Source organism: Mucilaginibacter gossypii (assembly GCF_900100945.1).
Lineage (GTDB): Bacteria > Bacteroidota > Bacteroidia > Sphingobacteriales > Sphingobacteriaceae > Mucilaginibacter > Mucilaginibacter gossypii.
Genome location: NZ_FNCG01000013.1, coordinates 115343 through 173013, shown reverse-complemented (window position 1 = coordinate 173013; position 57671 = coordinate 115343). Strand labels below are relative to the sequence as shown.

Sequence of the window (57671 nt, the reverse complement as noted above, 5' to 3'; positions counted from 1 at the left end):
CTGCAGAACAGAATATCAATTACAATTACACCTTCCCATTAAATACCTGGACCTACCTGGCGGTAACGCGGGCGGGCACTACTACCACACTTTATGTAAATGGTACATCGGTTACCTCCTCAACAAACATTACCATCAAACCATCGGCGCTCGGCAGCACCACACAAAATTATCTGGGCAAATCGCAGTTTGCCGATCCGATGTTCAAAGGCTCCATTGATAATTTCAAGATCTACGGCAGGGCATTAAGCAGCACCGAAATTGCTGCCGATGTATTGGGTGATCAAACAATTACCTTCGCGTCCCTCAGCGGAAAAACATTTGGCGATGCCGATTTTGTGCCCGTTGCAACAGCTTCATCAGGTTTAGCGGTTTCCTACAGCAGTTCAGATACTACTGTTGCCAGTGTGATCAATGGCGCCATCCACATTAAAGCGGCCGGAACAACAACCATCATTGCATCCCAGGCCGGAAACAGCAGTTTTAAAGCAGCTACTTCTATTAATCAAAGCCTCACCGTTAGCCAAAAAGCACAAACCATTACGTTTAATGCGATCCCTGGAAAAACAGTTGCCGACAGCGATTTTATGGCCGGTGCTGTAGCCAGTTCTGGCCTTGCGGTAAGTTATAGCAGTTCGGACAGTACGGTAGTTCAGGTAGCGGGCACAAAGTTGCACATCACCGGTGCGGGTACGGCCGTGATCACCGCCTCGCAGGGTGGGAATGCTAATTACCTTGCGGCATCACCGGTTACACAAACCTTAACTGTTAACAAACTGAGCCAAAGCATAAGTTTTGCCGCGTTGCCTTTAAGCAGGCCTGGCGATGCAGATATCAGCCTGAATGCGACAGCTACTTCCGGGCTTACAGTTGTTTACACCAGCTCAAACTTAAACGTAGCTACGGTAATCAATAACAAGCTGCATATTGTAGGTGCGGGCAGCAGTACTATCATAGCGCAGCAAGGTGGCAACGCTCGTTTTGACACGACAGCCTCAAGCAAAGCCTTCACCGTATTGCCATACAATGTCCAGGTACAATACTCCGACGGGGATAACAACCAGCCTGTAAACAATCTCATTAAGCCATTTCTGAAAATTGTTAACCAGGATTCTGTCGCCATTAATTTAAACGAGCTGACCATGAGGTATTGGTTTACCGCGGAAAATTATGCCGGGATCAATTCATGGATTGATTATGCCCAAATGGGGAACAGTAACGTTACCATGAAATATGTTCAGTTACCCAACCCGCGCACAGGCGCCCTGGGTTATATTGAATATGGTTTCCTGAATAACGGCCAGCTCAGCGCAGGCGGCAATTCCGGGGTTATTCAGTCGAGGTTTGCAAACCAGGACTGGTCAAACTTTTCGGAGGCCGATGATTATTCATACCTGCCATACACCGGGAGCTATGCCGCAAACAGCCATATCACCCTTTACCGCAACGGGCAGTTAATTTACGGTACCGAGCCGGCTGCAGTTACAGCTACCACGGCTTTTACTGTATCTTATCAAAACCAAAATCAAAGCACATCCGGAAATACGATCAGTACCTACCTGGTGCTTAACAATACAGGAAACGTGCCTGTCAATTACAGCGATCTTTCCATTCGTTATTGGTTTAGCCGCGAAGGCACAGCAGGATTGAATTTCTCGGTAAGCTATGCCAAACTGGGCAACAGCAAAATCAACAACCGGTTTGTTACTTTAAGTCCCCCTTTAACCGGGGCAGACACCTATCTTGAATTAACCATCGATCCATCGGCCGGTTCGCTTTACCCCTTAAGCAATACCGGTAACATTCAATACCAGGTTAATAAAACAGACTGGTCGGCATTTAACGAGGCCAATGATTATTCGTTTGCTGCCAAAGCTGCTATGGCGCTTAACAGCCATATTACTGTTTATTATAAAGATCAGCTGATTTATGGAACGGAACCTACATTGCTCAGCAGCAATTCGCTGGCTTCAACCTTAGGTCAAAAAACCGGCATTGTACAAGATAACAGCGCACCTATCGGTACTGTTCAAAACAATGTGATCTACCCAAACCCGGTGGCTGCACGCAGCTTCAACATTAAACTAACGCCCGACCTGGAGCAGAAAGAGATCAACCTGGTTATCCGGGATAATTTTGGCAAGGTTATGCAAAGCGGCAGGTATCGTGGTTTTGGCGGTAACCTTGGGGTTCAGTTAACCCGCTCGTATATGACCGGTGTTTACTTTGTTCAGATCAACAATCTGGCACCATTGCGCATGATAGTAAGCCCATGATTTTAGCTAAAAGCAGAATACACAAAGCTTAAAGCTAAAAATGTCATGTCCTGAAAAAAGAGACCAAACTTTAAAACGCAAAAAGGGATGGCAGTGTTGCCGTCCCTTTTGCTTTTACAGGAATTCCCTTTACCCCAGACAGAAACGCCTGATGTATTGCATATTAATACTCTGTAGCCCCAATATCAAAAGCCGTACCCGATGGGCGTACAGCATTATAAAAATCAAATTTTATGCCGTATGATAAAACGTTTGCCCCCTGATCGATAAGCGGCGATGACGGTTGTAAATGAAAATCATCTCCGTTATAATTTACAAACCCGCAAACGCTTACATCTGTATTTACATAATTATTTGATTCGGTAAGTTTAACGCTGGTGCTTTTTAAAATTATCGGCTGTACCGATGCCGATTGTATGATAGCATTATTAATAACGGTATTCATGGGGATAGTTTCAGAGTTTAACTTTATACCGCCTAAAACAGAGCCCACAATGGTATTATTGATAAACTGAAAATTCGGGCCTGGCGTATACCGTGAATCAGCAAAAATACCGTAAGCCTTTGAGTCAATAATATAATTATTGAATACCTGGTTATCCCCAAGACCAAGAACAATGATACCATTGCCTGGTGCATTCTTAACCAGGTTGTTATAACATTGACCGCCGGTACCTTCTCCTATCTGTATGCCATTATTTTGATAAGAAGCAAACGGACTTATCCCCGGGTTTTTAACGGTGTTACTATAGATCATGCATCCCGACGTAGCACTGCCAACCTGGATCCCTTCGGCACCGGTAGAGTCAACAAGGTTTTTGTAGATCCTGGCATTCACGACATCATGAGGTAAAACCGTACCGCAGGAAGTTGAAACGCCATTCTGATAAAAAGAATTTCCTATATAAAGGCCTTCCCCTCCTGTTTTGTGAACGTAATTATCATGAATTATTACATTACTCATGGTAAAATTGCCTCGCCAGGTTGCAGCGTCGCATGTTGGATCGGTTTTTGCCATGATCCCGGCAAACCCGCTGTTACGCACCTCAACATTCGCGATCTCAAAATCCGAGCTCAGATAGTCCATCGTCATACCGATATTGCCGCCGTTCATATCAAACCCGTACTTAATTGAGGAAACGCCATTTCCCATTACCTTAAAGTACTGGCAGTTTTGTGTCTTAAATGCATACGAGGCGGTAGTTTCTGTAGTGAATGACACCCTTCCGCCCTGGTTAACAATTAAGATTGGAGCGGCGGCTGTTCCTTTAAAGTTTTTAAGCAGCAAAGCCCCACGTTCACCGGCGGGGATATATATTATAGCCCCCGCCGGGATATTTGTCCCGTCAACCATCCACTCGGTAGTTTTAACGGTGTAAGTATAGGTAGTTACCGGCTTGGTTTTCAAACTTTGCAGTTTTCCATTCTGCTCCGGAATTGAACTTGCCGGTGTCTCAATTTTGTTTATACTTTTTGAACACGCGAAGCATGATATTACCAGCATACCAGCTATCATGCTTAGTAAGTAATTGTTATTTCCCATTTATTAATCTGAAAGAGTTTTGATAATCAACCATTCCCTGTTGTGCGGAACCGGCAGTTCTACGTTATTTTTTTACATATTGTTGCCCGCACAATTAAATCACCCGCTTGCAGCGTTCTGGGGCTTCGGTAATAAACAAGAATTGTAAAAAAGAGGGTTGCTTTAATAGCACATGATTGCATGGGGCCATCGCCGATGCAAAAGGCTTGCAGCTTATAACTGAGTGGAATTACCCTCCCGGACGCCCGTATGATTATATAAAGACCATTGCCGCTGACTTAGCCTGATAGTCCATCCTGGTAAGATTAAACCTGTTTTACTTTACTGCGCTTAGTCTGCTGATATTCAGTGGGTGTTGTACCGAATTGCTTCAGGAAATTACGGCCCAGGTGTGATTGAGAACTGTAACCTACCATGTTGGCTACTTCGTAGATCTTATAATCACCTTCTTCCAGTAATTGCGCGGCAGCCTTGAGGCGGGTGATATTGATAAGCTCGTTAATAGTAAGGTTGGATATAGCTTTAACCTTGCGGTACAGCGTTGGCTTACTCATGTTCATGAGGTTAGCTATCTGCTCAACATCAAGCTCGGCGTTTTGGATGTTTTTGTAGATAACACCGTTTAGCTTATCCAAAAAGCTTTCATCAGGTTTTGAGTAGGCCATCGACTTGATATGTGCCAGCGGCGAGCTCGCAAAATGCTCCTTAATTTTATTACGGTTAATAAGCAGGTTAGCTATCTGCACCTGCAAATGTTCGGGCGAAAACGGTTTTTCGATATAAGCATCTGCGCCAACCTCCAGGCCTTCAATTTTACTTTGCAGGGTATTTTTTGCAGTAAGCAGTATAATGGGTATGTGGCTGTAATCGAAATTGGTTTTAATGGTTTTGCATAGTTCAAACCCGTCTATTCCCGGCATCATTACGTCGCTTATAATAAGCTGGATGTTCTCGATGGCGATCATATCCAACGCTTCCTGTCCGTTAAGGGCTTTAATAACCGAATATTTGTCGCTCAGATCATCCGAAATAAAATCAAGTATTTCCGGGTTATCATCCACTAAAAGTATAACTGGTTTCATAAAGTCAATATTCTCCTCTCTGTTACTTAGGTCAGCCTGCTCATATTCATCGGGGGTAATATACAGGTCGAATTCTTTTTCCTGGTGAACAGGCAAAGTAAGGTTAAATATATTAAAATCGTTAATAGATTTATTCAACACTAATAAACCTTTATGCAATTCGGCCAGCGAGCGGGACAGGGAAAGCCCTATTCCTGTGCCAATTTGCTTTTCAGATTCTTTCATCCTAAAGAAAGGTTCAAAGATCTTTTCACGCATTTCATAAGGGATCAGGTGCCCGCTGTTCCTTATTTCGATGGTAAAGGTGGGGTCGTTTTCCGCATGATCGAGCAGTTCGATCTCTACAACCGATGTACTGTATTTAATAGCGTTGTTGATGAGGTTACTTATAATTTTGGTGAATGCCTCAATATCAACATAAGCATACACCGTTTTAACCGGATGTATAAAGGTATAGCTGAGGTTCTTTTGTTCGGCCATAGGTTTAAACCGCAAAAAGGTATCGGCAAGCAGATCCATAATATCGGTTTTAACAAAGCTTAGGCTGAAGCCATTGGTTTCGGTTTTTCTGAAGTCGAGCAATTGGTTAGTAAGATCAAGCAGCCGGTTGGTATTCTTTTCCATGATCTTCAGGTTGTTCTGAATATCCGGGACTTGCTCCGCACGCCTGATCACTTTTTCCATTGGCCCTTTAATAAGCGTTAAAGGTGTACGGATTTCATGGGCCACATTAGTGAAAAATTCGATCTTGGCATTATAGATCTGCTTCTCCTTGTCGTTTTCAAGGGTTTCGATAATACGTTTGTTTTTCTCGCGGGTTTTACGGTGATAGCTTCTGAGCAGGTAGTAACCTGTTAGTAAAAACAACAGGCAGTAAGCAATGTATGCCCAAACGCTTTCCCAAAAAGGTGGCGCTATATCAATTTCAATACTTGTTTCTTTTTGGGTCCAGGTGCCGTTATTGTTTGCCGCTTTTACTACAAAGGTATAATGACCGGGCTGCAGTTGCGTAAAGTAAACTTTTCGGTTGCGTTTAAGCTCGGTCCAGCCTTTATCCAAACCTTTCATCGTGTATTTATATTGGGTCATTTCGGGCGATGGAAAGCTCAGCGCAGCGAAATCAATACTAAATGAGGATTGGTTATAATTAAGGTTGATCTTTTTTGTGGTTATGATAGATTGTTTTAATAGTGAATCGGCACCATTAACAGAGATCTCTTTATTGTGCACCTGGAACCCGGTTATATAAACCGGGGCTACAAAGTAATTTTGCTTAAAACTGGCAGGGTTAAAGCTAACCATACCACGTACACAACCAAAATACATGGTACCGTCGGCATCTTTAAAAGACGAGTTGTAGTTAAACTGGTCACTCAACAAACCGTTGGCTTTTGTATAAATTTTGATGCTTCCGGTATTATCATTAAAGCAAACCAGCCCCCGGGTAGTGCTGATCCATAGATTTTTATGGCTGTCTTCTTCAAGCCTGAAAATGTAATTACTCGGAAAGCCGTTATTGGTGTCATAAAACTTATAGCTATCGGTGTCGGGATCGTATCTCCATAAACCCAAACCTTCGGTAGCAAACCATAATTTATGGTTGCTGTCCTCAAAAACACCGTTAACCGTGGTGGTGTTAAGCACGTTTTTAACGGGGTACCGATAGTTTAGTTTAGTGCTTGTGTTGTTTGCCGGATTGTAACAGTAAATACCATCCCTTACCGTGCCAACCCATATTTTACCCATATGGTCTTCGGTTATGGCGTAAATGAAATCATATGGGGGCAATTTATCTATCAGGGTAAAATCCTTGCTTGCCAGGTTATACCTGTAAATGCCACGGGTAGTACCAACAAAAATGAGCCCGCCGCGGGTTTTGCAAAAGCAAATTATAAAGTTGCTTTTGAGATCATTATTTCGGTTACCGGCCAGGTAAACGCGTTCAACCTTGCCGGTTTTAATGTTCATGATATCCAGTCCCCGTTCAAAAGTGCCTATAAACAGTTCATTGCCTAAGGCTAATATACCGTGGATGTTGGTATTGGAGATGCTGGCGCTTCCGCCGGGGGTATAATGCGTCCAGGTATTATCCGGAGCCAATTTGTTTAATCCGTTGTCTTCGGTCCCCATCCACAGGTTGCCGTATATGTCTTTAGTAATTTCACGCACCACGTTTCCTTTAAGGGAATTTGGCTCAGTGTCAGGGTAAAATTTGTTAAAGGTTGAATACTGTTTAGGGTAATAATTGAGGCCGCCAAAGTAAGTACCAGCCCAAACACCGCCTTCCGAATCTTTCCAGAGGCAATAAACGGCATTATCCGATATAGAGTAAGGATCATTGAAATGCTTTCTGAGATTAAGGAATGTGCCCTTTACCGAGTCATAAATAAATACGCCCGATTCAGTGGCTATCCAGTATTCAGTGTCGCTGTATTTTAAAAAATCGCGTACATAAACAGCCGTTTTATCGGGATTGTAGTTAAGCAGGTCTTTATAGGTATAGGTTTCAACATCAAACTCCTTAAAACCATGGCTATTGGTACCTACAAATATTTTGTTGTTACCGGCATAATAAATCTTCTCAATAAACTTTGAAGTCACTTTATCAGTTGGCTTAAATACGTTGTAAGCGGTAAAAGTGCGGCTCGCCTGGTCCAGTTTCTCCACTGCGCCCGTTGACGAAGATGCCCACACTGTACCATTAATGATAACTACAGACGTAGCCTCAAAATGCTGCGAAGGCCAGTAATCTATTCTTTCGCCGGTTTTAGTGTTATATCTTATTAATGAAGCTCCGGCCACAAACCAGCAATTATCATGTTCATCAAAGGTGATACTGCGCACACCGTTAATGTTTGCTGTATTGATATGTGTAAATGTTTCGGACAGGGGATCATACTTATCAAGGCCCTCGTCGGTACCTATCCAAAGTGTACCTTCTTTATCAAGGCACAGGGTATGCACCATATTGTTGGAGATGGTGCTTTTATTCGCGGGGTTATGTCTGAACGTTTTAAAGGTGTAACCATCAAAACGGTTAAGGCCGTCTTTAGTGCCAAACCACAAAAAGCCGCGCCTATCCTGCATGCTGCAGTAGACAGTATTATGCGATAACCCATGCTCAACCTGGTAATGCTTGAAGTAGTAGGTCTGCGCATTGCAAATACCGAATGATACTGTAAAAAATAATAGAAATATGTATAGTGGTTTCAAAATAATCAGCTTAACGCAAATATAACCAATCTGTTGCAGCGTTTCCCTTCTCCCGAAAATTGATACTTTTTGACTAAGTATTGATATGATTTGGTTAAGCGCCGGGCCCAAAATCCTTTTTCTTTACAACATGATTTTAGATATGTCAATTGTACATTTTTAAAATCAAAACTTAACCAATTAATAGATCATTTATGAGAAAATTTTTACTACTCAGGCATGGGGGGAACCCTCATGTGCAGTGGCCGCCCAGTAAATGGAGCCCCAAAGTAATGCTAATCGCTTTTTTCATCATGACCGGTTTCCTTTTTTCATTTAGTGCATCCGCACAAAATAAAATTAAGGTTACAGGTAACGTGACAGACACCACCGGCCTGGCCCTGACAGGCGTAGCGGTAAGGGTGCAAGGCACGCAGGGTGGAACAACGACAGATGCGCAGGGTAACTTTTCAATCAATGTACCTAATGCAAACAGTACATTAACGTTTACTTACATCGGGTTCGTCAAACAGGAGATTGCCCTGCAAGGCAGAACAACATTGAAAGTTCGGCTTCGCGAAACAAATTCTTCCTTACAGGAAGTTGTTGTTACCGGCTATGGATCGCAGAAAAAAGCCTCTATTACAGGTGCTATCTCCAGTGTAACCAGTAAGGATATTGATCGTGTGCACGCGGGTTCAACGGTTAGTACCACGCTTGCCGGTAAAATTCCGGGTGTAACCTTCAGGCAGTCAGAAGGCAGGCCGGGTGCCAGCGCCGCCATCCAGATCCGTAATATGGGCGCGCCTCTATTCGTAATTGATGGTATCCAGCAGGACGAGGGTCAATTTAACAACCTTGCCCCTAACGACGTAGAAAGCATCGCGGTACTAAAAGACGCATCTGCTGCAATTTACGGTGTACGTGCGGCAAACGGTGTTGTTGTGGTAACAACCAAAAAAGGTTCGGGCGAATCAAGGATCAACATCGATGCCTATACCGGTTACCAAAATTTTTATCGTTTCCCTAACGTATTGACCAATTCGTATGATTACATGCGTTATTTAGCTGATGCACAGGTTAACAGCAACGGTTCAACTACTATTACCCAGGCCGATCTTGACAAATATAAAGCCGGTACCGAAAAAGGTTACCAAAGCTTTAACTGGCGCGATTATGTTTTGAAAGCCAATAATAATGCCCCTCAAAACTCAGCCAATATTAACTTTACCGGTGGTACCGATAAATTAAACTACTATGTATCGGCAACTAACCTGCATCAAAACTCTCAGTTAGGTAAAGAATACCTTTTTAATCGTTCAAATATTCAATCTAACATATCGCTGAAAGTAGCCAACGGTTTAAAGGTAAGCATGGACGTTAACGGCCGTATCGAAACCCGCGAAAATCCTGGCGTACCGGGAGGTGATGATTACTTCCTTGCCCGCTTTGCCGTTTTAAGAAATACGCCGCTTGAGCGCCCTTATGCTAACGATAATCCGGCTTACTTGAATGATATCGGTCACACCGAGTCAAACTATGCTTTCCTTAACAAAAAGCTATCGGGTTTATATCACAGTGATTGGCGCGTTTTACAAACCAATTTTGGTGCGGAATACCAGGTGCCTGGTGTTAAAGGCTTATTGGTAAAAGGTTTGTACTCATATTATATTGCTGATTATTTGTTAAATAACCAGGAATATACTTATAACGCGTATACTTACCGCCCTGCAACTGATACTTATGATGTAACCGGTGGTAGTACCAACCCTTGGCGCGAACGTGAACAGAAAAAAGAATTTGCTAAAACTTACCAATGGCAAATTAACTACAACAATACTTTTGGTAAACACACCATAGGTGCTACGTTTGTTTCTGAACGTATTGAGCTACAGCACCTGCGTAACTGGATCCACGCTTCACCGGTATCAAACAACCTGCCGCTTATTTACTTCCCAACCGCAGATCAGTACCAGGACAGCGACAACAAAGAAGCCCGTACAGGTTATATCGGCCGAATTGATTATAACTACGATAACAAATATTATCTGCAATTATCTGGCAGAAGGGATGCTTCGTACCTGTTTGCTCCTGATAAACGCGTAGGTTACTTCCCCGGTGGATCTATCGGTTGGCGTATTACCCAGGAAGGTTTCATGAAGAAGCTTCTTGGTGAAAACAGCTTCCTGAACGATTTGAAAATCCGTGCATCGTATGGTGTATTGGGTGATGACCGCGATCCTAATAACGCTAATAACCCGATCGTAACCCCGTATGCTTACCTGCCGGGTTACAACTATAACGCAGGTACCGCTATTATTGACGGTAATGCTATCGTTACTTCAACTGATAAAGGTTTGGTAACAACCAATATTTCATGGTCAAAAAGTAAAATGACCGATGTGGGTATGGATTTCACCATGCTTAACAACAGGTTGAGTGGTGTTGTTGATTATTTCTACCGTAAACGTACTGGCTTGGCTGGCCCGCCATCTAAATTGGTGTTGCCGCTGGAAGTAGGTTATACATTACCTGCAGAAAACTCAAGCAGTGATTCACAATCAGGTGGTGAGTTTTCGTTGAACTGGAACGACAGGATTGGAAAAGTAAGCTATAACATCGGTGGCAACATTTCTTACTCCCGTCAGAAATCAATATTCAGGAACGAATATTTTGGTAACTCATTAGAGCAATATTTTGGCTCGGCGATAAACCGTTACGCTAATATCGATTGGGGTTATACAGTTGTTGGTCAGTTCTCATCAATCGAACAGATTAACAATTACAAAATCAATAACGATGGTCAGGGTAACAGGACAATGCTTCCGGGAGATTTAATGTATAAAGACTGGAACGGCGACGGTAAAATTGACGGTTATGATACACGTCCTATTGGTTACGGTTATGGTAAACAGCCAAATATCAACTTTGGTTTAACATTGGGCGCTGCCTATCATGGCTTTGATTTTCATGCAGATTTTTCAGGCGGTGCAGGCTATACCTGGTTCCAGAACTGGGAAACAAGGTGGGCTTTCCAAAACAATGGAAACCTGAATACCATATTTGAAGACAGGTACCACCGTACAGATCCGTTTGATATAAACAGTGCGTGGGTGCCGGGTAAATATCCTGCCAACAGGGTTAACCCGGGTACTACCAACAGTGACTATGATCGTAACTCAACTTTTTGGCTGCACAGTGTAAAATACCTGAGGGTGCGTACATTGGAGTTAGGTTATTCATTACCTACCCAACTGCTGGCAAAAGTGAAGATCAAGAGAGCGCGTTTTTATGTTAACGCCTACAACATGTTCTCGTTTGATAACCTGAAACAGTTTGGCGTTGACCCTGAAACAACGGATGATAACGGGTTACAATTCCCACAGAGCAAGGTGCTCAACTTTGGTGTTAATTTAACCTTTTAATTGATTCCTCAAGTTTAAACCAAATGAAAAAAACAACCATTATATCAACATTTGCACTCCTGTTAGTTACAGGTGCCTGCAAAAAAGACAGTGCCTTTTTGGATGTACCGCCCAAGCAGGTGGTAACTTCAGATGTCGCATTCTCCGACCCTAACCTTGTACTTTCCATTCTTGCTGACCTATATAACCGTGTTTATGATTTTTCTGGCCTGGATAACGGCTGGGCATCATTTGCTGATTTCAGCGAATCGTTCCCTTCAGAAAATGGCAGCTATTATATAGTACAGCGTACAGGCTGGGATTTTGGCTCATGGGGTACATGGGATTATAAATATGTTCGTGATCTGAACTTATTTATTGAGCGCGCTACTGCCGCTACCAAGTTAACAGATGCACAGAAAAACCAGTTTATTGCCGAAGGCCGTTTTTTACGCGCTCAGTATTACTTTGAGCTGGTAAAAAGAATGGGCGGGGTTCCATTGATCACCAAATCGCTTAACTACGATTTCTCTGGCAACGTTGAAGCTTTACAGATCCCACGTGCAAAAGAGTCGGAAGTTTATGACTTTATCATCAGCGAGGCAGAAGCAATAAAAGGTTTATTACCGGTTAACGTTTCTGAAAAATCAAGGGCTACCCCTGCTGCTGTATTGGCTATGGAATCAAGGGCTGCTTTATATGCTGCTTCAATAGCTAAGTATGGTGCCACAACACCTCAGGTTTCATTGCCTGGCGGAGAAGTAGGTATCCCGGCCAGTGCTGCTACCGGTTATTACACTAAAGCGCTTGCTGCTGCTAAAGAGATTATATCTGGCACAGCTGGTAATTATTCGCTTTACAAACAATTACCTGATTTAAGCGATAACTTTGCCAACTTGTTCCTTGATAAAAGCAGCTCGGAGTCCATCTGGGTTGAGGATTTCAAGGCCAACGGTGGTAAAACACACGGCTTCACCACCAACGACCAACCTTTCTCAATTTCAGACGAAGGTTTGGACGCAGGCAGGTTAAACCCGTCATTAAACCTGGTTGAGGCATTTGAAAAGCTTGACAATACTTATGCCCCAATGGCAACTAAAGACGGATCAGGTAACCCTATTTACTATACCGATCAGTTAGATATGTTTGCTGGCAGGGATGCAAGGCTTGCCGGTACTGTATTATTGCCTAATGGATTGTTTAAAGGTAAACGTACCGAGGTATATGCAGGTTATCAATTAGGTAACGGTACTGTTATATCAAGCAGCGATGCTACTATTACACAGGATGTTCCGGGCTTGGGTAAAGTACAGGTTGTAGGTAAAGATGGCCCGGTTAACGGCGCAGAATTCCGTACTCAAACCGGTTTTTATATCCGCAAATACCTTGATCCAACTGTAGGTTCTGGTCGCCGTGGCCGTGGTAGTGATGTTAACTTTATCCGTTACCGCTACGCCGAAGTATTGCTGAACGCTGCCGAAGCAGATGCCGAATTAGGTAATTATGCAGAGGCTTCAGGCTACTTAAACCAAGTGCGTGTAAGGGCTGGCCTTACTACTCCATTGGTGCTTACCGCAGCTAATTATTTTGACCGTATTGTTCATGAGCGCCGTGTTGAACTTGCTTTTGAAGGTCATACTTTATTTGATATGAAACGCTGGAGAATTGCTGATGCCGTTTGGGATGGTAACTCAATGTCAGTTGCTGACTTGGTTACTAATATTGGTAAGGCAACTAAACGTAGTACGCAACCATTTGGCTTGTGGCCATATAAATATTATAATCCTGGTGATGTTAACAACGGAAAGTGGATATTTAAGGAAACAAAACCATCGCCGGTTACAGGTTCAAACAGGTTCCTGTTGGGTAACTACTATTCACGCATTGGTGACGATGTTATAGCAGCAAACCCGAAAATTGTTAAACAACCAAATCAATAAGAGTTAAAGAAAAGTGTTTATGAAAATCAAGTTTCATCATATTTTAATCGGGCTTTTTCTTGCTGCCTCGGGCTGTAAGAAAGACAATTACGATGCGCCCACATCAAGACTGAGCGGCAGGTTGGTTTACAAAGGAGAAGCTATAAACGTTGAGTATAACGCTGTCCCTTACCAAATATATCAACCAGGTTTTGCAACAAAATCGGCCATACAGGGAACCTTTGATCCCGATGGTAACTATGCGCAGTTATTGTTTGATGGTACCTACAAATTCACTATCCCTGCAAACCAGGGCCCCTTTATGTGGAAAGAGTTACCGGCCGGCACCCGCGATAGTTTAACCGTAAACCTAAAAGGCAGCCAAACAGTTGATATTGAGGTAACCCCTTATTACCTGGTACAAAATGCCAAGTTTACAGCAACCGGCAGAAAAGTAACAGCTACTTTTGATATACAGAAAATAATCACTGATGCTAATGCAAAAAACATCGATCGTGTTTATTTATATGTTAACAAAACACAGTTTGTGTCAGGTGGTTACCGTATAGGTGATGGCGATCCGCCATCAATTGCAGGTTCTGCCATTACAAGTATGACCAACCTGAGTTTGAGCTTTGACGTGCCTACTATAACTCCTACTCAGAATTATGTATTTGCACGTATTGGTTTAAAAATTGCCGGTGTTGAAGATCTTGTTTTCTCACCAGTGTCAAAAATAACCATACAATAAATTACCGGCCCCTGCCGTTGCGGTGGGGGCCATTTTTATATCCCTGCATAATTTAAATTAACATAATATCCTTACACACCATTTAACTGATGAAGAAACTATCGCTTTGCCTGTCTCTTTTTATTTCTACCTATTTATCTGCCAATGCACAGCAAGGCGAATGGCATTTGATAAAAGACAGGATCACAACCCCCTGGGCCGAAAAGGTTGACCCTAAGGCACCCCTACCCGAATATCCGCGCCCGCAATTGGTACGCGGCAACTGGCAAAACCTCAATGGTTTATGGAACTATGTCATAGTGCCTAAAGCAACCACAGGGCCTGCAAAATATGAAGGAAAGATCCTGGTGCCTTTCGCGGTCGAGTCGGCGCTATCTGGTGTAGGTAAAACGGTTGGTAAGGATAGCATGTTGTGGTATAAAACCACCATCAACTTAAACAAAACATTAAAAGGTAAAGACGTACTGCTGCATTTTGGTGCGGTTGACTGGCGTACCGAAGTATTTGTAAACGGAAAAAGCGCCGGTATCCATGAAGGCGGCTTTGATCCTTTTACATTTAATATTACCCCTTTGTTAAAAGGCGGTTCAAAGCAAGAAATTACCGTAAGCGTATGGGACCCAACAGACGATGGTCCGCAGCCGCGTGGTAAACAAGTTAAAAAGCCCGAAGGGATCTGGTACACTCCTGTTACCGGTATCTGGCAAACCGTTTGGTTGGAAGGTGTAGCTAAAACACACATTGAAGCCACCAAACAAACCCCTAACATTGACGATCACACACTATCGGTATCTGCCGAAGTTTCAAATAGCCAGCCGGGCGATAAACTGAAGATCAGCGCCTGGAGCGGCAAAACCCTTGTATCCGAAAAAACGATTGATGCCAGCGAAACCGCCGTGCTGGATATCAAAGATCAGCACTTATGGTCAACTACCGATCCGTTTTTGTATGACCTGAAAGTTGCCCTTATCCGCAATAACAAAGCGGTTGACGAAATAGGCAGCTACTTTGCTATGCGTAAAATTTCGCTTGGTGCCGATGCTAATGGTATCCAGCGTATGTTGCTGAACAACAAATTTGTATTTCAATATGGCCCGCTTGATCAGGGTTGGTGGCCTGATGGTTTATACACCCCGCCAACATATGAGGCCATGAGCTTTGATATTGATAAGCTTAAGGAAATGGGCTTTAACATGATCCGTAAGCACATTAAAGTTGAACCTGCACGTTACTATGCTTACTGCGATAAAACAGGTATGCTGCTTTGGCAGGATATGCCGAGCGGCGATTTAGGTAACCATTGGGAAAATCGCCCGGGTGTGCTTGACGGCGCTACCGATCAGCAGCGTACTCCGGAATCTGAAGGCTACTACCGTAAAGAGTGGAATGCAATCATGAACTCATTATACAACTACCCATGCATTGTGGTATGGACACCGTTCAACGAAGCATGGGGCCAGTTTAAAACCGTGGAGATCACCGAATGGACGATGAAAAAAGACCCATCACGTTTGGTGAACAGTGCCAGCGGTGGCAACTTCTACGATACCGGTAACATTGTCGATTTGCATAACTATCCGCACCCTGCTATGCCACGTCCCGAGATTTTCGGTAAAACCAAAGCCGTGGTACTTGGCGAGTTTGGTGGTTTGGGCTGGCCGGTTGACGGCCATACCTGGCAGGCTAACAAAAACTGGGGGTATCAAAACTTCAAAAACGGCGACGACCTGTTTAAAAGATATTCAACCTTTACCGACAGGTTACAGGAGTTGATTAAGGTTGGTCTTTCGGCAGCAGTATATACACAAACAACAGATGTGGAGGGCGAAGTGAACGGCTTCATGACTTATGACCGTAAGGTTATTAAAATGCCTGTTGAATTGTTACAAAAAGCCAATAGCAAATTGTATGATCCTGCCCTGGTGAAATAATATCTTTACGTAATGACTATAAAAAACAGTATAAAATTAATACGCAGGGAAGTTTGTCTTTCTGTGGCCATGATCTGTGCGGGCTTTGCAACTGTGAATGCCCAGGGCGTGAAAGCAACCACAGTAACAACGGTTGATAACAAAGGCGCGAATGCTTTTTATATAAACAACCGCGCCCCCTTGCAAAGACAATATTTTACCAAATTGCCTACAGGTAGCATTGAAGCCGGCGGCTGGCTAAAAAAAATGATGGAGCTGCAGCGCGACGGCTTAACAGGTAACCTGGGCGAGATCAGCGTATGGCTTTCAAAAACCAACAATGCCTGGCTTAACAAAGAGGGCAAAGGTGAATATGGTTGGGAAGAACTTCCCTACTGGCTAAAAGGTTATGCCGATATAGCTTACACGCTGAAGGATAAAGAGATGATTGCCGAAACCAAATTTTGGATTGATGCAGTATTGAATAATCAGCGTGACAACGGTGATTTTGGTCCAGCGGTTGAACATAACGGTAATCGCGACCTTTGGACTAACATGCCGATGCTTTGGTGCCTGCAATCATATTACGAATACACCAAAGATCCCCGCGTTATCCCTTTCATGACAAAATACTTTAAGTATGAGTTAGCTACGCCTGATAATAAATTTTTGGAAGATTACTGGGAAAACAGCCGCGGCGGCGATAACATGCTAAGCGTTTACTGGCTGTATAACCGCACCGGCGATAAGTTTTTGCTTGACTTAGCTACCAAACTTGACAAAAATACAGCCGACTGGCGCCAGGCTAATAACCTGCCCAACTGGCATAATGTTAACGTAGCTCAGTGTTTCCGTGAGCCGGCAACTTATTACCTGCAAAGTCATGATAAAAAAGATCTGGATGCTACCTATAACGATTTCAAACTGATTCGTGATATCTATGGCCAGGTTCCGGGCGGTATGTTCGGTGCCGATGAAAATGCCCGTAAAGGTTATGATGATCCGCGTCAGGCAGTAGAAACCTGTGGTTTGGTAGAGCAAATGACATCCGACCAGATGTTATTGGGCAATACCGGCGACCGTTTCTGGGCAGAGAATTGCGAGGACGTAGCTTTCAATACCTTCCCGGCTGCCTTTATGCCCGATTATCGTGCTTTACGTTATCTAACTGCACCTAACATGGTGGTGAGTGATGGTAAAAACCACCACCCGGGCATTGCCAATGAAGGTCCGTTTTTAATGATGAATCCTTTTGGTAGCCGCTGTTGCCAGCATAACCATGCCGCAGGCTGGGTATATTATGCCGAAAACAGCTGGATGGCTACTCCTGATAATGGCGTTGCCGCCTTGCTTTATACCGAAGGTAAGGTGAACGCAAAAGTTGGTAATGGCACTGCGGTAAGCATCGCAGAAACAAGCCACTATCCTTTCCAAGATCAGATCAACTTTACGGTTACTACACCTAAAGCAGTTGATTTTCCGCTTTACCTGCGCATACCTGAATGGTGCAAAGGCGCATCGGTAAAAGTTAATGGCGTCGCTGTAGATGTAAATACCTCAACAGGCTATTATATCCGCTTAGCTAAAAACTGGAAAAATGGCGATAAAGTAACGCTTCAGTTGCCAATGCAGCTTAAGGTGAAGGAATGGGCTAAAAACAAAAATAGCGTAAGTGTTAGCTATGGCCCGCTTACCTATTCTTTGAAAATAGAAGAGCAATATACCAAAGGAGATAACCTGAAAGATGCTCAGGGCGATTCGCACTGGCAGCCGGGCGCCGATCCTCAAAAATGGCCTTCTTACAATATCTACGCTGCATCGCCATGGAACTATGGTTTGCTGATAGATGAGCAACACCCTGAAAAATCAATAGAGGTTATTCACCGCGCATGGCCAAAGGATAATAACCCTTTTACCAACGCTAATGCGCCTATTGAATTAAAAGCTAAGGGAAAACAGCTACCCGATTGGAAAATTGATGAAACGGGCTTATGCGGTGTATTGCCGCAAAGTCCGGTGAAAACAGCAGAACCTTCTAAAGAGCTTACGCTGGTGCCGATGGGTGGTGCAAGGTTAAGGATCTCGGCTTTTCCGGTTGCTGAATAATGAAAAATGCATCCATGATAAAAGGAATACTATGCGGTTTAATGATGATGGCTGGTTTTGCCGCCCTGGCACAGGATGCTGAGGTTAAAAATCAGCCCCCATCACCGCTGTACCGCGACCCGATTTACGATGGCGCTGCCGATCCTGTTTTGGTTTATAACAAAGCCGAAAAAGAGTGGGCAATGTTATATACCCAGCGCCGGGCCAACGTACAATCGCCGGGAGTAGCATTTTGTTACGGTACCGCTATTGGTGTTGCCACTTCGAAGGATCACGGGCATACCTGGGTTTATCGTGGTGCGCTGAACCTGGAGCATGAGCGAGGTCAAAACACTTTTTGGGCACCCGATGTGGTTTTTGATAAAGGCGTATACCACATGTTTGTAGTATATATCCCCGGAGTGTACAGCCAGTGGGGCGGCGATTCGCACCTGGTACATTACACCAGTAAAAACCTTTGGGACTGGAAATACGCGGGCCCGCTGAATTTGCCGGATCATAATATCATCGACCCAACACTAATGAAACTGCCCGATGGCAAATGGCACATGTGGTACAAGGATCAAAAGCTGGGCAGCATCACCATGACTGCCGAAAGTAATGATCTGGTAAACTGGAAAGCTGATGATAAACCTGCTATTGAAGGCCGCGCACATGAAGGGCCAAAGATCTTCCGGTTTAAAGATTATTACTGGATGATTACCGATGAGTGGCAAGGTCAGCGTGTCTACAGATCAAAAGATGCCAAAACCTGGGAGCATCAGGGCTTGGTGCTGGATAAGCCTGGTCATCGGCCGGAAGATACACCAACAGGAGCTCACGCCGATGTGATAGTAAGTGAAGGCCATGCTTATATCATTTACTTTACCCACCCCGGTCGTAAAAAGCATTTTGAAGATGGTGGGCTTGATGCCGATGGTGCCTACAGCTATACAACCAAGCGCACATCCATCCATGCTGCCGAATTGGAGTTTAACGGCGAAACATTGATTTGCGACAGGGATAAGCCATTCGGTTTTTGGTTGGCCGATGTCAAATAACTATCGACAAAAATATAGAAAATATAATTGGTTATGCGGCAGATATTCATTTGGTTAATGGGTGTGTTTGCCCCGGTGATGGTTCTGGGGCAACACTATGCCGTTAACAATAAAACCATTGCCTGGGATCAAACCACCTTAAAACAGGTGGGGAGCAAAAACGGCAATTACGCCCGCATGATCCAGTTGAGTAATGGCAACCTGTTTTGTGTTTATGAAAGTGCCGGAGGTATTGAATGCATTACAAGTACTGATTTAGGTAAAAGCTGGAAGCCTCCTGTAATAATTGCCCGGCCAGTGCCGGGCGTAAACATGGCAGTGCCCGAGATACTGGAGTTGAAAGATCATTCATTCCTGGCATCATACAACCCTCGCCCACACAAAGTAAACGGTGCTTGGGATACAACCAAACACTTTGCCATCTGCACAAAAAAGAGCTACGATAAAGGCAAAACCTGGACGGATGAACGCCTGATTTATCAGGCTCGTTATAATTTTGATGATGGCTGCTGGGAGCCATCGCAGATTCAATTGCCATCGGGCGAGATCCAGTTGTTCTTTTCAAACGAGGGTGTCTACACCAAATCAAACGAGCAAAATATTTCCATATTCCGGTCGAAGGATAACGGCTTAAGCTGGACAAAACAGCCTCAAATTGTATCTTTCAGACCGGGCCATAGGGATGGTATGCCGGTACCAGTCATCCTGAAAGGAAAAAATGAAATTGCTTTTTCGATAGAGGATAATGCCGGTGCAACTTTTAAACCGTCTATCATCCGCAACAGCATCGGCCAAAATTGGAAAAAAACGGTTGGCCCCGATGATACCGAACGCACATACGCGCTCACACCCAAATTGCAGGATACAGTTTACGCCGGAGCGCCTTATTTAAGGCAACTGCTCAGCGGCGAAACAGTACTATCCTATCAAAGTACGCAAAACCGCAACCATAACTGGGAGCAGGCTTGTATGCAGGTAGCTTTAGGTAATAATGATGCTAAGGATTTTGTAAGCGTACCAACGCCGTTTGATATTCCGCTTAACAAACACGGATTGTGGAATGCGTTGTGTGTGCTTAATGATGACACCATCATTGCACTTACATCAACCAATGCCTTTGGGAAAGGGACGGAGATATGGATGATAAAGGGAAGAGTGATAAAGAATAAATAAGCAAATCTTAGCCGCCGGTCGGCTCCAGCCGAGCGGCAGTTATTAAGCGGCCTCTGGCCGCCGAATTTGGAGCAGCAGGCCAGTTGGGATAATTGCCACTCGGCTGGAGCCGAGCGGCGGCGTGTGTAATAAAAAGTAAAAGGCAAGGGAATGTGCGATTCCCCTCTTGAGAGGGGCGGAGGGGTGTGTTTAACAAAGCGACGAATAAACGCTGAAGAAACACACCCCTGTCATCACACTATCCTATGCGCCCCCTCTCAAGAGGGGAATTAAAAAAAAGGAAAGAATTAAACTATTAAACATTTATAAATGCAAACAAAATTAAAAGTATTGGCGCTTGCTTTAGCAATGCCATTGGGGATGAGGGTAATGGCGCAGCAAAAAGCGCCGGCGCAGGTATGGTCGCAGGAGAAGGCAAAAACATGGTATGCGCAGCAGCAATGGCTGGTTGGTGCCGATTTTATTCCAAGTACGGCCATCAATCAGTTGGAAATGTGGCAGGCCGATACTTTCGATCCAAAAACGATAGATAGGGAATTAGGCTATGCACAGGGCATCGGCATGAATGTGATGCGCGTATTCCTGCACCATTTAGCCTGGAAACAGGATCCGGAAGGTTTCAAAAAACGCATGGACGAATACCTGGCTATTTCAAGTAAACACGGCGTAAAAACCATGTTTGTATTTTTTGATGACTGCTGGAATAAAGTACCTAAAATAGGTAAACAACCAGAGCCAAAACCGGGTATTCACAATTCGGGATGGATGCAGGATCCGGGACAGCCTGCATCTGATAACGCAGCCAACTCTCCTGTGCTTGAAAAATATGTAAAGGATGTATTGAAGCGCTTCGCTAATGATAAACGCATTTTGCTTTGGGACCTGTACAACGAACCGGGCAACTCGGATAAAGGGAACAAAACCTTACCTTTACTTAAAAGTGTGTTTAAATGGGCAAGACAGGTAAATCCGAGTCAACCAATTAGTGCCGGTGTTTGGCGTTGGGACCTGGAGGATTTGAACAAGTTTCAGATAGCTAATTCGGATGTTGTAACCTATCATGATTATACGCCTGAAGGTGATCATCTGAAAACAGTACAATTTTTGAAAATGAACGGTCGCCCTTTAATTTGTACCGAATATATGGCCCGTCCGCGCAATAGTCTGTTTGGCACAGTATTACCAATGCTAAAAAAAGAAAATGTGGGTGCTATAAACTGGGGGTTTGTAAGCGGCAAAACCAATACTATTTACGCCTGGGATACCCCAATGCCTGATGGCAAAGAACCTAAACTCTGGTTCCATGATATTTTCCGTAAGGATGGTACTGCCTACATCCCGGAGGAAACAAACCTAATCAAGAAATTGACCGAAAGATAGTTTCAGATGTGCGGATTTCACATGTGCGGATGTACAGATGATTTCCGAATGCTGAAACCACCGTTTTAAATAGAGACGCATCCATTCCTGTTCGTCTCCCGCGTTAACCTATCACACAAATCTGCTTATCACCTGAAATGCAGGTTTATTACAGACTTACGAAGTTTTAAAAACTTCGTAAGTCTTGTTCCGAGTTATAAACCAATGACACCTATGAAAAAGTTTTTTAATTATCTGATGCTGGGCCTGCTCGGCACTATGACCGCCTGCCGCAGCCATGCGCAGCAAGTTGAGCCAGCTAAGCAGTCAGCACCCTATAGCGGCCTTATCCACGTTGTGCTTGACAGGGATTTCCCCGATCCTACAGTGATCAGTTATAATGGCAAGTATTATGCCTACGCAACCCAATCGCCGGGTGGTGAGGGAAAGATGATCAATATCCAGGTGGCCTGGTCAACCGATCATGAACACTGGACATATGCGGGTGACGCTTTGCCTCAAAAACCTTCATGGGCTTCTAATACCCAAAACTTTTGGGCACCGGATGTTTTCTTCGATGCCAAACTCAACAAATTCGTCATGTTCTTTTCCGCCGATCCCAATGAGTTGACCGGCAAATGGATGGGGATAGCCTATGCTGATAACCCGCTTGGGCCTTTTATCGATAGAGGCACGCCATTTATGAAAGGCCCAAGTTTTCACTGTATAGATCCTAAAGCTTTTGTTGACCCTAAAACCGGGAAACATTTTCTTTACTGGGGATCGGACTTCCAGCCTTTGAGAGTACAGGAAATGAAAGATGACTGGTCGGACTTTAAAGAAGGTTCACAGCCAACAGTTGTGGTTGAGCCGGGCAAGGATAAAAGTTACAGCAATTTGGTTGAAGGATCATGGCTTGATTATGATAACGGAACCTATTACCTGTATTATTCGGGCGATAATTGTTGTGGTGCCGGTGCCAATTACGCGGTTATGATAGCGAAGGCCGATAATCCGCTTGGCCCGTTTTTAAGGTTGGGTGAAAGTGATAAAACCCTCAATAGCGCTATATTGGTTAAAGATGCTGTTTACACGGCTCCTGGTCATAATTCTATTTTTACCGACGAAAAGGGAAACAAATTTATAGCTTATCATGCAATTGAAATAGCCCATAAGGAAAAGGGAAGGGTAATGTGTACCAGCCCTATCAAATATCAAAACGGCTGGCCGGTAGTAACTAAATAAATACAACATGGTTCATCAATTAAAACATCTTGCACTTTGCGGATTACTGTCGCTGGCTTTTTTTAAAGTTCAGGCGCAGGTATCAGGTAATAAAAACTTTAAACCGGCAGCCGGCGTAAGTGTAATGGCAAATACCGCAAACGTAACGGTAACCTGGCCGGCAGGGATTAACAGCAAGGCTAAACTTGTTTTAAATTTAAAAAATGGCGAACCGCTATTTACCAGCGTACAGTTAAGTAAAAGAGGTATTTACAAGCCGATAATTGAAAATATCGATCCGCAGTTTATCCTTACAGAAGGTAAGCGTGACCTCATCTCTCAAAACGGCTGGAACATCTTTTTTGATAAAGTACCGCTGAAACCTCACCATTCATACAAAATAGATTTTCATAAAAAGGGCATCAGCGTAAGCAACAAAGGCTCGCGCACTATAATTACACTGCCCGGATTAGAAGCTCCCAATTTTAAAGGCGACCTGGAGATAACCCTCTATAACGGCGAGCCCATGTTTAATGTGGCCGCGATTGTATCTACACAAATTGACTCGACAGCTATTTTGTATGATGCCGGTTTGGTAGCGAAAACCAACCCGGTTAAAGCTGTCAATTACAGTGATGTTTATGAACACCTGCAAACAGAAGATGTCAGTAAGCCTGATACTGCTAAAAATCTTGCTGTAAAATACCGTACTATCATCGGGAGCAACGATAAGGGCAGCATAGCCGTGTTTCCCGCGCCGCACCAGTATTTTTATCCTTTGGATGAAGCCTTTAATCTCAAATTTGTATGGTATGGCAGTAATTATCGCAACCTGCTTCCGGGCTATGGCCTTGGCATCCGGCAGGAATTGCAGGGCGATAAACGGTACGTTCCCTGGTTTAACGCGCCTCCGGGAACTAAACAACGACTCAACTTTTTTTGCCTGCTGGGTAATGATGGTGCCGATAACCTGCTGAATAAAGTAAAGCAATTCACCCATGATGACAGTTACAAGCCGCTACCGGGTTATAAAACCATGGCAAGTCATTTTCATAATGAGTTTATCATGAGCGTGGTGCTGGCGGGTAAGCCGGTCCCGGACAGCCCGTCGTTTGTGAAAGTGCTGAAAAGGCAGGGCATCAACATCATTCATTTGGCTGAGTTTCATTACACAGCGCACCCTAAAGGACCGGACGAGCAGCGCCTTAAAGAATTAAAAGCGCTGTTTGATCAGTGTAGCCACTTGTCTGATTCTAATTTTTTACTGCTGCCCGGCGAAGAGCCTAATGAATTTTTTGGCGGCCATTGGCTGGCATTTTTTCCTAAGCCGGTTTACTGGGTCATGTCGCGCAAGGCGGGTACGCCTTTTGAAAGTACCGATGCCGAACATGGCAAAGTTTACCACATTGGTGACAAAGCCGATATGCTGAACCTGCTTAAAGCGGAAAATGGTTTGGCTTGGACAGCGCATGCCCGTACAAAGGGATCAACCGGTTTCCCGGATGCTTATAAGAAGGAAGATTTTTACCTGTCCGACAGATTTTTAGGAGCTGCCTGGAAAGCTTTACCGGCCGATCTGTCCGAACCGCGTTTGGGTAAACGGGTATTTGACCTGATGGATGATATGAATAATTGGGGGCTGAAAAAGAAAATACTCTCTGAAGCCGACCTCTTCAGTATCGAGCCAGAAAACGAAATGTATGCCCATCTCAACGTAAACTACCTGAAACTTGCCAAACAGCCGCAATATAAAAATGGCTGGCAGCCGGTGCTTGATGTTTTGGAGCAAGGCAAATTTTTCTCTACCACCGGCGAAGTTTTAATCGAAGATTTTACAGTAAATGGCCATTCATCAGGAGAAACTATTGCCCTCCCGGCTGACGGCAAATGCACGGTGAACTTTAAAACCAGCTGGACATTCCCGCTCAACTTTGCTGAAATCATTTCAGGAGATGGGAAGCGGGTTTATCGTGAGCGCATCGATCTTACATCAACGCAGGCCTTCGGCACAAAAACATTTAATAAAGTGCTCAATATGAAAGGCCGCAAATGGGCACGATTGGAAGTTTGGGATGCCGCCGTTGATGGTGCTTATACGCAAACGGTTTGGTTGAAGTAAAAACCTCAAACCAATGCCGCCGCTCGGCTCCAGCCGAGTGGCAACTATCAAAACGGCCTCTGGCCGGCGTGAATCCACATGGCTGACATAGGCCAGAGACCTGGAAATAACTGCCACTCGGCAGGAGCCGAGCGGCGGCGGGTGATTTTTCCTCCGCCGTTGTTGGTGGTGACAACACCGGCAACGGCATAGCTACAAGATTGCCGCGTCGCGCCAGATGCTCTCACCCATGCGGCTCCTCGCAATGACATAATTTTATTTTACAGGGACTTTAACCAACGCCCGTTCTGTAAAGAAACTTTTAAGGGCTGCTATTTTCCCGGTGCGGATGAGATAGCTAATGAATAAGGCAATTAACATAAATTTTTACTTAACAATACTTGCAAAACGTTGATAAAAGGCGGTAGGGCTGTCGGCATGCTTTGGCTCATATTTGCCTGCAATAAGGGGGATATAGATTACCCTGCGGCGGCTTGCTTCACCAACTACGGTTGACTGGGCTACGCGGTGCCACAAGCGGCCATCATGTATGGTCAGGTCGCCCGCAGTGGGGATAATAGCTACCTCATTTTCGTCGGTATCATGGTCAAGGAAATACTTTTTACGGAAAAGCATCTGGTAAAGGTTTTGCTTATGTGTGCCGGGCAGGATGCGTAAACCGCCATTCTCCGGTTTTAAAGTGCTCAGGTGAATCCCAACATTCAGCATCGGGTTTAACTTTTGGCCATGAAAAATATCGCGCAAACCGTCGGTATGCCAGCCCATTTTAGTAAAACTGCTTTCGGGGCCATTTACATAGTGGTTAAATACCATGCCGTCTTTTTCGTCGGTGCCCAGGCGCGAACCTTCACCTATGAGGTTAAGCAGTACCTCGAAACGCGGATCTTTGGTAAATTCATTTAACAGGTTATGGTGCTGATTGATAAAAGCAAAACGCTGCACAATAGGTGACCCGTCAAGATCTTTACCGTATTTGATGGGTACGCCGTTTACCTTTTCGGTGTTATTATTTATCCAGGTGTTTTCAACCTGTTTTGATGCATTGATGATGTCGGTAACAGTTTCGGGCTTGATGAAATTTTTGAAATGGATAAAGCCGTGCTGATTAAAAAAAGCCTGTTGTTCGGGCGTAATTGTTGAGCCTAAGGTGAATTTTTGATATGACGCTGCCATGTGGTGGAAAGATATTATTGTAACCTAAAAATGGATTTGTAAACGCTGTTACCGCTTAAGCGGCAGGGTAAGAAAGGAGCAGGTCCTTTTAAGGGAAATTAACAACAACAGCTGCACATGACCCTTGTTATGAAGGGCATTCGCATTGGGCATGCAAATAATATGTTGCGCGTATTGTTCAATGTATATTAAATCTATCTTTTTAATAGATTAATACAAATGTAAACAAATTGTTAATCACTCCAAATATTTATGAAAATATTTTTTAATGCTTGTAAAGCCCTGCTGTTACACGTTCAATCAGATTTTTAGGGCCATGTGTTGCCGCTACGGCCGAAAGCTTGTTTAAAAATCCGGGTACTATTTCGGCCTTTTTGTTGAACATTCCATTTATCCCTATCGCCGCAACTTTATCGGGATTCATATTAAACTTGGCTGCCAGTTCGGCCAGGGCATCCATCCCTGCGCTGTGGGCAAAGCCTGTGTCTGTAGGGCCAGGGCAAAGGCAGCTTACTGATACCGGCGTGTCCTTAAGCTCGTATCTTAAAGCCCGACTAAATGATAAAACAAACGCTTTGGTGGCTGCATATACAGCCAGCGTTGGTACAGCCTGGTAAGCCGCGGTGCTGGATATATTGAGGATAAAAGCCCGCTGCTGCAATTTTAAAAGCGGGATAAAATGATAGGAGAGCTCGGTAAGGGCATTCATATTGACCTGCATCATCCGGGTTTGTGCGCTCAGATCCAGCTCATCGAAATTTCCCCACGCACCATGCCCCGCGTTATTTATTAATATCGATACAGGTACATCTAAGTTTTTAGCCCAGTCAAAGACCCGGAGGGCCGCACCTGCACCGGAAAGATCAATCGCGAGATAATCAGTCTGAACATAAAAGTCGGCTTTTATTTGGGCAGATAAAGCAATGAGGTCATTTTCTGACCGGGAAACCAGCAGTAGGTTATATCCTTTTTGAGCCAGCAATATAGCCATTGACCGCCCAATGCCTTTACCTGCTCCCGTAACTAAAGCGTACTGATCCATTATTTTTATGAGTTATATCTGCGATGCAAGTTTAAATAAAATAGTCTACTAAACTTGTAGACTATTTAAAATATTGTTACGTTTGTATTGATATGAAAACTATACTGCCCCGTTTTCGTTTTTTAAGCTATAACCAGCAAGGTTATTGTTGTTGCTGGTAAATCGTAACCGCTCCCCTACCCGTTATTATATCTGTAACACAACAATTATCACAAGCTTAAAATTGATCATGACCGCTTATCGTACAAAATATTTATTCAGCGCCCTTGTAGTCATTAGTTATATGTTATCTGTACTTCCGGCATCCGCCCAGCTCTTGGCTTCGGTGCGATACAAGCTTAACCTGTTGCCCGACACATCCGCCCATAGTATAATTGATGATAGCTATTCGTCCAAACTGCTTGCGGGGGTATCAAACAAACCTGTTATTGATAAAGCCAATGCGGTTTTTGAAACTGATCTGGAAAGTGAGCTGGATACCCATGCCGGTCGCAAAAAGGTTTTGAGCTATTTAAAAGAGCTATCGGCCAACAATACCGGCGAAAGTAATTATAACCAGGCCAAAGTTAAATCATATTATAAGCTTGCCAATGTATTTGCCAAGCTGCATTTGTATCCTTTGGCCATGAAGTGCTTTTTTAAAGCGATGGTATCTAAAAAGGTGGGGAGTGATCTTATACCCGCTGCGCCGGATTCTGTTATTGCTGATACAACCGGCCGGCAGTTACATTTAAACAGTGGCCTGTTGGCCATTAACGCGAATGACGATTCGGTATTTGTAAACACCCCGGTTCAATTAAAAGATAAAAAAGAAAAAAAGAGCAAGTCTATCACTTATAACCGCATCCTGAACACATTTAATGATGGTAAAAAAGCGGCTGCTTACGCATTGTTATTTCATGTAAAACAACCAAAACCGGGTAAACCGACTGTATTTGTACGGGCCAACACCGGTCATACTTTTATCACCCTCATCAAGTACAACGCCGATTCAAGCTCGGTTTCTGTTTCCTTCGGATTTTATCCTAAAAAGGACAATATATTTTCAGCCACTCCATGGGAGCCGGAAACCTCGGGCACTTTCAAAAATGATGAGGCGCACAAGTGGGATGAAGTAATGGGCAAGTTTATAACCGAACGCCGGTTTAAAAGAATCCTGAAGCTCACCCGTTTATACGATGGGTTGGAGTATCACCTGTCAAAAAATAACTGTACCGATTTTGCTTTACAGGCAGCTTCCTATGCCGGATTTGGGGTTACCAACTCAAAAGGCTCATGGCCGCTGGGCCAGGGAAACAATCCCGGAACAACCGGGCAAAGCATTATAGCAGGTGGTATTTATGATAATGATAAAGCCGATCTTTTTATTGATTTTGATGAAAATCTGAAATAAAGGTTAAACAGATTTAAGCACACTTCCTTCCGTTCCAACCTCAAGTATGTGCCATAACCCGCATGTAAGGGCGAAATTGTTTCTTTGATGACCCACCGGAAAATCAAAGCAAACTGGATAGTCATAGTCTTTTACTTTTTCGGTAACGATATCATAAATGCTGTGGCCAAATTCTTCGCCTTCAATATCGGGCGTTAGTTGAAAGCCTCCTATAATTAGCCCGGCCAGGTGCGAAAGTTTACCGCATTGCTTTAGGTTCCAGAACATGCGGTCGATATTGTAAAGGCGTTCATGGGTATCTTCAACAAATAAGATTTTTCCATTCGTATCAAGGTCAGACGGCGTACCCGAAAGCGTCGCGATCAGGCTCAGGTTACCGCCAACCAATAGGGCTTCGGTTTTTCCGGAGCGGTTTTGGGGGCAAGCAGGTGACGAATAATTAAGGCTTTCGCCGGTAAGCGCCTGCCTTATGGATTGAATAGTGGCTATCTGCATAGCATCGGCCTTTGCCCAGTCATCAGGAAAACTGTTGCACATTTTTGAATGCAGTGTTGCAATACCAAAATTCCGGTTGATATGGCAATGCAGGGCGGTAATGTCGCTGAAGCCGATAATCCATTTAGGATTTTTCTTAAACTGTTTGAAATTGAGTCGGTCAATGATCCTCACCAATCCGTAACCCCCTCTTGCACACATAATGGCTTTAATCTCGGGGTTATCCAGCATCTGCTGCAGGTCTGCCACGCGTTCTTCATCTGTTCCCCCGTATATAAAATCCTTTTTGCCGGTGTTATCGCCAATCTGCACCTTAAAGCCCCAGTTTTGTATAAGTTGTACAGCCGGCATAAGGTCGGCCAGGCTCATATATCCCGATGGACTAATAATGCCTATGGTATCTCCGGGTTGCAAATAAGGAGGGATTTTGTGACGGGCTTTAGTATAGGGATTTGTTGGAGTAACCGACCATGCCCCTGAGGTTGATAAAGCGGCGCCGGCCGTGACTAAGGAGGATATGAAGCGTTTTCGGTTCATTTTATACCTGCTGCATTTTGATGCAACAGCGTTTATAAAAGTATGAAAAAACGGGAGTATAAGTAATGAATACCTCGCAGGTAAAATTCATTATCCTATAATCTTTACATAACCCCTCACCTGCTTTTACCTAAAGATAAGTAAATTTGAATTTGATGAAGATAAAGCATATCCCATTTACCGGACTTAAATTATTTATAGGGTTAACCCTAATGCTATTGTCTCTCGTTTTCCAGGCTTGCCACACCTCCGGCCGTAAAAATGAAACTGACACCACAAACCCAAGGCTTGTTAATGCATCATCTGCCGGATTTAAAGTTAAAGCGGCCATTTCCTGTACCAAAAACGGGATGATCAGGGAAGACAGCATTTTATACATGCAGCAAGGCGGGGAGGCATTTAAACCCACAATAGTTAACTTGAATGGTACATCTGCCAATAAAGCTGATCAGGATATGGCATGGATTCCTGGTGGTACCTTTAGCATGGGTGGGGTTAATCCAAGGGGTATGACCGATGGCGGTATGGAAGCCATGGACGATGCCAGGCCTGTTCACCGGGTATTTGTTGATGGTTTTTACATGGATAAAACCGAGGTAACCAATAACCAGTTTGCCAAATTTGTAAAAGCTACCGGCTACATAACCGTGGCTGAACAAAAACCCACCGAGGCAGAATTTGCCGGTGTTCCGGCCGAAAAACTGGTTGCCGGATCGGTTGTTTTTACGCCTCCGCATCAAAAAGTGCAATTAGATGATATTTCGCAATGGTGGTCGTACCAAAACGGGGCCGACTGGAAACACCCGCTTGGACCGGGTTCTGACTTGATAGGTAAAGAAGATTACCCGGTAGTACAGGTAGCCTGGGAAGATGCTGCTGCCTATGCCAAATGGGCCGGAAAACGCCTGCCCACAGAGGCCGAATGGGAGTTTGCAGCAAGAGGAGGTAAAGCCGGTGAACTATATCCCTGGGGCAACCAGTTAAAACAGAACGGACGCTGGATGGCCAACACATTCCAGGGATCTTTTCCTGATCATGATGATGCCGAAGATGGTGAAACCGGCCTGGGGCCGGTAAAAAAATACCCGGCGAATGCTTACGGTTTGTATGATATGGCCGGCAACGCATGGGAATGGTGTGCTGACTGGTACCGAAATGATTATTACAATAGCTTTAATCCTAATATGGTTGCGCGCAATCCTAAAGGGCCTTCTGATTCTTCAGATCCGCAGGAGCCGGGGCAAAAAAAGAAGGTTCAAAGAGGCGGCTCATTTTTATGTACCGACCAGTACTGCACCCGCTATATGGTAGGCTCGAGAGGTAAAGGCGAATATCGCTCGGCAACAAACCACGTTGGCTTTAGATGTGTAAAGGATGTTAAGCATGGTAATAATACGACACAGGACACCCAAAAAGCACTTTAATATTTTTCGTGATATTTATATATAAGAATTTATCGGGAACAATGGGTAACAAGTTCAAAAGCTTTCTGCTTTAAGTATTCCGCCTTCCGCTTCAAAAAGGGCATAAAAAAAAGAAGCACTCCTGATGGGCAGGAATGCGTTCTAACCAATTATAAACCTAAATTATGAGAAGAGATGTAAACCCGGAGTCGAACCGGTGGCGCTGCCTGTCAGCCATTCACATGATGTTACAAATATACGTGTAATCTTTACATTTATTGTCATCTTAATATGAAAATTTTATTTTCATTGGTATATTTTTATAGATAACGATTGGTTTATAGATAATTGGCAATGAATTGCAATAATTAAAAAACTGCCGGTTTTTTTGCAAAATATAGTATAGCTCTAACGTCTCTTCCGCTTAGTCAGTAAGACAATGCTGCTAAATTTAAGTGACAGGTGGCTGTACCCCTCCTGGCTATTGAGTTCGTCTAATAAAAACAATTGTCATTTCGAAACGAGGAACGAGTGAGAAATCTTATACGAGCTATAAACTTTGCATGGCAGCTTAGCACAATGTAGAAGATTTCTCCTCACTCTTGCGCGCTGCCCCACCAGTGTTCGCTCGAAACGACATCTTCTTCGATTCTCAATTAATATTTAAAAGATATACATACATCAACTGATTCTAAAGAGGGTTTCCTGGTTCTATGTCACTGCCAATAAGTATTCAGGATCAGGTCCTGCGGCTTTCAACAGTGTATACGAAGCTTTCGGCCTTGTAATAGCCAAGGTTATACTCCATGGGGCGCTCGCCCTGATCGTAAACAAATCTTTTTCTGAATAATACGGGGCTGCCGGTTTCAATTTCAAGCTTGCCGGCTATGAACTTATTAGCTTCCAGCGCACTGATTTCTTCTTTTGACAGGTTTGCTATCGTAGAATATTCTTCCTCCAGCATTTCATAAAGCGGGCGTTTAAAATCCTCTTCGCCTGTAAGGCCTATGCGCGGGTGAAAATAAGATATGAAATAAACAAAAGGGTTGTCGCTGCTGCCCCGTAGCCGCTCCATTTTCACAATTTTTTTCTCTGTACTGATATCGAAAAAGCTGGCGGTGCTTTCATCAGGAAATACCCAGCTTACATGCAGCTCATAATTTTTTACGGTAATACCTCTCGCTTTCATTTCCTGCGAAAAACTGAGCCAGTTCATTGATTTTGAACTGATCCTGGAGTTGGCAACTTTAGTACCAAAACCCTTTTTGCGGATCAACAGTTCTTCGTAAACCAGTTTATTAATAGCCTGCCGCAGTGTTGTGCGGGATATAGCCAACTTTTTTGCCAGCTCTACCTCGTTAGGTAATAATTTACCCGCCTGGTAAACCGGATCTTTGATCAGTTCGCGAAGCAATTGCTCGGCCTGTATATGGAGTGGAATAGGGCTTTTATGGTCGATGGCTAATTTCATAATGGTTTTTACTAACCTTAATGAGGAAATATATGGCTAAAGATAGTAAAAAGGTTAATTATGTATTTACATGGTTTAAGGATGTGTTTTAATTTGCCAAACAGGATATCTATATATTGTATGGAACGTTAATAATTCAATGACTTTATTCTATTTCTATCAACCTAACTACGCAGCAATTATTGGTATCGATTATTTACTTTCAAGCTCCATAACTTAAATGTTCATACAAATGGTTATTTCATTGTTTAATATTATAAATTGTTCCATAATTACCCCTCGACTAAAGGTTCAACTGATGGAAAATAACCTTTTAATTACTTATAAATTCGCCTTGATTATGCCTTTATGAATTTGCTAAAAAAGTTACTTCCCATACTTCCGGCTACTTCTTAGTATGCAGTTTAGTTAATGCAAATTGCCCTATCCTATCGCCCTCATCTACACCGTTAGTTATGGATGGCATATAATGGATACCACCATAAAACCTGCTGATAGCGGCCTCCTCGGCCGCGGCTTTAAAGGATTTAAAATTGCGCGCGGGGATAGCAAATTCCATTTCTGTAGAGTCAATGAACGAAAATTCATCGCCAAATAATTTGCCTAACACGGCTGCTGATGCGGTAGATACAACACTGTGCCCGCTGGTATACTCGGGGAAAGGCGGCGTTTGCAGCAATGGCATCCAGCTTTGATCAATATACTGGTTAATGTAAGTTTCGGGCCTGATCACCTTGCTCCGGTATTTTTCGTCCCAGCAGTTTATAAAACTATCTGCAATAACTACAGCTATACAAGCATAAGCTTCAGCACTTTTCACATAACCGGCCTTAGCCTTACGACAAGCCAGCGCCGTGATATTGATCCAATGCCCTCCCGGCGAGATTTTTTTTGTGGCAAACATAGTGTGCCCGTTGATATTCACCTTAAAGGGGTTATCATCCCAAAAAGTAGCAATGGTAGCCTCATCATCGGTGAGGTGCTTGCCTGTATCATATACTTCCATAGCCAGCTTGTAAAAATTACTACCGGGAATGTTGCTGAAGGTAAACGGATGAGCTGGTTTAAATTGCTGTGCCGAATCAAGCAAAAATGGGCGGATCTCGTTCCAGTGCGGTTCAATACCTTTCATGTAGGCCGGTGGGGTGGGCTTCCAGCTTGCGTCATCTGTTTGCACATCATATTTTGATAATGAGCGGGTATGTTTATAGTTATCCTTACCCGCCCATTTTATGATCCTGTCGGCAATAAGTTTACCGTACGCTATCGAGTTATCATACACACTATCGGGCATGCCGGTATTTTTAAACTCCTGCATCAGTTTGTCATGAAAACCCTCTATCCTGCCCTCACTCATCACCAGGATCTTACCAACGGTTAAAATAGCGTGCGATGCCGATAACGTGAAGCAATATTTTTTACCAGCTATAGGCTTAGGTACCGAGTCGAGCCCTTTCAGTTGCCCTTCAAGCGATTGGTAATGATCATCGCCATTTCGCGCAGCCTCGTATGCAGCCACACTGATATAAGCATAAATACGACTGGCAACCGGCGGCGAATAAATATCATGCCTTACCACATCAGTAACATCTTTTATAGACCGGTGGATAAAATCCGGGTTTTCGGCTGGTTTTTCCCAGCTTTTTTTGCCGCATGATGAGCAAGTTATAATAACAATAAGGGCAAAATATAGTCTCTTCATCATGATGAAACAGCAAAGGCTTGATCAGTTTAATTGGTCTGCCCCTCAAATCAGGGGTTCAGATCAAAGCTAACAGTTAATCAATATTTAAGTATGGCCCGATAGTAATTAACTAACTTTTGATACAATTTGCAGAAACAGGAATTGTAAAATCCGTTTTCTTTACACTGGCTTATTGCATTATAACCAATAAGTTAAAGCTTAACCAAAGCATAAACCATCAATCAATTATTAACCATATCTGCATGATAAAAAGTTTACCCCAGGCGTTTAAACTATCTACCTTATTGTTACTTTTTTTTGGTGCCGGATGTTCAAAAAAGTCATCAGGCCCAACGCTCTTTAAGCTGCTCGATGCTTCACAAACCGGTATCGATTTTAAAAATACCATTACCGAAAGTGACAGCATCAACATCCTTAACCACCCCTACCTGTACAATGGCGCCGGTGTTGGTATCGGCGATTTTAATCATGATGGCCTGCCCGATGTTTACTTTGCCGGCAACATGGTTGCCAATAAATTATACATTAACAAAGGCTCACTTACTTTTAAAGATGTTACCGATGCAGCGGGTGTAGCCGGTAATGGCGACTGGTACGCAGGTGTATCAGTAGTTGATATCAATAACGATGGCTGGCCGGACATATACGTCTGCTCATCATTTAAAAGCGATCCCAACCATCGTAAAAACCTGCTTTTCATCAACCAGGCAACCAATAAAGATGGCGTGCCAACCTTTAAAGAATCGGCAGCAGCCTATGGCCTGCAGGACACCGGCTACAGTACACAAGCCGTATTTTTTGATTACGACCATGACGGCGACCTCGACATGTACCTGCTCACCAACTTTTTAGGCAAAGAAACGCCGGTGGCCTATCGCCCTAAATTAACCGATGGCAGCGCACAGAATAATGACCGCCTTTACCGTAACAATGGTAATGGTACCTTCACCAATGTAACCAAAGAAGCCGGGATATTGATAGAAGGTTTTGGCAACTCCGTTTCCATATGCGATGTGAATAACGATGGCTGGCCGGATGTTTATGTTGGTAACGACTTTATATCGAACGATGTATTATGGGTGAACAATAAAAACGGCACCTTCAGCAACCGCGCGGGCGAATATTTTAAACACACGGGCTGGTCGGTAATGGGATCGGATATGGTTGATATCAACAATGATGGCAAGGCCGACCTGGTATCATTAGAGATGCTGCCCGAAGAAAACGTACGTAAAAAAACCATGCTTGTAGGCGATAATTACATTACCTATATCAACAATAACAAATTTAAATACGAGCACCAGTACATCCGCAATGTGCTGCAGCTTAATCAGGGGCAAACACCCGCCGGCCATCCGCAATACAGCGAAATAGCTTACCAGGCCGGTGTTTATCAAACCGACTGGAGCTGGACACCTCTTGTGGCCGATTTTGATAACGACGGTTATCGTGACATGATGATCACCAACGGCTATCCCCGCGACGTTACGGACCTTGATCACGCCCTGTACAGTAACGATCAGGGCCGTACAGTTAAAGAGAATACTACTTTAGCTGCTGCCGATTCATTCCCCGTTGTAAAAACATCAAGCTACGCTTTCAGAAATGCGGGCGGGTACTTGTTTAAAGATCAGTCGAAAGATTGGGGAATTGTGAAACCTACCTTTTCAACCGGCGGTGTTTACGCCGATCTGGATAATGACGGCGATCTTGACCTCGTGATCAATAATATTGATGACGATGCTTTTATTTATGAAAACACCGCTAACAGCAAAACGCAGGTAGCCAAAGATCACAACTACCTAACTGTTGCACTACAGGGCGACAGCAAAAATATTGGCGGTATGGGTGCTACCGTCCGTATCTATTACAAAGGCAAGCAGCAGTTTTATGACCAGCAACCCTGTCGCGGCTATATGAGTACGGATGATGCCCGCGGGCATTTCGGTATAGGGGCCACTACATCTGTCGACTCATTGCGGGTACGCTGGCCCGATGGTAAAACCCAGTTGCTTACCAATGTTAAGGCAAACCAAACACTTACATTGCGGTACAAAAATGCCTCTGGTTATTTCCCGCCGGATGCTTTCGGCAAAATCATCCCGGTGTTTCAGGAGGCGAATAACCAAACAGGCATAAAATACGTGCACCAGGAAAAAGACGCTATCGATTATAATATACAGCCTACCCTGCCGCACAAGCTAAGCCAGTATGGGCCCGCTATTGCTGTTGGCGATGTGGATGGAAATGGTTACGATGACCTTTTTATAGGAGGCTCCGCCGGTAACAAAGGGGTATTTTTCATGCAGGATGCAAACGGTCATTTCGCTATGGATAACAACCGTTTTATGCACGAAGATTTTAAAGAAGAGGAAGACATGGGTGCATTATTGTTTGATGCCAATGGCGATGGCTTCCCTGATCTGTATATCGCAAGTGGTAGTTACGAATTCCAGAAAGGGCATACCACGGCTCAGGACAGGCTTTACATCAACGATAAAAAAGGTCATTTCACCCGCGACCTTGCCGCCGTGCCCGTGGAATATGATAACGGTTCATGTGTACGTGCTGCTGATTTTGATGGAGATGGCGATTTGGACCTTTTTGTAGGTTCAAGATCGGTTTCAGGCGCTTATCCTTCATCACCCGTTAGCCATTTACTCAGGAACGATGGCGGTAAATTTACCGATGTTACCAGCCAGTTTTGCCCCGACCTGATACATGGCGGCATGATCACCGACGCGCTTTGGTCGGATTTTGACAAGGATGGTAAGGCGGACCTGGTGGTGGTTGGCGAATGGATGCCGGTTACCTTTTACAAAAACACCGGCCATGGCCTTAGCAAGATCAAATCGGGCATTGATGATCATGTGGGCTGGTGGAACAGCATAGTTGCAGGTGACTTTAACAACGATGGCAACATTGATTACGTAGCCGGCAACCTGGGCCAAAACTCAAACTACAAAGCATCATTTGAACAGCCCATGACCATTATGGGTAAAGACCTGGATGGTAACGGCTCCTTCGATGCCATGATATTTTGCTTTATGAAGGATGAGGACGGCTCACAGAAACCCTTCCCCATGCATACCCGCGATGACCTCATCAGCCAGGTGATCTCCATCCGCAAAAAATATCCAAGCTATCGCGGCTTTGGCCATGCGACAATGAATGATCTTTGGAGCGAAAAAGACAAAGCAGGTGCTGTGGTACTTAAAGCTACAGATATGAACACCAGCCTTATCACCGGCAAAGGCACTGGTACTTTTAGTATCAGTGCATTACCGCAAGATGCACAAATGGCCCCGGTGTACGGCATAATAGCTGAAGATGTTGACCACGATGGCAACCTCGACCTGGTAATGACTGGTAACGACTTTGGTATGGAACCTTTTACCGGGAGGCACGATGCTTTTATGGGTTTATATATGAAAGGCAATGGAAAAGGCAGCTTTGCTCCGCTATCAGTAGCTAATAGCGGTATTTATATCGCGGGCGACGGTAAAGGGCTGGCAAGTGTACAATCGGCTAAAGGAGGCAGGGTTTTAGTAGCTACCCAAAATCAAGATAGCATTAAAGTATTCCGGAAAACGGGCGCTAATTCTGCCAGGCGATATATTAAATTAAAGCCCGATGATTTTTATGCTGATATTACGCTCAAGAACGGAGGCAAAAAGCATATTGAATTTTATTATGGATCAACCTATCTATCGCAATCGTCAAGGATATTGGAATTGGATGCTAATACAGCAGAGGTAACCATAACAAATTATAATGGTAGGAAAAGGAAGGGGAGCTGATAGTTATAAATCCATGCATATCCGTCATGTCTTACTGAGTGTTAAATCCGGTGGCCTGTGAAGGAAAAATGACAAAGGGGCCTGTCAGTCCGAGTGTTTAAATCCGGAGGCCTCTGAAGGTGAAATGGCAAAAGAGGGCCTGTCAGTCTGAGCCTGTCGAAGACTCGTGCGCAGAGGCCCAGCCCGCCATGCTTCGAGGGCCTACCCATGACACCCCTTTTTATATTTCATGGGAAAGTTTTGGATCCGATGAATGCTAAAAAAGCAGTTGAAGACTTACGAAGCTTTGAACTTCATAAGTCGGGACGTCTATTATATTAAACTTACTGACACTTTCATTTAATAGAAACTGTGATACATAATAGCCAAAAGGAGGGGGATATTGGTAACTTAAACTCCAATCTTCCTCCTTTAACCAACCAACTCACTCACAATTTTTGCCGACAGCAAACACAACGGGATCCCTCCTCCCGGGTGTACGCTTCCCCCGCAAAAATATAAACCTTTTATTTTTGAGGATTTATTGGCATGCCGTAAAAATGCTGCAAACCGGCTGTTGGAGCTGGTACCATAAAGGGAGCCCTGGTACGAAGACGTGCGGCTTTCGATACTCCGCGGATCAAGGATGCTTTCATTAGCAATAAGTTTGCGGATGTCTTTATTTAGCAAACGGCTTAACTTATTTAATACATTTTCCCTCGCCCCGGCTATCAGTGCATCCCAATCCTGCCCGGTGTTAGCAGGTACGTTGATCATCACAAACCAATTTTCGCAACTCTCGGGAGCATCGTTTGGTTTATATTTGGAGCTGATGTTAAGGTAAACGGTAGGGTCATGATAAATCTCCTTTTCCCGCCAAATGTGATTAAACTCGGCCTCGTAATCAGCACTGAAAAAAATGTTATGCAGGTCAAGCTCCCTGAACTGATACCGGATCCCCCAATAAAATATCAGGGCCGAACTGCTTCGCTCCTGGTTTAATATTTTTTGAGGATAAAGTTTGGGATAATTGCTTAGCAGCTTGTGATAGGTGAACCAGATATCCATATTGGATACCACAAGATCCCCTTCAATTACTCCATCATTCGTCTTGATCCCCCTTACTGTGTGACCTTGCAATGCAATTTCTGCTACCGGGTTATTGTAGTGAAATTTAATACCTAATGATTCGGCCAGCGCCACTAAGCAAGAAGTTATGTTATACATCCCACCCTCCGGAAAATAAGCGCCGAAATGCTGCTCCAGGTGCGGGATTACGTTCAGCGTGGCCGGTGCGCTATAAGGATTTGAACCATTATAGGTTGCATACCTGTCGAAAAATTGCACTATCCTTTTATCCTTGAAAAAGACCTCATTGGCCTTGTGCATAGTGCGAAAGGCATCTATCTTACCAAACTGAAATATTGATTTGACGGTATCCCAGCGCAGATAGGTTTTAAGCCGATGCAGGGAGCGCTCTAAAAAAACGTGGTTGGTAACGTTATAAACCATACTGCTGTTATCAAGGTAATGCTTTACAGCTGCAGCAGGTTCTCCTGTCTTTTCCTGTATCTCATCACTAAACTTGCCTGCATTAGCGTAAGCGGTTAAACGCGTACCATCTTCATAAAAATATCTGCAAACAACATCGAGCTTTTGATACCTGAAATAATCAGACGGATTTCTTCCCGCCAGCTTAAAAAGCTCGTTAACATATTGCGGCATGGTAAACAGGCTCGGCCCGGCGTCAAAGCGGTAACTATCCTGCTCAAACTGGCTTAACTTACCACCGGGGTAACTATTAGCTTCATAAACTTCAACCTGATATCCTTTTACCGCCAGGCGGATAGCTGTCGCAATGCCCGCTATACCGGCACCAATAATTAAAGCTTTTTTGGGGAGAGGCATGGGGTAAAGATAACCGGGATTCGGGGGATTTTTAGGATTAACAGGATTTTTTCTGACCTGATTAGAAAAATCCAACTAATGTCAAATGTTATAAACTGCAATCACATTGATCGGATCTCTTTAAACCAGAGAAAAATCCTGTACTCCCAAAAATCCTATAAAAATCCCGGCGCAAAAACTACACATGATGAACGCCTTCGCCAATCTCTTCAATAGCTTTGCGGTTAAATGCTTCCAAATCATCAGGGCGGCGACTTGTTACCAGGCCCTTATCAACCACCACCTCTTCATCAACCCAATCAGCACCGGCGTTTTTAAGATCGGTTTGTAAAGATGGATATGACGTTAACCTTCTGCTGTTGATCATGCCTGTTTCTATCAGCAATTGCGGGCCGTGGCATATTGCCGCTACCGGCTTGCCCTCATCCAAAAACGCAGATGCAAAGGCAACGGCATCTTTATTTTGTCTCAACTTATCGGGATTAAGCACACCGCCAGGTAAAACCAGCGCATCGTAATCATCAGGGCTTACTTCATTAAGCTCTTTATCAACATTGATTTCGATACCCCAGTTAGTTTTATCCCAGGCTTTGATTTTTCCGCTTTTGGGTGATATCACATGTACTGTTGCACCTGCCTGCTCAAGGGCTTGTTTTGGGCTTGTTAATTCAACCTGCTCAAATCCTTCTTCGGTAAGGATTGCCACCTTACGACCGTTTAAACTTGCCATAATTTATAATTTATTAATTAATGATTATAAAATTTAAATACAATATAAATACAGGCAAAAATAAGGATGGTTTTAGGAATTTTAAAAGAGAAGATAGAATCTTGCTAATCAAGCTTAGAGCATATGAATTTCATTTAACTCAAGCATTAAAAAGTTGTCTGTTTGTAGGATTTTGAATGTTGCAGAAAGATCGCTCCATTCACCATTTATAGGCAAATCATAAATAACGTATCCTATTATTGTCATGTCATGTCGCTCATCAATCTTTCTAATAGTATAATCAAAAAAGTCTATATCTTTATTTGGATCGATGTTACCATTGATTATTGCGGATTCCGGAGACGTAACCTTATACTTTTCCTCTAACTGTTCGTCAGGCAATCCATATCCGTTTATTATGTCTTTAATATTTGACGGGCTCCATTGATAATAAGGATCATGAAGAGTTAACTGATAAGCTTCATCGTATCTTCCGTTAGCTAACAATTCAATCCAACTAAGGACTGCCTTTTCTATTTCAATACGATCAATTGAATATATCTTAAGCGGCATGGTTAAATTCGAAATAGTTTAGCCTTGATTTTCCGTATGCTGCAACGCGTAGTTTATAAAGTTACTTGTCAGCCCATAATCCTCTGTCCCCTTACGGCGGATAAAAAAGAAATCACGCTTAATTTTCAATCCTTCAATAGGTACTTCAACCAAATCACCTTCGGCCAATTGACGGATAATTGATGGGCGCGGCATAAAGCCAAGGCATTGATCGGCCAGGAGGAAGTTTTTCAAAGCCTCGGTACCACCAAGGCGGATCTTTACCGACAGATCGGCCGGTTTAATATGCAAAGCAGACAAGGCTTTTAATACGGCATTCAACGTGCCCGAACCACGCTCTCTCACGGCGAGGGGTGTTTTTACAAACTGCTTTAGTGTTAATGACTTGCCTGCCAGCGGACTTTTAGCCGAGCAAACCGGGATCACCTCATCACTCATAAATGGTTTGTATGATACGGTAGTGAGTTTATTATCAACCTCAATTATACCAATATCAACCTCATGATTTAACAAAGCGTTCAGGATGTACTCGCTGTTACGGTTTACAAGCTGTACATCCACATTGGCGTACTCGCGCTGAAAACCAGAAAGTATCGAAGGTAAAATATACAGGGCAATAGTTGTACTTGCGCCCAAACGCAAATGCCCGGCAGCCTGCGAAAGATTACTTAACACCGAAAGATCATACTCTACCTTCCGCTCTATCTCTGTTGCCTGCTGTAAATACTCATTTAGCTTATTTCCGGCTTCAGTTAATAAGATACTGTTGCCTTTACGCTCAAACAGGGGCACTTTATATTGATCTTCAAGCGCCTTCACATGCTTGCTGATGGCCGGCTGTGTAATAAACAGTACCTGGGCTGCCTTACTGAAACTCAGGTTGGCGGCAACTTCCATAAATACACGGTGGGCAAAAGAGATCATGGGGCAAAGTTAATTTTTTACCCGTTCAAAGTACTTACCTGTAAATTTATATACGATATAGTCGCGGGTAACCTCTCGGTTTGCATTAACTAACGGACTATGGATGCTTTGTGTTTTAGCGTCATAATAAATAGTCGGGATCACTTTCATATTAACTACCGAAAGAAAGCTATAATCAAAATATAACTTACTATGCATGCCGGTTTGGGTTTTAACCAGTAACACGGTACCGTTTAACTTCCCGCTTTCGATAGTAAAAAACTGGATGCCCTGGGTAGCATCAACACTTGAACGTACCGAATTATATGCTGCCAGATAATAAACTTTGTTATTGGCCTTAAGCGTATAAATTTTGGAGTACCAGTAAACCGGGTTATGCTTTTTGCCAACGGAATCCATTTTAAGCGATGACGATACTTTGCCGCTAACCTTGTATTGCAAAACATTATCAAAATCATAGCCGGTGCTGCCCAACCTGGTATCCCAGGAATAAGTACGGAACAAACCATCAGCAGATGTGGCTATCACAACCCGCTCTTTCACCAGTTCGGTAAAGGGATAGTTTATTGTTCCGGGATATTTGGAGGTATAGTACTTCAGCTTAAAGCCAAAGATCTTGTTCATTTTTTCTAATGAATCAATTGCTTTCCACTCTTTTTTGTGGGAGCCGTAATAGTTTACCCTTTTAAAAATCCGTAACAGATCGGCCTCAATAGCCTGCGGACTTTGAGCAAACAAATTTGCTGAGTAAAAGCAGCAGCAGAAAACAATTATTAACTTAAAGGTTTTCATCGGTAAACAAGATACACAAAAAAAGCAAATCCGGCAGACATTCTGTTACGATGATTGCCAGTTAGCTGTTTTTTAGCTTTTTATTTTTTCAAAATACCGTCCGTTGAATTTGTATTTGATAAATTTTGAAGTAACCTGTGCTTTGGCATTTACCAACGGTACATGTATAGTTTGCGTTGTTTGATCAAAAGTGATAGTCGGCCGTTTTTCAAACGGCAGATCAACCACTGATCCAAAATCATATTCATAAAAAATTTCATTATGAAAACCCGATTGCGTTTTAATGATCTTTACATCATTATTCAAAACACCGTTTTGAATGGCAAATAACCTGATCCCGGTACCGGCATATCTTGATGATTCAATAACTCCATAAATGCCAAAATAGTAAGTTTTATCGCCGGCTTTGAAAGTATATAAGTTTGAATAAAAAGGAGCGCCGCCGTCCCCTGGGTTGTTCATCAAAGATGACTTTGTTTTATCGCCGGCTTTGTATTGTAACACGTTGGCACAAATGTGCATAGTGCCTCCAGTCCATGTATCCCATGAGTAAATCCTGAACAATCCATCCGCCGAAGTGAAAATATCAAGTTGCGCTTTTTTTAGCGAGTTAAAAGGTAAGTTTATAGTATAAGGATAGGTTTCTGTATAACGTTTTAATTTATTACTAAAAGCATCATTGGCTTTAATAAGGGAATCGCCCGCATTTTCATTCCATTTGCCTTGCTGCTCGTCCCAATATTCAATCTTTTTAAATGATTTGAGTAAGTCGGCTTCAATAGCTTGCGGTGTTTGCGCGAAGAGTTTAACCGATGTGATAAAACAGAAAATAACAATCAGGTTCAAGGCTTTCATACCCCAATATTACAGCATAAAAATAGGGATAATCAAATGACTATCCCTATCCTATAATTTATTGATAATATCTTCTTTATTAATTTTCAGCTGTTCCGCAACGTCATTGATGATCGCCATAAGTGTTCCTAACTTTATAGGATCGTGATTTGGGATGGTAATATTCTTTACGCCATCATTAAGCGTAATCGATAACCTGATATGGCTTCCGGTTTGTCTTATAACCTCGTAACCATATTTCAATAAAACTTTGATCAGATCTTTTCCTGAAACATCACGGGGAGCTCTTGGAGACATAGGTATTTTCAGAAAAATTAAACGGTTATCACTTCCTCCTTAACCAAATGGAGCCGAATGATTTTAGGAAGCTTATCTTCATCAAAATGACAATGGACAGCATCGCGAATATTGGCTTTTAGCTCATCAAGCGTATCTCCTTCTGTAAAAATCGACTCGCCGATTGCCCTCGCGTTATAACCGCCCTCTATCGCTTCTTCAACAAGGAAAAATATTTCGTTCATATTCAAATTTAAGAAATATTCTTCACAAAAAAACCCCATAGCATGTGTGCTATGGGGCCTATATTTTCTCATTTACTTATGCCTCAACCGGCTGGCCAATCAAGTGCTGAGCAGCAAGGTACTCGGCAATTTGCACGGCATTAGTAGCTGCACCTTTACGCAGGTTATCAGATACTATCCAGCAGTTAAGTGTATTGTCCTGGGTTTCGTCACGACGGATGCGGCCTACAAATACCTCATCTTTATCATGCGCGTCGAGCGGCATAGGGTATTTCAGGTTAGCAGTATCGTCAACCACAACAATGCCGGGAGCGTTAGCTAACAGTTCACGAACTTCTGCCAGGTCAAAATCATTTGCAAACTCAATGTTAACCGACTCCGAGTGGCCACCCATAACCGGGATCCGCACGGTGGTAGCAGTTACTTTAATGCTATCATCGCCCATGATCTTTTTGGTTTCGAGGATCATTTTCATTTCCTCTTTAGTATAACCGTTTTCGGTAAATACATCAATCTGCGGGATCACGTTTAAATCGATAGTGTAAGGGTAAACTTTAGGGCCGTCGATACCTTTACGCTCGTTAAATAACTGGTCAACAGCTTTAACACCGGTACCGGTAACCGACTGGTAGGTTGAAACTACCACCCTTTTAATTTTATATTTATCGTGCAGTGGTTTTAAAGCCACTACCATTTGTATGGTTGAGCAATTTGGATTGGCGATGATCTTATCTTCGGCTGTAAGTACATCAGCATTTACTTCGGGTACAACCAGTTTTTTGGTTGGGTCCATACGCCATGCCGATGAGTTATCAATAACAGTTGTACCAGCAGCTGCAAATAAAGGAGCCTGCTGTAATGAAGTGCTTCCGCCGGCCGAGAAAATTGCTACGTCCGGCTTCATCTTAATCGCATCCTCAACAGAAACCACCTTAAACTGCTTACCCTTAAAAGTAATTTCTTTACCAATACTTTTTTCTGAAGCTACGGGAATTAATTCTGTAACGGGGAAGTTGCGTTCTGCAAGAACCTGCAACATTTTGGTGCCTACTAATCCTGTAGCACCTACTACTGCGACTTTCATTTTTTAAATTGTTTTTGAAATGTATCAGGCTGCTTCACAGCGCCTGTTTTTAATTAATTATGTGTTTTAAAAGTTAAACCCTCAAATATGCACATTTTTTTGCTATCCTGAAAATATAAAGTCTATGGTTTTTGTGGACATTGGGTGACTGGTTGATTAAGTTGATTAGGTGAGTGGTTTGTTTGTCTGAATCAAAATTTTCCCTTACTGGCGCAAGTCTTGAGCGAAGGCCTAATGGGTGGCTGACTTGTGACTTCTAAAAAACGATTAATTTGTCTGAACCGGAATTTTTAGAATTAAGTGAATACCATGCAAAATTTCAGAAATTCAAACAATTCGTTTAATTCGAGTTTCAGACAACATCCTGACAATCCTTAAATCGTAAAAATCCAGGTTCAGAATAATGGCGTTGCCTGCGGCCCGCGCTATACGCTTATACTGCACAGGCATTAGCCACAGGCCGGTATCGCTACTATCGCTAACGCAGCATCCGTAAGCATTAAACCAACAGGCAACACAAACAAAAAAATCTACGTAATCAATCCCCTAATCGGCGTAATCTCAAAAAACAAAACAACCACTCACTTAATCAACTTAATTAACCACTCACCTAAAAACCCTACCTTTGCGCGGTAAACTCAATATTGCATGAGCGAAAAGATCTTAGTGATAGGCGCCAACGGCCAGATCGGTACCGAACTGGTAATGGCTTTGAGAAATATACACGGGGCCGAAACGGTTATAGCTTCGGATATTAACAGCCCAACATATGCTATGCGTGGCAGCAGCGGGCCATTTGAATTAATCAATGTACTTGATAAAGACAACCTGCACCACATATTTGATAAGCACCGCCCAACACAAGTTTACCTGTTAGCTGCCATTCTTTCGGCAGTAGGCGAGCAAAAACCCAAAATGGCCTGGGACCTGAATATGACCGGTTTGCTGCATGTGCTTGATTTTGCAGTTGAGTTTAAAGTAAGTAAAGTTTTTTGGCCAAGCTCAATAGCGGTTTTCGGTCCGCATTCGCCGCAGCATAATACGCCGCAGTATTGTGTAATGGATCCTAACACGGTTTATGGTTTTAGTAAATTGGCCGGCGAGCGCTGGTGCGAATATTATTTTAATAAATACGGTCTTGATGTACGCAGTATCCGTTACCCGGGCCTGATCGGCTGGAAAGCCAATCCGGGCGGCGGCACTACCGATTATGCCGTACATATATTTCACCAGGCATTAAAAACGGGCAGCTATGAAAGCTTTCTGGCCGAAGGGACTGCCCTGCCCATGATGTATATGGATGATGCCATCAGGGCTACCATCAGTTTGATGGATGCACCTGCCGAACAGATCAGCATCCGCTCATCATATAACCTGGCTGGCATTAGCTTTACGCCCGAACAACTGGCGGCTGAAATCAAAAAACTGATCCCTAAATTTGAAATCAGTTACAGTAATAACGACCCGCGACAAGCCATCGCCGATAGCTGGCCAAAGTCAATAGATGACAGTTACGCGCAAAACGACTGGGGCTGGAAACTGGAATATGACTTACCAAAAATGGTGGCCGACATGTTGACCAATTTGAAAACGATAATTTAAGGTTAAAGGCGAAAGGATAAAGGTTTTTATCCGTCATTATATAAACAAATATTATATTTACCGCCTTGTCTTTATAAGGCAAAGCTTTGTAATACAACAAGGTTGATCTATCACTATCAACCATGAACAATGAACTAAAAAAACATGGGAAGAGCATTTGAATTCCGCAAAGAAAGAAAGTTTAAGCGCTGGGCCAAAATGGCAGTGCAGTTTACCCGTTTAGGTAAGGAAATTGTAATGGCTGTAAAAGCCGGCGGCGGCGATGTTAACACCAATTCGCGCTTACGTACCGCGGTGCAAAACGCCAAGGCCGTAAACATGCCTAAAGACCGTGTTGAAGCCGCCATTAAACGCGCCAGCAGCCGCGACGAAAAAGATTACGAAGAGCTTGTTTACGAAGGTTACGCGCCTTACGGGGTTGCCGTGTTGGTTGAAACCGCTACCGATAATACTAACCGTACTGTTGCCAACGTACGCAGCTACTTTACCAAATACGGTGGCTCATTAGGCAAAACCGGCTCGCTTGATTTTATCTTTACCCGTAAATCAGTTTTCACTTTTGAGCCGGGCGACCGCGACCTGGAAGAGCTTGAACTTGAATTGATAGACGCAGGTTTGGAAGAAATATTTGTTGAAGCCGATGAAAATGGCAACGATATTGCGGTAATCCATACAGCTTTTGAAGATTTTGGTAAAATGCAGAAAGCGTTGGAAGAAATGGGTATCGAAGTAAAATCGGCCAAGCTGGAGCGTATCCCGCAGTCATTCCATGCTGTAAGCGAAGAGCAGGTGCCTGAAATTATGAAACTGATTGACCGTTTGGAAGAAGACGACGACGTGCAGGCTGTTTACCATAATATGGCGGAGTAATCCTGGTATCGGATTCCGGAATTTCGATTTCGATTTAGTTCCACTCAAACAATAAACACCATGTCATTGCGAGCGATAGCGTAGCAATCGCACAGAAGCATCATCGCTCTGTACAGCATGCGATTGCTTCGTCGTTCCTCCTCGCAATGACATAAAGAAGAAACATCATGCCACTATTCAACACACGTAAAGGAGAAAAAAAAGTAAAGGTTACCTTTGCCAACGGCCTTCTTTTTGTAGAAACTGATGGTGGCAAGCCGCAGGCTTTCCCGTTGGAATGGTTTCCACAGTTATTAAACGCTACCGATGAGGAACGTGAAGACTGGAGCCAAACCGAAAAAGGCATCCGTTTTAACAAGCTGGCTGTGGATGTAACACTATAAGATTTGAGATATGAGACGTGAGATATGAGACAAGGCTCTAAACCTTCAATTATCTCAAATCTCATATCTAACATCTCATATCTAAACAAAAATGGTTTTTGAAGAATTTTTAAAGAAGAAAAGAATTGACCTTGTAGCGCTTGAACAGGGCGAACCGGCATTGTTTTCTGAATTTAAAGACCATTTTGAACAAATGGGCGAAAAAAGTTTTGACCATACCAAAAAATACTGGTTTAATAAACTAAGGCGGCGGTTCCCGGTTCCGCTTGAAGTTAAAACCGAAAAAGCACATATCAAAAACCCGCTTGCCGAACAAACCATAACCGAAAGTTTAACAGAACCCGCTACGCCGGGCAAAGTTGGCTTTACGCCGAAGTTCCGTCCGGCTGCACCAAAACCTGCAGCTCCAGCCGAAGAATCTATACAACGGGCAGTTGAACCCCCAACGTCAGAAGCTTCATCCCCTGAAACTGCCCCCAAACCAACGTTCAAGCCTCGCTTTAACCCGGCTATGGCAAAAGCTAAACCAGCAGTAAGCGAAGCATCACCTGAAAACGAAAAGGAACAACAAGCTGGGGCTCCTGCAACAGAAACACCTGCACCAACTGCCAAACCGGGCTTTAAACCACGTTTCAACGCTGCCATGGTAAAACCCAAACCAGCTGAAACAGAAACACAGGCAGAAGACAAAAAGGAAGACACTCCGACAACTCCACCTGCGGATGCACCAGCAGCTAAAATGGAATTTAAACCACGCTTTAATGCCAGTATGGTAAAACCCAAACCGGTAGAAAATGAAGCGCCTGCTGAAGAGAAAAAAGAGGATGCTCCGTCTGAAGAGCTTCAAACGCCGGTAACCGAAGCACCTGCCCCTAAAGTGGGATTCAAGCCACGCTTCAACGCCGCTATGATGAACCCTAAACCGGCTGAATCGGAACAACCAGTTGAAGAGGCAAAACCATCAGCCGAGATTCCGCAACCAACGATTGAAGAAGTAAAACCGGGTTCTGAACCTCCCGCACCAAAGCTTGGCTTTAAACCACGCTTTAATGCAGCTGCAATGAAGCCGACAGTTCCTGAAGCCGAAGCATCCGCAGAAGATAAAAAAGAGGATACGCCAACTGAAGAACCTCAGTCGCCGGCTAAAGAAGCTCCCGCACCTAAATTGGGATTCAAGCCACGTTTTAACGCCAAAAATCTTCCCAAGAAATCAGAAGGGGACGAATAGGTCGATAACTTTCAACAAATTTATTGTCATTTCGAGCGAGGAGCGAGTGAGAAATCTTATACTCCCTGCTGAGCAAACATGCTTATCGGACTTGCGTGGTATATAAGATTTCTCTTTCGCCCCAGCGCTATTGCCCACCTCTGCTCAATCGAAAGGACATTTTTTTTAAAGCAATTTTCATTTTGTTTAGCGTGACCGCCCTGTATAGCATGCGATTGCTTCGTCTTCCCTCCTCAATGATATGATTTTTGTGTTACCCGCCTCTACTTACTATGCGAAAACAACCAATGCAACAGATCAGGCTCGTTGAACGCGTTGTCCCAACTATTGTGCCCTACACCTGGATAAAGCGTAAACCGCGGCTTGCCTCCCGCCTCTTTAATAGCATCAACCATTACCTGCGAATGATCGGCAGGTACTACCGGGTCATTATTACCGTGAAAGATCCAGAGCGGAACTTTTTTAGCGTATTTCTTTGCGTTCAGCGTATTATCGCCGCCGCAAATGGCAAAGGCTGCTGCAAATACTTTAGGTTCACGGCCAATGATTTCAAATGTCCCCATACCACCCATGCTCAGGCCCCCCACATAAACTTTATGCTTATCAACAAATGGTTTCTCCAAAAACTGGTCTACAAGCCCCATGAGCATGATCATAGCCATTGTTGGCGGTGCATCTTCCTGAAAAATGAATTTGCGCTTATTGGTTGCCGAATCCGTAACCTGCTTTACATTGCTCCAATAACTTTTTGCCGGGCATTGCGGAAAAACAACGATGGACTCGTATAACTCCCTGCAGCTGTCCTGCAAAAACCGTTGTGCCCCATAAGCCAGTTGCGACTCATTATTGTTTCCCCGTTCGCCCGAACCGTGTAATACAAACAATAAAGGGTACTTTTGACCCGGATTAAAATGCTTTGGAAATAAAATTCGGTATGGTAGTGTGTCTACTTTAAAAATAAAGCTGCCCCTGTCAAACGAGGTCAAATTTTGGGATCTGGCTAAAAAAGAGAATGCTAAGAGCAAGCTTAGCATTCCTGTAATTCGTATTACTTTAATCATGGGTTAAATACTTCTTTGTTTTACAACCGGCGTGATTGCCACCCGGGCTTCAAAACAAATTTAACCTCTTTAACGGCCTTTTGTTTATTTTTTATGCCGAATTAATTTTTCACGATAGCGGGGCTTTCAAAACCCAGTTTTTTCAAACCACCCTGAACCTCGGGGCAGCTCATGAAAAGTTTCCAGAGCAAACCGGTCCGGTAGTTTTCAATCATCACAATGATCGGGCCCTGGTCGATGGCCAAATAGGAGTTGGCGTACCAGTTATGCGATTCGCTGAAGGCATCGGTAAAGCCATACTCGCCCCAGATCTTATCGCCCAGGTCATAATAAAAATGGCGCAACGCTTTCATCGAATATTCCGGGGTGTATGGGAATGCGGATAGCGCGGCCGTAGGCGTAATTACGCCGAGGTCGTTAGTTGGCGAATGTGCATTGTACCCCTCAAAGTTATCGCTGGCAGTTAATCCCCAGCAATTTTCACCGTAGCCCTTAAATTTTTTAGGATTATCAACACAGTAAGCGTGATTGATCAGGGTGTGATTTTTGTTTTGTTCCCAGTAGTCGGCATATTCGTCCTTTAATCCCTTAGGATTAAGGCCCAGGAAAGAATATTGCGAGAAGAATAGCGGACCGCCATAATCAAAACCAAGCGGCAGTTTAAAACCATAAAAAGTTCTGCCGTTTTTAAAGAAATCGCTTTGCGCCCAACCATTATGGTAAACATTGGCACTAACGGGGTAACGTTCGGCAGATGCGGCAAGCACGTAAGTGATCAAACATTCGTTAAAACCGTGGATCGGGAAGTTCATGGCCCAGCCATTGTTCGGGCTCCAGTGCCAGTAAAGGTAGTCGCGGCCATCGCGGGTAAACCAGCTCCATTCCATTTCGCCCCACATCCAGTTAATCACATCGCGGATTCGGCGTTCCTTAGGATCATCGGCAGTAAAATATTGTCTTGCACACAATAAACCCTGAAAAAGATAAGCCGATTCCACAATGTCAGCCCCATCATCTTTACGGCCAAAGCGGATCACTTTACCGGTTTCGCCGTTTAACCAATGTGGGAAAGCACCATGAAAAGCATCGGCCTTGTATAAAAAGTTAACGATCTTCACCATACGGTCAACCGCCTGCTCATGGGTGATCCATTTGCGGCTATCAGCCACAATGAGCGACATGATACCAAATCCCGAACCACCGGTAGTTACCACCTCGTTACCGTAATCAAAAGAAGTGTTGCTGCGCTCCCTGGCCAGACCGCTCACCGGGTGACCAAAGTCCCAGAAATAACGGAACGTTTGGCGCTGCACCACATCAAGCAAAGCACTATCCGTAAGGTTTTTGATAATACCTACAGGCTTAATGCCGTCTTCTGTTTTTTTTGTTTGCTTTTGGGCAAAAGCGCTCAGTACAAGCATCATTAACAAGGAGGATAATATTAGTTTTTTCATTTAATATATCATTAATCACATTATAAGTTTGGTCCTCTAAAGCCTAAATTCTTCATTCCCGTTTTTATTTCCGGCGCGCTCATGAAAAGTCTCCAGAGTAACCCGCTTCTGTAGTTTTCGGTCATAACCACGATAGGACCCTGGTCAATAGCCAGGTACGAATTGGCAAACCAGGGGTTGGTTAAGTTAAAAGCATCATAAAAGCCATATTGGCCCCATAACTTATCACCAAGGGTATAATAAAAAAAGTGTAAGGCAGCCATCGATTGGGTTGGTGTATAAGGCAATGACGCAATTGCGGCAGTTGGCGCTATAACCCCTACATCATTAGTTGGTGAGCTTGCCGTATACCCTCCGTCAATATCGCTCGCTGTTAATCCCCAGCAGTTGGCGCTATAACCGCCATTACCCAGGGGATTAGCCACACAATAGTTGTAATTGATCATGGCGTGAGCTTTGGTTTGCGTTTCGTAGTTGGCATAAGCATCTGTTAAACCTGTTGGGTTAATACCCAAAAATGAGTAATGCTCAAAAAACAATGGTCCTCCCCTGTCAGGCCCAAGCGGAAGGGTTACGCCATAAAAGGTTTTACCATTTTTAATACCGCCGCTACCTGCCCATCCCTGGTCATAAACTGTCTTTGGGATGTTGTGTGTTGTTGACGACGCTCCGAGTACATAAACAATAAGAGCCTCATTCCAACCGGTTATTTTCATGTTGATAGCCCAGCCCTGATCTGGGCTCCAATGCCAGTACAGCGCATTCTGATCATTTTGCCTAAACCAATCCCACTCCACACCATTCCATAAAGTATTGATGTCTGCACGCAATTGAGTTTCGGCTGCATTGGCCGAGCTGAAATATTGTCGGGCAGTGATTAATCCCTGCATCAGGTATGATGTTTCAACCAGGTCGGCCCCGTTATCCTGCGTGCTGAATGGCACTATCGCACCTGTAGCGCCGTTTAGCCAATGCGGAAACGCGCCATGAAACTTTTGAGCTTTGGTATTTAAAAAGCTCACTATTTTCTGCATCCGGGCCAGGCCGTCGGCGTAAGAGATATAGCCGCGGCTTATACCTGCAACAATAGCCATAATGCCAAAACCCGACCCTCCCGAAGTAACTACATCGCCCGATGAGTTACGTTCGCGGGCAAGGCCGCTGGTGGGATGGCCAAAATCATAAAAATATTTAAGTGTTTGCCTTTCAACCAGATCAAGCAATTGTTCATCGGTTATGGTCGGAAACTTTGCAGTACTGTCTATTGCGGTAGTAAGCTGTACCTCAAGTGCCGATTGCAGATTACTGCCTTTTGCAGATTTTAAAGCCGTTGAAACTTTAAGTGAGTATTGCGTAATGGGCAAAAGCCCCGTAGGCGTTATCACAACGGTACTATCATGATGCTGAAAAGCCACACTATAAGCTGCAGCTGCTCCGGCTTTAGTAGCAAGACTAACACTCCCCGTTACTGAAGCCTGGCCAAGCGGGGTTGAAAATGAAATAGCTATAGCCGGCTTTGCATTTACGTTTGTATAACTGAAACCGCTGGCCTGTCCATTAACTTTAAGTGTGCTGAAAGTAAATGACGATGACACAGGGATAACCGGATCGGGGTTGCTTTTTGAGCTTTTACCGCAGGCAAAAAACAAAACGATGGCTCCAAATACCAAATTGCTTTTAGTATTCATCATTGTAGAGAGGGTGTAAAAAGGTTGCCTGCCCCCAGGCAGGACAACCCAAATCAATCAACTGTGTGTTATCTTCCGGCAGCTTCGAGGTTGTACAGGGCCGAAACCTGCGATGCTGTAAGCGCTTTATTATAAAACCTGATATTATCTAAAGTGCCTGTAACATAGCCTGCCCAACCCTGTGCACCTGTATTTGCGGTAAGCGAAGGCGTGGTTTGAAACTGTAAAGTACCGAATACCATTTTCGCAGCCTTGCTCCAATCCATCGGTGCAAAACCGGTAACTGTGTTTTTACCAGCCTGCGCGCCGTTGTAATAAACATAAATGGTTGAGCTTGCCGCATCAAACGAAACGGTTACGTTGATCCATTTATTCCATGGATCATCTACGCTGTAGCCACCCTCCCAGCCATCAACACCGGCCGAGCTGCCTGCTACGTTAAAGGCATGCACCTTAAGTACACCTTTTGATGCCGAGCCGCCATTATCGAAAAATATGGCGAGGCTGCCCCAAAAACCGGCACCGCCGGGCTGATCATTTTGAATATCCATTAAACCTATGGCGGCGTTGTTCTGAGGCATATTCACCCAGATACTGGCAGTAAAACTTTTCAACGCTTTAATACCGGCAGGGGTATCATAAAGCGCGTAAGCGCTGGCTGCTCCTTTTAAGCCGTTACCGTTTAAACCTTTGGCAAAACTGGTTCCGGTGGCAACACCGGTACCACCTGCAATGCTATCGGCCAGGTTGGTTGTGAATGGGTAATATGCCACAAGGCTGGCCGGCTCGATATCTTTACTGCTGCTGTAACCGCCATAAGTTGGCAACGGTTTTGACGGCGCGTACGATTTAGCGTCGAAGCTTTTTTGGCACGATGTAATCCCGGCACACGCTACAGCACCGGCCAGCAGAGTTGCTTTTATTTTATTGTTAAGTAGTAATTTCATTGTTGCTGAATTTTTGATGATCAATAACCCGGATTTTGTGTTAAGGTGCCGCCACTAATGTCAATTTCATTTTGCGGCACAGGCCATACCTCATTTTTGCCAGCCTTCCAGCCTCGTGAACCAAATACGGCAGCGCCTCGTCCCTGGCGGATCACGTCAAAATAGCGGTCAAACTCCATAGCAAATTCAACACGGCGCTCTTTGTATATAGCGGCGCGTAAATCGGCCTGTCCTGTAACTGTTACCTTAGGCAATATAGCCGCGTTGCCGGCCCTTGCGCGGGCGCGAACCAACTCAAGCGATGCTAAGGCAGGTGCTGAGTTACCTAACTCATTATTGGCTTCGGCATTCATCAGCAACACATCAGCATAGCGCAAAACAATTTTATTTTGCTGACAGCCTTCGTTAAAACCAGATACATACAGGCCAAATGGCACGTACGATTTCTGATTGTACATCGGGTTATCGCCATCGGCCGGGATCTTATCACCTTCGGGCGTAGTTTCACCGCGGAAGATGATGGTAGCATCACGGCGTGGATCGCCTGTTTCATAGGCAGCCGCCAGATCGGCAGTTGGTACATTAAAGCCCCAGCCGCCGCCTGTTGAGCCACGTACGCCTTGTACCTGCGAATACTGAGAATTAGAAGCATCCGGGTTATTAGGTACCAGCATGCACTGTACCTCGAAAATGGATTCCTGGTTATTCTTGTGCGTAGTGCGGAACAACTGCTCATAATCAGGATACAGCGAATAACCCAATCCCATTACCTGGGTAGTATAGGTAACCACATCGGTCCATTTTTTTTGATACAGGGCTGCTTTTGCATGTAAAGCAAGCGCGGCGCCTTTGGTAGCATGTCCTATATCGGCCGAAGCGTATGATTGCGGTAAAACCGATGCCGCATCATTCAAATCGCTTTCAATAGCTGCCCAAACCTGCGCCTTTGCAGTACGTGGAAGGTTGTAATCAGATGCATTTTTGGGTAACGATAAACGCAGCGGCACATCACCGAAAGCGCGTACCAGCCTGAAATAAGCATAAGCGCGGATAAATTTGGCTTCGGCAAGGTATCTTGCTTTCAGGCCCTGATCCATAGTTATGCCGGGCACGTTGCCCAGTATTTGGTTGGCGAAGTTGATGGTTTGATACTGACCTGCCCAAAAATCGGAAACCTGGCCTTCGCCTGCTGTAACCGTAAAATTGTGAAAGTTGTTCATAAAGGTAGCATCGGTAGGGCTGCTGCCTTTTTCTGCATCGTCCGATCCCATGCTTTCAACAGCTATCGGGGCAAAGGCGATGTTTTTCCACTCGCGCAGGTTTGCGTACATGGCATTTACGGCCTTGGTAGCATCATCCTGTGTTTTCCAAAACTGTGTGGCAGATTGATTACCCGCCGGGGCCACATTTAAGAAGCTTTTTTTACAAGCCTGAAATGATATTGCGGATGCAACGAGGCCTAAAATAACAGCCTTTTGCAATAAAGTTTTTTTACTGTTTTTCATCTTTATATTGATTAAAAAGTAACGTTAACACCAAAATTGTAGGTTGCGTATAATGGATACACATTAGCATCGATACCCATATTGCCTATAGAGCCGCCAACTTCGGGGCTAAAGCCTTTGTAGCCGAAAAAGTTAAGGGCGTTTTGAGCGTTGGCAAACAGCCTGACTTTTTGAATTTTCCATTTGCTTAAGATGCTGCCCGGCAAGGTATAACCCAACTGCGCATTTCTGAGCCTGAAGTAGGCACCGCTTTCTACATAAAATGAGTTAGGTTTTGCATTGTCTGTCGAGCCCACGTTTACTGATGGATAGGTATTTGAAGTACCCGGGCCATGCCAGCGATGATCAAAAAAATCTTTAGTGAAGTTTTCGTTACCAAAACGGTAAGCAATATTGGCGTTATAAACACTTACATCGGCAGTACCCTGAAAATCCAGAGCCAGGTCAAAGTTTCGGTAAGTGAACGAGGTATTGATACCGTAGTTATATTTTGGCAGCGGGCTACCTAAAACTACGCGGTCTTTGCTATCAATTACACCATCATTATTGGTGTCCTGGTATTTAAAGTCGCCAGGTTTGGCGCTGGTTTGTTTTGATGCCGCAACTTCCTGTGGCGTTTGGAAAATACCGGTTACCTGGTAACCATAAAACTCGCCGATGGGCTGACCAACCACAGTACGGGTAGCCAACTGACCATTGGCAATGCCGTTACCGCCCTGGTAAATAGGAATATTTCCTGATAATACATTTAACACTTTATTGGTGTTAATGCCAAGGTTAGCGCTGATGCTGTAATAAAAATCCTTGGTAGCCTGGTCTTTCCAACTTAATAAGAACTCGACGCCGCGGTTTTGGATGGTAGCCTGGTTGCCAAGCACTACGCCGCCATTTGTACCCAACGATCCAAGTATTGGAAGAGGATAGATGGCATCTTTGGTTTTACGATCATAATAATCAGCCTCAAACGATAATTTGCTATTAAGAATCGCACCCTCTATACCAAAATCGGTCGATTGGGTTTTTTCCCAAAATATAGTTGGCGGTACTACTGTGTTAACGCTTGCACCAGGGAACGTTGTTTGAGGTGTGCCAAATATCGCTGTTAAGTAAGGATCGGCAGATACGGTTAGGATGCTCGGGTTAATAGGTACACCTGAGTTACCTACTTTACCCCAGCTGGCACGTAATTTTAAAGTGTTAAACACCTTCTGATCTTTCATAAAATCCTCGTTGGTGATAACCCAGCCACCGCCTACCGACGGAAAGTACCCGTAGGTATGGTCGCCGTAAAACTGCGATGCACCATCGCGGCGTATAGAGGCGTTTAAGAGATATTTATCTTTAAACGAATAGTTAACACGCGCAAATTGCGACAAAGCGCGGGTATATACCTGCGAGCCCGGAGTAGCGTAATAAGTTACCTTAGCCGTATCAGGGAACGAACCGCGCTGGCTGCCGCTACCAACGTAAG

General features: G+C 44.0%; 40 protein-coding genes (2 of these 40 running past the window's edge). 18 read left to right on the top strand and 22 right to left on the bottom strand.

Annotated elements, in window-relative coordinates:
• Positions 1–2276, top strand: the 3' end of a protein-coding gene (locus BLS28_RS21620; protein ID WP_091172248.1) for a cellulose binding domain-containing protein. The gene continues 4894 nt to the left of window position 1, outside the view; 2276 of the gene's 7170 nt are visible here — the last part of the coding sequence; the start codon falls outside the window, past its left edge; the stop codon is at positions 2274–2276.
• Positions 2277–2439: 163 nt separating this feature from the next.
• Here the strand turns inward: BLS28_RS21620 and BLS28_RS21615 are convergent, their stop codons facing one another.
• Both BLS28_RS21615 and BLS28_RS21610 read right to left on the bottom strand, forming a co-directional pair.
• Complete coding sequence (locus BLS28_RS21615) at positions 2440–3819, bottom strand: right-handed parallel beta-helix repeat-containing protein (protein WP_091172246.1); 1380 nt, start codon at positions 3817–3819, stop codon at positions 2440–2442.
• A 305-nt stretch (positions 3820–4124) separates the two neighbouring features.
• Positions 4125–8114 carry a hybrid sensor histidine kinase/response regulator transcription factor gene (locus tag BLS28_RS21610; RefSeq protein ID WP_256337505.1) on the bottom strand — a complete coding sequence of 1330 codons (3990 nt, stop codon included), beginning with the start codon at positions 8112–8114 and terminating at the stop codon, positions 4125–4127.
• Between the two features lie 194 nt (positions 8115–8308).
• On the opposite strand from BLS28_RS21610, the gene BLS28_RS21605 reads away from it, so the two are divergent.
• From BLS28_RS21605 to BLS28_RS21560, 10 genes are all read left to right on the top strand, one after another.
• Positions 8309–11518, top strand: a complete 3210-nt coding sequence (locus tag BLS28_RS21605) for a SusC/RagA family TonB-linked outer membrane protein (protein WP_256337504.1) — start codon at positions 8309–8311, stop codon at positions 11516–11518.
• 23 nt (positions 11519–11541) lie between these two features.
• Positions 11542–13437, top strand: coding sequence for a RagB/SusD family nutrient uptake outer membrane protein (locus tag BLS28_RS21600; RefSeq protein WP_091172244.1), 1896 nt, complete (start codon positions 11542–11544; stop codon positions 13435–13437).
• Between the two features lie 19 nt (positions 13438–13456).
• Positions 13457–14167 (top strand): DUF3823 domain-containing protein, encoded by a 711-nt coding sequence (locus BLS28_RS21595; RefSeq protein WP_091172242.1) that lies wholly within the window; start codon positions 13457–13459, stop codon positions 14165–14167.
• Positions 14168–14256: 89 nt separating this feature from the next.
• Positions 14257–16098 carry a glycoside hydrolase family 2 protein gene (locus tag BLS28_RS21590; RefSeq protein WP_091172240.1) on the top strand — a complete coding sequence of 614 codons (1842 nt, stop codon included), beginning with the start codon at positions 14257–14259 and terminating at the stop codon, positions 16096–16098.
• Positions 16099–16110: 12 nt separating this feature from the next.
• Positions 16111–18183 carry a beta-L-arabinofuranosidase domain-containing protein gene (locus BLS28_RS21585; RefSeq protein ID WP_256337503.1) on the top strand — a complete coding sequence of 691 codons (2073 nt, stop codon included), beginning with the start codon at positions 16111–16113 and terminating at the stop codon, positions 18181–18183.
• Positions 18184–18197: 14 nt separating this feature from the next.
• Positions 18198–19223 (top strand): family 43 glycosylhydrolase, encoded by a 1026-nt coding sequence (locus BLS28_RS21580; protein WP_091172310.1) that lies wholly within the window; start codon positions 18198–18200, stop codon positions 19221–19223.
• Between the two features lie 33 nt (positions 19224–19256).
• On the top strand, positions 19257–20396 hold the full coding sequence (locus BLS28_RS21575) for a sialidase family protein (RefSeq protein ID WP_091172236.1): 1140 nt from the start codon (positions 19257–19259) through the stop codon (positions 20394–20396).
• Positions 20397–20705: 309 nt separating this feature from the next.
• On the top strand, positions 20706–21776 hold the full coding sequence (locus tag BLS28_RS21570) for a cellulase family glycosylhydrolase (protein ID WP_208057763.1): 1071 nt from the start codon (positions 20706–20708) through the stop codon (positions 21774–21776).
• Between the two features lie 213 nt (positions 21777–21989).
• On the top strand, positions 21990–23000 hold the full coding sequence (locus tag BLS28_RS21565; RefSeq protein ID WP_176844532.1) for a glycoside hydrolase family 43 protein: 1011 nt from the start codon (positions 21990–21992) through the stop codon (positions 22998–23000).
• Positions 23001–23007: 7 nt separating this feature from the next.
• Positions 23008–25098 (top strand): CehA/McbA family metallohydrolase domain-containing protein, encoded by a 2091-nt coding sequence (locus BLS28_RS21560; protein WP_091172232.1) that lies wholly within the window; start codon positions 23008–23010, stop codon positions 25096–25098.
• Between the two features lie 366 nt (positions 25099–25464).
• Here BLS28_RS21560 and BLS28_RS21555 read toward each other — a convergent pair whose 3' ends face one another.
• Together BLS28_RS21555 and BLS28_RS21550 are read right to left on the bottom strand one after the other, a co-directional pair.
• Complete coding sequence (locus BLS28_RS21555) at positions 25465–26271, bottom strand: phytanoyl-CoA dioxygenase family protein (RefSeq protein WP_091172230.1); 807 nt, start codon at positions 26269–26271, stop codon at positions 25465–25467.
• 265 nt (positions 26272–26536) lie between these two features.
• Positions 26537–27313: an SDR family NAD(P)-dependent oxidoreductase gene (locus BLS28_RS21550; protein WP_091172228.1), complete on the bottom strand. Its 777-nt coding sequence runs from the start codon at positions 27311–27313 to the stop codon at positions 26537–26539.
• A 229-nt stretch (positions 27314–27542) separates the two neighbouring features.
• On the opposite strand from BLS28_RS21550, the gene BLS28_RS21545 reads away from it, so the two are divergent.
• Complete coding sequence (locus BLS28_RS21545) at positions 27543–28706, top strand: hypothetical protein (protein WP_143020837.1); 1164 nt, start codon at positions 27543–27545, stop codon at positions 28704–28706.
• A 3-nt stretch (positions 28707–28709) separates the two neighbouring features.
• On the opposite strand, the gene BLS28_RS21540 is transcribed toward BLS28_RS21545, so the two are convergent.
• Complete coding sequence (locus tag BLS28_RS21540) at positions 28710–29738, bottom strand: S66 peptidase family protein (RefSeq protein WP_091172224.1); 1029 nt, start codon at positions 29736–29738, stop codon at positions 28710–28712.
• A 155-nt stretch (positions 29739–29893) separates the two neighbouring features.
• Between BLS28_RS21540 and BLS28_RS21535 the strand changes: the two genes are divergently transcribed.
• Positions 29894–31162: a formylglycine-generating enzyme family protein gene (locus BLS28_RS21535; protein ID WP_256337502.1), complete on the top strand. Its 1269-nt coding sequence runs from the start codon at positions 29894–29896 to the stop codon at positions 31160–31162.
• A gap of 718 nt (positions 31163–31880) precedes the next feature.
• On the opposite strand, the gene BLS28_RS21530 is transcribed toward BLS28_RS21535, so the two are convergent.
• Positions 31881–32612, bottom strand: a complete 732-nt coding sequence (locus tag BLS28_RS21530; protein WP_091172222.1) for a GntR family transcriptional regulator — start codon at positions 32610–32612, stop codon at positions 31881–31883.
• A 385-nt stretch (positions 32613–32997) separates the two neighbouring features.
• Entirely contained in the window at positions 32998–34317 is a 1320-nt protein-coding gene (locus tag BLS28_RS21525; RefSeq protein WP_218134492.1) for a vanadium-dependent haloperoxidase, read from the bottom strand.
• A gap of 242 nt (positions 34318–34559) precedes the next feature.
• On the opposite strand from BLS28_RS21525, the gene BLS28_RS21520 reads away from it, so the two are divergent.
• The gene (locus tag BLS28_RS21520; RefSeq protein ID WP_143020836.1) at positions 34560–38117 is read left to right on the top strand and encodes a VCBS repeat-containing protein; all 3558 of its coding nucleotides are present in this window, start codon (positions 34560–34562) and stop codon (positions 38115–38117) included.
• Between the two features lie 411 nt (positions 38118–38528).
• Here BLS28_RS21520 and crtD read toward each other — a convergent pair whose 3' ends face one another.
• The 9 genes from crtD to BLS28_RS21475 form a co-directional block, all read right to left on the bottom strand.
• Positions 38529–40004, bottom strand: a complete 1476-nt coding sequence (crtD, locus tag BLS28_RS21515) for a 1-hydroxycarotenoid 3,4-desaturase CrtD (protein WP_091172303.1) — start codon at positions 40002–40004, stop codon at positions 38529–38531.
• A 178-nt stretch (positions 40005–40182) separates the two neighbouring features.
• Complete coding sequence (locus BLS28_RS21510; RefSeq protein WP_091172217.1) at positions 40183–40734, bottom strand: type 1 glutamine amidotransferase domain-containing protein; 552 nt, start codon at positions 40732–40734, stop codon at positions 40183–40185.
• A gap of 114 nt (positions 40735–40848) precedes the next feature.
• A complete protein-coding gene (locus tag BLS28_RS21505; protein WP_091172216.1) occupies positions 40849–41286 on the bottom strand; it encodes a hypothetical protein in 438 nt (145 codons plus the stop codon).
• 18 nt (positions 41287–41304) lie between these two features.
• A complete protein-coding gene (locus BLS28_RS21500) occupies positions 41305–42210 on the bottom strand; it encodes a LysR substrate-binding domain-containing protein (protein WP_091172214.1) in 906 nt (301 codons plus the stop codon).
• Between the two features lie 9 nt (positions 42211–42219).
• A complete protein-coding gene (locus tag BLS28_RS21495) occupies positions 42220–43002 on the bottom strand; it encodes a hypothetical protein (protein ID WP_091172207.1) in 783 nt (260 codons plus the stop codon).
• Positions 43003–43074: 72 nt separating this feature from the next.
• On the bottom strand, positions 43075–43857 hold the full coding sequence (locus BLS28_RS21490; RefSeq protein ID WP_091172205.1) for a hypothetical protein: 783 nt from the start codon (positions 43855–43857) through the stop codon (positions 43075–43077).
• Positions 43858–43908: 51 nt separating this feature from the next.
• Positions 43909–44154, bottom strand: a complete 246-nt coding sequence (locus tag BLS28_RS21485) for a type II toxin-antitoxin system HicA family toxin (protein ID WP_091172203.1) — start codon at positions 44152–44154, stop codon at positions 43909–43911.
• Positions 44155–44171: 17 nt separating this feature from the next.
• Entirely contained in the window at positions 44172–44378 is a 207-nt protein-coding gene (locus tag BLS28_RS21480; protein WP_091172201.1) for a 2-oxoisovalerate dehydrogenase, read from the bottom strand.
• A 76-nt stretch (positions 44379–44454) separates the two neighbouring features.
• On the bottom strand, positions 44455–45462 hold the full coding sequence (locus BLS28_RS21475) for an aspartate-semialdehyde dehydrogenase (protein ID WP_090534105.1): 1008 nt from the start codon (positions 45460–45462) through the stop codon (positions 44455–44457).
• Positions 45463–46110: 648 nt separating this feature from the next.
• Between BLS28_RS21475 and BLS28_RS21470 the strand changes: the two genes are divergently transcribed.
• From BLS28_RS21470 to BLS28_RS21455, 4 genes are all read left to right on the top strand, one after another.
• Positions 46111–47064: an NAD-dependent epimerase/dehydratase family protein gene (locus BLS28_RS21470; protein ID WP_090534131.1), complete on the top strand. Its 954-nt coding sequence runs from the start codon at positions 46111–46113 to the stop codon at positions 47062–47064.
• A gap of 144 nt (positions 47065–47208) precedes the next feature.
• Positions 47209–47934 carry a YebC/PmpR family DNA-binding transcriptional regulator gene (locus tag BLS28_RS21465; RefSeq protein WP_091172198.1) on the top strand — a complete coding sequence of 242 codons (726 nt, stop codon included), beginning with the start codon at positions 47209–47211 and terminating at the stop codon, positions 47932–47934.
• A gap of 167 nt (positions 47935–48101) precedes the next feature.
• The gene (locus BLS28_RS21460) at positions 48102–48317 is read left to right on the top strand and encodes a DUF2442 domain-containing protein (RefSeq protein ID WP_091172196.1); all 216 of its coding nucleotides are present in this window, start codon (positions 48102–48104) and stop codon (positions 48315–48317) included.
• A 91-nt stretch (positions 48318–48408) separates the two neighbouring features.
• On the top strand, positions 48409–49545 hold the full coding sequence (locus tag BLS28_RS21455) for a hypothetical protein (protein ID WP_091172194.1): 1137 nt from the start codon (positions 48409–48411) through the stop codon (positions 49543–49545).
• 263 nt (positions 49546–49808) lie between these two features.
• Here the strand turns inward: BLS28_RS21455 and BLS28_RS21450 are convergent, their stop codons facing one another.
• From BLS28_RS21450 to BLS28_RS21425, 6 genes are all read right to left on the bottom strand, one after another.
• Complete coding sequence (locus BLS28_RS21450; protein ID WP_218134494.1) at positions 49809–50579, bottom strand: carboxylesterase family protein; 771 nt, start codon at positions 50577–50579, stop codon at positions 49809–49811.
• Positions 50580–50707: 128 nt separating this feature from the next.
• Positions 50708–52060 (bottom strand): glucoamylase family protein, encoded by a 1353-nt coding sequence (locus BLS28_RS21445; RefSeq protein WP_218134491.1) that lies wholly within the window; start codon positions 52058–52060, stop codon positions 50708–50710.
• A gap of 20 nt (positions 52061–52080) precedes the next feature.
• A complete protein-coding gene (locus BLS28_RS21440) occupies positions 52081–53751 on the bottom strand; it encodes a glucoamylase family protein (protein WP_091172188.1) in 1671 nt (556 codons plus the stop codon).
• Positions 53752–53816: 65 nt separating this feature from the next.
• Positions 53817–54695 (bottom strand): LamG-like jellyroll fold domain-containing protein, encoded by an 879-nt coding sequence (locus tag BLS28_RS21435; protein ID WP_091172186.1) that lies wholly within the window; start codon positions 54693–54695, stop codon positions 53817–53819.
• Between the two features lie 20 nt (positions 54696–54715).
• Positions 54716–56200 (bottom strand): RagB/SusD family nutrient uptake outer membrane protein, encoded by a 1485-nt coding sequence (locus BLS28_RS21430; RefSeq protein ID WP_091172183.1) that lies wholly within the window; start codon positions 56198–56200, stop codon positions 54716–54718.
• Positions 56201–56211: 11 nt separating this feature from the next.
• Positions 56212–57671, bottom strand: the 3' end of a protein-coding gene (locus BLS28_RS21425; protein WP_091172180.1) for a SusC/RagA family TonB-linked outer membrane protein. 1567 nt of this gene lie beyond the right edge of the window; the window shows 1460 of its 3027 coding nt (coding positions 1568–3027); its start codon lies off the right edge, out of view; the stop codon is at positions 56212–56214.

Coding starts and splice junctions, on each gene's coding strand:
- BLS28_RS21615 (WP_091172246.1), bottom strand. CDS start 3,819: ATGGGAAATAACAATTACTTACTAAGCATGATAGCTGGTATGCTGGTA.
- BLS28_RS21605 (WP_256337504.1), top strand. CDS start 8,309: ATGAGAAAATTTTTACTACTCAGGCATGGGGGGAACCCTCATGTGCAG.
- BLS28_RS21600 (WP_091172244.1), top strand. CDS start 11,542: ATGAAAAAAACAACCATTATATCAACATTTGCACTCCTGTTAGTTACA.
- BLS28_RS21595 (WP_091172242.1), top strand. CDS start 13,457: ATGAAAATCAAGTTTCATCATATTTTAATCGGGCTTTTTCTTGCTGCC.
- BLS28_RS21590 (WP_091172240.1), top strand. CDS start 14,257: ATGAAGAAACTATCGCTTTGCCTGTCTCTTTTTATTTCTACCTATTTA.
- BLS28_RS21585 (WP_256337503.1), top strand. CDS start 16,111: ATGACTATAAAAAACAGTATAAAATTAATACGCAGGGAAGTTTGTCTT.
- BLS28_RS21580 (WP_091172310.1), top strand. CDS start 18,198: ATGATAAAAGGAATACTATGCGGTTTAATGATGATGGCTGGTTTTGCC.
- BLS28_RS21575 (WP_091172236.1), top strand. CDS start 19,257: ATGCGGCAGATATTCATTTGGTTAATGGGTGTGTTTGCCCCGGTGATG.
- BLS28_RS21570 (WP_208057763.1), top strand. CDS start 20,706: ATGCAAACAAAATTAAAAGTATTGGCGCTTGCTTTAGCAATGCCATTG.
- BLS28_RS21565 (WP_176844532.1), top strand. CDS start 21,990: ATGAAAAAGTTTTTTAATTATCTGATGCTGGGCCTGCTCGGCACTATG.
- BLS28_RS21560 (WP_091172232.1), top strand. CDS start 23,008: ATGGTTCATCAATTAAAACATCTTGCACTTTGCGGATTACTGTCGCTG.
- BLS28_RS21555 (WP_091172230.1), bottom strand. CDS start 26,271: ATGGCAGCGTCATATCAAAAATTCACCTTAGGCTCAACAATTACGCCC.
- BLS28_RS21550 (WP_091172228.1), bottom strand. CDS start 27,313: ATGGATCAGTACGCTTTAGTTACGGGAGCAGGTAAAGGCATTGGGCGG.
- BLS28_RS21545 (WP_143020837.1), top strand. CDS start 27,543: ATGACCGCTTATCGTACAAAATATTTATTCAGCGCCCTTGTAGTCATT.
- BLS28_RS21540 (WP_091172224.1), bottom strand. CDS start 29,738: ATGAACCGAAAACGCTTCATATCCTCCTTAGTCACGGCCGGCGCCGCT.
- BLS28_RS21535 (WP_256337502.1), top strand. CDS start 29,894: ATGAAGATAAAGCATATCCCATTTACCGGACTTAAATTATTTATAGGG.
- BLS28_RS21530 (WP_091172222.1), bottom strand. CDS start 32,612: ATGAAATTAGCCATCGACCATAAAAGCCCTATTCCACTCCATATACAG.
- BLS28_RS21525 (WP_218134492.1), bottom strand. CDS start 34,317: ATGATGAAGAGACTATATTTTGCCCTTATTGTTATTATAACTTGCTCA.
- BLS28_RS21520 (WP_143020836.1), top strand. CDS start 34,560: ATGATAAAAAGTTTACCCCAGGCGTTTAAACTATCTACCTTATTGTTA.
- crtD (WP_091172303.1), bottom strand. CDS start 40,004: ATGCCTCTCCCCAAAAAAGCTTTAATTATTGGTGCCGGTATAGCGGGC.
- BLS28_RS21510 (WP_091172217.1), bottom strand. CDS start 40,734: ATGGCAAGTTTAAACGGTCGTAAGGTGGCAATCCTTACCGAAGAAGGA.
- BLS28_RS21505 (WP_091172216.1), bottom strand. CDS start 41,286: ATGCCGCTTAAGATATATTCAATTGATCGTATTGAAATAGAAAAGGCA.
- BLS28_RS21500 (WP_091172214.1), bottom strand. CDS start 42,210: ATGATCTCTTTTGCCCACCGTGTATTTATGGAAGTTGCCGCCAACCTG.
- BLS28_RS21495 (WP_091172207.1), bottom strand. CDS start 43,002: ATGAAAACCTTTAAGTTAATAATTGTTTTCTGCTGCTGCTTTTACTCA.
- BLS28_RS21490 (WP_091172205.1), bottom strand. CDS start 43,857: ATGAAAGCCTTGAACCTGATTGTTATTTTCTGTTTTATCACATCGGTT.
- BLS28_RS21485 (WP_091172203.1), bottom strand. CDS start 44,154: ATGTCTCCAAGAGCTCCCCGTGATGTTTCAGGAAAAGATCTGATCAAA.
- BLS28_RS21480 (WP_091172201.1), bottom strand. CDS start 44,378: ATGAACGAAATATTTTTCCTTGTTGAAGAAGCGATAGAGGGCGGTTAT.
- BLS28_RS21475 (WP_090534105.1), bottom strand. CDS start 45,462: ATGAAAGTCGCAGTAGTAGGTGCTACAGGATTAGTAGGCACCAAAATG.
- BLS28_RS21470 (WP_090534131.1), top strand. CDS start 46,111: ATGAGCGAAAAGATCTTAGTGATAGGCGCCAACGGCCAGATCGGTACC.
- BLS28_RS21465 (WP_091172198.1), top strand. CDS start 47,209: ATGGGAAGAGCATTTGAATTCCGCAAAGAAAGAAAGTTTAAGCGCTGG.
- BLS28_RS21460 (WP_091172196.1), top strand. CDS start 48,102: ATGCCACTATTCAACACACGTAAAGGAGAAAAAAAAGTAAAGGTTACC.
- BLS28_RS21455 (WP_091172194.1), top strand. CDS start 48,409: ATGGTTTTTGAAGAATTTTTAAAGAAGAAAAGAATTGACCTTGTAGCG.
- BLS28_RS21450 (WP_218134494.1), bottom strand. CDS start 50,579: ATGCTAAGCTTGCTCTTAGCATTCTCTTTTTTAGCCAGATCCCAAAAT.
- BLS28_RS21445 (WP_218134491.1), bottom strand. CDS start 52,060: ATGAAAAAACTAATATTATCCTCCTTGTTAATGATGCTTGTACTGAGC.
- BLS28_RS21440 (WP_091172188.1), bottom strand. CDS start 53,751: ATGATGAATACTAAAAGCAATTTGGTATTTGGAGCCATCGTTTTGTTT.
- BLS28_RS21435 (WP_091172186.1), bottom strand. CDS start 54,695: ATGAAATTACTACTTAACAATAAAATAAAAGCAACTCTGCTGGCCGGT.
- BLS28_RS21430 (WP_091172183.1), bottom strand. CDS start 56,200: ATGAAAAACAGTAAAAAAACTTTATTGCAAAAGGCTGTTATTTTAGGC.